A 57,671-nucleotide genomic window follows, 5' to 3' on the forward strand; every position below is an offset into this window, starting at 1 on the left:
ATAGTGGATCGCTTGATCCGCGTGACAAATACGGGCTGCAAGCGGGCGGCAGCAGCCTCGTCACGGATCAACCTGCCGCAGTCGGTATCAGCGGGTATCTGGTCCTGCAGCAGTTTCAGATCGGGCGTGTCCCTATCGACCGGCATCTCGAACTCGTCCCTGTCGAACAGGCCCGCCTGCACCGGTCCTTCCAGTTTCAACGTCTGATGTCGCTCGTTGCCGACGGCACGCACGCGCAGCGAAGCCTTGCACCAGTGGAAGGCAAGCTCGGGCGTATCGAAATACGTGCTTGTCAATAGCTGGGAGGCATGGGCCGCGCTTTTCGATTGCGCAAGCAAGGGCGCTCGACGCAATTTGTCGAAATCTTCGATCGGGACTCGCAGCTTTAACTCTCGTTCCATACCGCCTCCGATTTCCCTACCTGACTATCAGGCTACACCGAAACCGCTGGATTGCACGTCGGGGGCCGGCTCGCTGGCGAGCGCGATGCGTGACTCTCGATGCCAGACGTCGCGCATCGTCTTCAACGAGAACCGAACGCTGCGCTTACCTGGACCGCGGTCCGGGGTAAAGCCGCCGTTCGAACGTCTGTGCGGATGGTTGGGCCAAAGGCCGAAACTGGCCGATAGCACCGGTTCAATGAACATTCCGAAGAACTGCCATTGAAAACTTCAACGGCAGCTTAGGGGTGGTCTGTGAGCGAATACAGTCGGCCAGAGGTGGGTATTTGCCAAGACTACAGCGCCGACTATCGAATCTTTCATCAGATCAAACAAGCAGCCGCTCAACCGGCGTGATGGATGAAATTTTCCTGTGCGTTGCGGCACTTGCTTTCGAGCATGCGCGAACCAGTCGACATAGCAGCGCCACGGCCAGCACGCAGCCAACCACGAGCCTCCAACCCCGGTAGTTGGCACATCCAGTCGACAGTTGCGGCACGCACGGAGGAGCGGCCGCATTTTGGCGACCCTACGCTTCAACTCATGCCGCAACTTCCATACGGCGTAGACGGACTCACGGCGCACAACGCTGAATCTGCGAACCGGAGTCCAAGTCCGAACCCCACGACAGGACTTCCCATGAGTCAATCCGATTTCGTCGAAGCGCGTTCGTTCGAACATATCCCCGAGCGCGAGCGCCACGGTAATGTGACCGCACAGTTTCAGCTGTGGTTCATGATCAATGCCACGTTAATTACCCTCTTCACCGGCGCGGTTGGCACGCTCTACAAGCTGGACCTTGGCTGGACCCTGGTTGCGATCGTGGCCGGCAGCATATTCGGCACGCTGTTTCAGGCGTTCCACGGTGCGCAGGGCCCCCGCATGGGGCTTCCGCAGATGATTCAGTCGCGCGTGCAGTTCGGCTCGCGTGGCGCAGTGCTTCCGCTCGCCGCAGCGATGCTGTGCCAGTTTGGTTTCGCCGTATTTTTCATCCAGACAGGTGCGCAGTCAATTGCAGATGTGACAAGACTGGCCTATCCCCACGCGCTGCAAATTGCATTCGGCATCACGGCGATGGCGGTGGCGATCATCGGCTATCGGCTGGTACTGCAAGTCGAACGATTTGCTTCGTGCGCAACGCTAATCAATCTGGTGCTATTGACCGTGGCGGCGTTCACACTGCTTCCGCTGCGCTCGATGCTGTCGCAGCACCATTTCACCATGGTGCCTTTTCTTGCGCAATTCGGTGCGTCGGCGACCTATCAGATTGCGATCGCGCCGATCGTTTCCGATTACACGCGCTATTTGCCGAGCCGCACCAAAGGCAGCGCCGTCTCGTGCGCTGTGTTCTTTGGGACGATGGTGTCCGCCGTCTGGCTGGAATCTTTGGGTGCCGCGCTATCCATCGCGTTTCCGTCCACGGATCTAATCGCATCGATTCGCGACTTGGGCGACCGCTTCGGTTATGGCCTCGGCTCGGGCACGATGATCGTCTCAGCGTTTTCCTGCCTGATTGCCTGCGCCGTTACGATTTATAGCGGCACAGTCGCAGTGCTCAGCGCGGCCGAAGCGTTTCGTCCGATCCGCTCAACCGTTTCGCTACGAGCGGCAACGATTGCGTGCGGCGGCGTGCTCGCGATCATCGCCGTCATCTCCATGCCACAGAATATCCTCGATTCGTTCTCGGCCTTTCTGAGTCTGCTTGGCTACTTCCTCATTCCGTGGACGGCGATCAATCTGACCGACTACTACTTCGTACGGCGCGGTGCCTTTTCGATCACGGACATCATGGATCCCAATGGGGGCATCTACCGAAAATGGAATTCGGCGGGCATCATTAGCTACGCGTGCGGATTTACTGCAATGATCCCGTTCTTCAGTACCTCGCTGTACACGGGCCCGATCGCCATGCTGCTCGATCGCGCAGATATTGCGTTTTCCGTCGGGTTATTTGCGGCGACTGCGGTCTATCTATTTCTGATGCGGCGCTTCGACCGTGCCGGGGAACTCGACATCGTCGCACGCGCGCCGCTCAATACGCTCGACGCGCATGTGCGTACCGCGGGCGGCGCGCGGGCAGCGGCGTATGTATCCGCCGCCGACATTTGATCGCGCGAATTCTGCCGGCCGCCCGGGCGGCGCTTCATTCCACTTCATCCGCCTGTTACCCCTGTTGCTTCGCGCTTACGGTCTCCCAGACGGACAGGCCGCGATGGTGCGCGCCACCCGTCTAACGTCTACCAACCCACGCTAACCGTGACGAATTCAAAAGCTCTTCTCACCTTCCTGCTCGCCAGCGTTTCGTTGGACACCTTCGCACAAAGCAGCGTCACGCTGTTTGGGACCATCGACGCCGGTCTCAACTACACGAGCAATGCAGGTGGACACAGCGCCGTGCAAATGGCCAGCATCGATCAGACCATCAGTCGCTGGGGCCTGAAGGGCACCGAGGATCTCGGCGGTGGCCTGAACGCCATCTTCGATCTGGAAAGTGGCTTTAATCTGGAAAGCGGCACATCTGCGTATGGCAGCCGGCTTTTCGGTTACCAATCATATGTCGGTCTTCAATCGGATCGGTTCGGTACGTTGACGTTCGGGCGGCAGACCGACGTCATCACGGATACCGTCGGCCTGCTCACCGCCAACGGCAATTGGGCCGGCTGGTTGTTTTCTCATCCTTTGGACAACGACAACACCGACACGACCTATCACGTCAACAACGCAGTCAAGTGGACCAGCCCGGCATTCAATGGCGTCACATCGACGATGCTGATCGGACTCGGCAATCAGGCGGGTTCGTTCGCGCAGAACCGCGTGCTGTCAGCGGGTGTCAACTACAGCTATGAATCGTTGTCGCTTGCAGCGGCCGTCTCCCGTCTCACCAATCCTGGCAGCACGTCCAATGGAGCCATTGCTTCGGATGACTATTTATTTCAGAGCGCCGCGCAGACAATCTATGGAATCGGCGCAAACTACGGCATTGGTCATACAACGTTCGGTCTCGTGTATACACACGCCAATGTCGATCAGGCCAAGGCTTCGCTCTATGCCGGCGATCTGGGAACGCCCGCGCCGGACATCCGGTTCGACAACGTCGAAGTGAATCTGAAGTACGACGTTACGCCGACATTATTCGTCGGCGGCATGGCGACCTACAGCCGGGCACATGTGAATCGCGGCGGCTTGCCGTCGACGATTCACTGGAACCAGATTGGCTTGATGTCGCAATACAGTTTATCGAAGCGCACGACCTGCTATCTGCAGGCGGTCTATCAACGGGTATCCGGCAATGACAGTTCGACTCTGTCCGCAGCAGCCATCCCCGGCAGCGCCGGCATCTCATCGAACAACCACCAGATCGTCATGCGCATCGCAATGACGCACTCGTTCTGAGCGAACGACGCACGTAACGTACGCTACTGCAAACGCGACCGCAGCAGTGATTGCGGCAACACGCCGAACGTCTGCTTGAAAGATCGGGCGAAGTGCGAAAAATTGGTGAAGCCGAATTGCATCGCCACGTCGCTCACGCGGTTACAACGGCCTTCCGATAGCGCCTTGTAACTCGCGCACAGCCGCTGTTGCCACAGCCAGCGCGTCACCGTCGTGCCCTCCGCGGCAAAGAGTCGGTGAAGCGAGCGCACGGATACGTTGTTCGCTGTCGCAATCGCTTCCACGTCGAGCGACGGATCGGCGAGGCACTCGAGAATAAACGACTTGATGCGCGCGAGTGCGCCCGCCTTCGGCTGCGCGCCATTGGCCGAAGCGCCCCTACATTCCACATCGAACGCGGTTGCGACCAGATCGACAATCGCAAGGCCCACGCGCGCAGCCACGGCTGGACCGGCTCCCTCGCCCGTCAGTCCCACGTCGCGCAACATCGTGCCGGCGAGACGTCCGAAAGTAGATGTTCCGTTTAACATGGTGCCGACCAATTCGCCAGCATTCGGTAAATACTGAAGCAGCAGCGGTTTCGGCACGCCAACGACAATCTGGTCGTCGCCTTCCGGCAAGGCATAGTCGAAGGGCCGCGCTGCGTCGAAAATCACGAGATCACCCGGGCGCTGCACGATTTCCCGACCGTTCTGAACGATGATTGTCGTACCGGAAAGCGTCAGCGAAACTTCGAAGATATCAGCAGGATAGCGATCGATTTCGCTCGCGCTCCGAACGTAGCGCACGGGTGTCGATTGATAATGCCGCAGCAATACGGCGCCAAAACGTTGCTCAGCCAGCCTGCCATTGAACACGCCAGAACCCATCGGCCGGGTCTGCACCTGAATGTGCGCGTGACATACCGCCTCTTCCCAGCGCGCGACGCAATCGAGTTCGTCAACCACCACTGAATTCTGAGCCTTGTTCATCGCATCCTCCCCATAAAAACGGGTTCATGCCCATCGGAAACATTTCAGAATAGCGCAAGCGGCTGCACCGCCGCTGTTCCATTTGCGCCATCGCTTGTTGTGAGCGTGCCATTACGTGTCGGCAAATCACGACTGCCACTGTTGCGTGCCGTGACATCCGGAAGCCAGCGTTTCGCCTCGACAGCCAGGCGATGGGGATTTGGGCGACTTAATGTTGTCGGATGCTCGCGTCCTGCAATGCTCCGACGCGGGTGACCCCCGACAATACGCATGCCACACAGGATGACTGATGCATACCATTGCCTTTCTATTCACGCGCCGTCCCGGCATGACTCGCAACGAATTCGAGCACCACTACAAAGTGATTCACGCGCCGACTGCGGCAAAGCTGCCGGGATTGCTGGAATATCGCCACTATCCGGTCCGCGAAGCGAATCGCGGAGACGTGCATGCCGATATCCGCCCGGTTTCGACGCGCTGTCGGTGCACACCTTCGAAACCGAAGCGGCCGCCCAAGCCGCGTGGAATTCACCTGAAAACGATCCGGTGCAAACGGACACGCTGCTGTATATCGACGTGGAAACGATGATCACATTGCCGCTGGAGATGAAACGCGTCGTTTGATTTGAGCGTCGAAGCAGGCCGGAGGTGCGATTCAAACACTTCCGCCCGCGACGGCAGCAGTATTGAAAAGGCCTAGTGAAGTTTCAGTAGCGTTTGCGGCACGACTCCGTACGCCTTCTTGAACGCGCGCGTGAAATGCGAGAAATCGCTAAAACCAAAAGCAATCGCGGCTTCCGATACCTGCTTTGCACGCCCCTCGGCAAGCGCCCTGTAGCTGGCATCCAGGCGTTGCTGCCAGAGCCAGCGAATCGCAGTTGTGCCTTCCGACGCGAACAGCCGATGAATCGTGCGCGGCGCGATATGGCAATCCGAAGCGATCCGGTTGATATCGAGTTCGGATTCGCCAAGGCGTTCCAGCATGAAGCGCTTAACGCGTTCAATCTGCACTGAACGGCGCGAATCGGCCGGCCTGGGTCCGAGAAACTCATGCTCGAACGCGAGCGCCAACAGATCGACGACGGAAGCTGCCAGACGGTTTGCCAGATCGAGCTCGGTCGTCGGCCAGACCTCCACCGCCTCATTGACCACGGAATTGACGAGCGAACCCAGACGGGAATTCGCCGCGAAAGTTCGCGCCGTCATCCTGTCGAGACCGGACACGCGCGCCGCGAGCACCGGCCGTGGGAACTTCAATGTAATCGCGTGATAAGGCGCACCGAAATCCAGCCGGAACGGCCGGGCGGCATCGTAAAGGCTCAGGTCGCCGGGCCGCAGCACGGCTTCACGTCCGTCCTGTCCGACCGTCGCCCCGCCGCTGCGAATCAGACAGAGTTGCAACTCGTCGCTGGGCGACTGGCGAATATTGTCGCTCGTTCGCACATAAGACATCGCGGACGAAGAAATGTCGCTCAGCTGACCTGCGCCAAAGGGCTGCACGGAAACGCTGGCGACCGGATCGACCAGAAGACTCGAACACGACACGGTCACGTAGGTGCGGCAGACCACGTCCTGCCAGAAATCGAACCGCTCGCGATCCGCGACCTGTTGAGTCGAAAAGAAATCAGTCATCGCATGCCACCATGAATTTTCACTCGAATAAGCAACAACCAGGCCATACGACACCACGCCGGTTCAGCCCGCACTTTTCACAGCGCATTGATATCGAAAGGTGCATGCGCGATTCACGCGCACCAATCTGGCTCATCTCATCTGTGCGTGCACTGCGCAGCACAGCCTCCCGGCGCGTACTATGCGCCGGCTTTTGCCTCCCTACAACGCGAGCTTTCCCGCAGTCGCAAGGCCCGGCGATCTAGCGGGGACGATTGGCGAATGCAAACCAGCAACTAGCACTTCTGAACGAGCACGGGGAACTTCGCCTTCATACATTGGCACCGTTGCACTGCTGTCTTCCAAAGAAGTTGTCCACTACTTAGGGGAATTGAATGTCATTCGAGAGAAAGCGGTCGCAGTACCGCTTCCAGTCGGAGGCGTCCTCCGATCATCCGCGCTCGTCCAGGTCGTCGCCTGCAATTGCAGCCGTAGTTTCCGGTGACGCAGCAGTTGACCAATCTCACGCAGCGTCGCACCGCTGCGAAGTAGATTATTGGCAAGGGAATGGCGCAACAGGTGGGCTCCTTTGAACTGAGGGTCCAGACCGGCCCGGCGAAGGGCGCGCCGAACAATACTGCAAATTGCGATCGGGCCGGCAAGTTCTTCGCGCGGAGTCTTCATTCGGACGAACACGCGACGCGTCGGGCACGCTGGACAAACGTCGCAAAGACAGCTAGCCAATGCCGCGCCAGCCTGAGCGAGCAGTGGCAAGCGTCCCAAACGCTGACCCTTGCCTCGGACAACCACCTCGCCTCGCTCCAAGTCGAGATCGTCTAGCGTCATGGCCAGGACTTCGCCACCCCGCAACCCGAGTCGGACCAGAAGCAGCAGGATCGCATAGTCGCGCTTCCGGCAGGTGTGCTGCGATCGCAGGAGGCGAGCGATCGTTCGACCTGATCGGCAGGCAACGACTTGGACAGATGCGACAGCCTCCAGCATGCCACCCAGGCAGAGTACGAGCCAGGTCTGTCTGAATGGCACCACGCTGCAGTAGAAATCGCAGGAATGAGCGCAGCGCGGTGACGGCCATCCTCGGCTCGCTGGCCGTGGAACGCCGCTCCGCGACAGTTGTGCCGGGGTGCCTGGGCACTTGAAATTTCAAGAGGCGGTTTCGTAGGAGCGAGCCGAATTGAAGACGGTGAGGCTTGCGCGACTCCTACTTCGCGGACCTGTAAACCTACTGGCAATAGCGTAGCCAAACTACACCATTGACTCGGTGAGTCACATTATTCAGATACGAAAATTGGCACCCACAGACCAGACAACGGCACGCGCGGTCACGTAGCCACTTAATGGCGTAATTAAACTACATCCCAAGTCTCGTGAAACGCTTTGCAAAGCGATGCCCCAAAAGTCAAGAACATCGGGGACGTTAACTATCAGTAACCCAACACGAAATGAACTCAAAGTGCGGTGGAAGTTAAGTCACAGATCCGTCTCGCAACGGAACGATCGCGACGTTACGGCTGGCACGTTTCGATTGGGACTGTTGGGATAGCCGCGAGCAAACTGATTTCCGTTCATTCAGCCAATTCCAAAAATCACCAAAGACACATCCATACGTACTACTACCTAATAAATATTCACCATCTTCGTTTGGAGCAAAGTATGTCAACGAGGTATCTAGCTACGACGCTGGCAGCGGTCGTGGCTTGCAGCGCCTGTCTACCCACTTTTGCTCAATCTGGCGTGACAATGTGGGGCGTGATGGACTTAGGGTTGGCCAGAAATCTCGGCAATTCTGGAATCGCCATGCAGAGCGGCGCTGCGGACCGTTTTGGATTTCGCGGCACCGAAGACCTCGGTGGGGGAACGAGCTCCTTCTTCAAACTGGAAAGCGCGTTCAACGGCCAGAATGGAGAGCTCAAAAATCAGTTCTGGGTGCGCGAATCGATCGTCGGGCTCGAAGGTACGTGGGGCAAGCTGACACTTGGCCGCGAATACACGCCGACGCTGGTCACTATGGTGAACGCCGATCCGTGGTGGTACGACACGGTCGCCGGCAGTGGACAGCAAATCTCTCTTAACTACAGTGACCAGTGGTGGATCAATGGCTCCGCGACTTACAGCAAGGATCTTGGCCCGTTCAACGTCGCGGTTCAGGTCGCTGCAAAGCAGGGCAACCTGAATCCGTACGTGCCCGAAGCGGGCGATGCGCAGCGGCCGCCAAAAGGCGCCCGTGTTACCTACGCCGACGGTTCGGCCTACGTGTCGGTCGCATGGTGGGATTCAGGCATCGGCAGATCACGAATCACCGCGGCCACGTTCAAGTACGACTTCCGCGTCGCCAAGCCCTATTTGGGATTTTCCTACGGCCGAGATCTTTCAACCTCCGACGTACTTCGCAACGTCATCGTGGGTCTAGTCGTGCCATTCCAAACGTCCGACGTAAGAGTGACGTTCGATCGCTTCGACAACCTGACTGCACACGCCACGGCATCGCAAAAGCTGGCCGTCGGCTACTTCTACTACCTGTCGAAAAGCACATCGCTTTACACCGATGTTGCTTACGACAGCAAGGCGTCGGGTGGGAAAACCGGATTCGACGTCGGTCTTAAGACCATGTTCTGAACCTGACGAGTCCCATCTCCGCCTCTCCCTGCACAACGGAATGTATCCATGCAAAATTTGAGACTCTCCGAGAAGATCGGCTACGGACTAGGCGATTTCGCAAGCAACCTGATTTTCAATAGCGTCAATACGTACCTGATGTTCTTCTATACGGAAAAATTCGGGCTGGCTGCCGCCGCGGCCAGCACGCTGCTGTTTGTCGCTCGATTCTGGGACGCCCTTGTCGACCCGGTCGTCGGTACGATTTGCGATCGCACACAAACGCGTTGGGGAAAATTCCGGCCCTACCTGTTGTTCGTGCCCGTGCCGATCGCTGTCGTCGCGTTACTGGCTTACTCGACGCCAGACCTCGCGTCCGGCGGGAAACTGGTCTGGGCCTACGTGACGTACATCTCGCTGATGACACTTTACAGCGCCATCAACATTCCCTACGGCGCGATGCCCGCGGCAATCACCAGCGACCCGCTGGCGCGCGCACAGTTGACGACCTACCGGATGATTTTCGCATTCGGCGGCGGCATCATCGTCAACCTCGTCACCCTACCGATCGTCCACTGGTTTGGGGGGGATAGCGCGCGCGGATACCAGTTGGCGATTACCTTCCTCGCCCTGCTTGCGATCATCGGCTATTGGGCCTGCTTCGGGCTGACGAAGGAGCGCGTCACGCACCAGCCCGAACACAAGCCGGAGATCCGACGCGATCTGAGCACCGTGTTCGCGTCGCGCCCCTGGTGGATCCTGCTGATCATGGGTGGCGCGATGTTCTCGTTTTCGCTCTTTCCGTTCTATTGCGGCATGTACTACATCAAGTACGTGTTTCTCGACGAATCCGCCGCGTCGACATTCTTCACCGTGGCCACCTGCGGGATGCTCTTTGGCGCAGTGCTCAACATGACACTGGTCCAGTTGTTCGACCGTCGGCGATTAGCCATCGCCGCGGGCATCTGGGGCGCCGTCTTTTCGATGACGCTGAGTTTCGTCGCGCCCGGCCATGCGCTGGCGCTGAATGTGAACATATTTTTGGAACTGATTGCGATCGGCGTCGGCGCGCCCGTTCTTTGGGCCATGGTCGGCGACTGCGCCGACTACGTTGAGTTGAGCAGCGGCCGCCGGGTGGTCGCCCTCACGGCGAGTTCTGTGTCGTTCGCCATGAAGCTCGGATCGGGCATTGGCGGCGGGCTGGTCGGCTATGCCCTTACCCACTATGGCTATGTGCCGAACGCCGTCCAATCCGAAGTCGCCAAGGCGGGTATCGAGTCGATGATGACGCTGTTCCCCGCGCTCGGCTATCTGTGCTTCTCGCTCGCGGCCGCCTGCTTTCCGATCACGCGTGAAGTCAGTAACCGACTGGAAGCGCAACTGCAAGCCATGCGAAACGACCGCAAGTTTGCCGCCAAATAAACGCAGTCTGACTCAGGTGGGTGCCCCGTTGGCCGGTTGCCCTACCTCCTTTTTCCAACCGATCGCCGTAAAGAGGAATTGGCAGTGAGCTATGATTTTTTGAGGAAGGTCCCATTCAATCTGGATGATGCCGGTATCGCGTGGGTCGGCAGTACGTTTGAAAGTCTTAGCCTGCGCGAGCGCATCAGTCAGGTTTTCATCCTGCTGCTGCTGGGCGACAGGCAGGAAGACTTCGATCTCGTCAGACGCCTCAAGCCCGGCGGCATCACACGGTTCTTCAGCGACGACATGGCCTACGAGCGCACACAACTGACCAGCATCATCGACGATTGTCCTGTGCCGCCCCTGATCACCGCAGATCTGGAGGGCAGCCGGCAAAGCTTCGCGTTTGGCACGCCGGTTCTGAACCAGTTGGGACTCGCTGCCGTCGACGATGTCGACGCCACCCGGCAGTGTGCCCGGATACTCGCCGAGGAAGGCCGCGCATTGGGTGTGCGCTGGTCGTTCACGCCGGTCATCGACATCAACGCGGCTTTCCGCAGCGCGATTGTGGGTACTCGGTCGTTCGGGAGCGATGTCGCCCGGATAGAGCGGCATGCCCTCGCACACATTGGCGGCATGCAGGAAAACGGCGTGGCCGCCACCGTCAAACACTGGCCAGGCGAAGGATTCGATGACCGCGACCAGCATCTGGTCACCACAGTCAACCCGCTCAGTGTGGACGAGTGGGAACATCATTTCGGTCGACTTTATCGAACCATGATCGACGCCGGCGTCATGGCGGTGATGTCGGGTCACATTGCATTTCCCGCATACGTCCGCCAGCATGTGCCCGACGCGGGAATCGAGGCGTTCCGCCCCGCGTCGATCAGTCCGTTACTCAACCAGAAATTGCTGCGCGAGGAGCTGGGCTTCAACGGCCTGATCGTTTCCGACGCAACCGAAATGGCCGGACTAGGGTCCTGGTGCGATCGTACCGAGGCAATCCCCCAGATCATCGCGAGCGGCTGCGATGTGATCCTGTTTTCGATTGAACCGGAGAAAGACATGGCGACCATCGCGGCCGCCCTGTGCGACGGGACGCTCGACGGATCTAGATTCAACGAAGCTGTCGTCAGAATGCTGGGGATGAAAGCCTCACTCGGGCTGCACAAGCGTGACCGACCTTTGCTCGCGCCGGCGGACGATATCTGCCGGTACGTCGCGAGGCCGGCGAACCTCGAACTGTCGCGATCGGTCATGATGCGGGCGCCGACGCTCGTCAAGGACACGCAGGCGGTGCTGCCGCTTGATTCCGTGACGCACCGGCGCGTGCTGTTCATCACCAACGGCATCAAGCATCCACTGCTTAGCCGCCCTGCCGAATTCACACTGCCCGACCTGCTGCGGAAAGAGGACTTCGTCGTCACCGTCTACGAACCATCGCTTGCTATCTCCCCGAACGAGTTCGACCTGGTCGTCTATGCATTCGGTGACGAGTCGCTGCTGACTCGAAGCCGCATTTTCATTGACTGGGCAAACCTCGCTGGCGGTCTCGGACGGGCGCTCGAGCGCCACTGGCACCACATTCCCACAGTCATGATTTCGTTCGGCCACCCGTACTTTCTCTATGACGCGCCGCGCGTGCCGACCTACGTGAATGCGTATAGCACACTCGACGGTATGCAAGCGGCCGTTGTCGAATGCCTGATGGGACGCAGGCCATGGAATACCGACAGTCCAGTCGACGCGTACTGCGGCCTCGACGACGCGCGCTATTGACTTGAGCGCGAAAACACCATCGATTCCTTCCGGATCGACGCCTGCTGGCATCGGGCGACCGGCACTCGCAACTGGCATCGGGAGACTATCGATGTGTCATCTACAGTCGGGCAGACCTGATCTCGCAAAAGTAATCTGACGTCGTACTCTGGCCGGCGAAGTAATACTGCCTGCACTCCCGACCGGCTAGTCCTCCGACCGTCAAATCACCCTCCAGGACACGTCATGCATACCATCGCCTTCCTCTTCAAGCGCAAACCCGGCCTGACACGCGCCGAGTTTGAGCATCATTACAAAGAGGTGCACGCGCCCATTGCAGGCAAACTGCCTGGCCTCGTCGAGTATCGTCACTATCCGGTGCGCGAAGCCAACCAGGGAGACGTGCATGCGCACATCCCTCCCGGATTTGACGCGCTCTCCGTCTATACCTTCGAAAGTGTGGAAGCGGCGGAGGCCGCATGGAACTCGCCGGAAAACGGACCCGTGCAAATCGACACGCTCGAATTCATCGACGTCGAGACGATGATCACGCTGCCGCTCGTCCTGCGGAGAGTCGTTTGATATTCAGGTCAGTGCGAATGCGCCAGGGTTCATCTGCGCCCTATCAAGCGTCGCAATGGTCGCGCTCAGCTTTCGCGACCAGCACGCCTTCGCTGTCAGTGGAGTCCCTGCAACAAACTATGAGGCACAACACCAAATGCTTTCTTGAAGGCGCGTGTGAAATGGGAAAAATCGCTAAAGCCGAAATTAATGGCGGCTTCGGAGACCTGTTTTGCGCGGCCTTCGCCAACGCGCGATAACTTGCCGCTAGCCGTTGTTGCCACAGCCACCGAATCGCGGTGGTGCCTTCAGAGGCAGACAGCCGATGAATCGTGCGTGGAGCAATGTGACACTCACTGGCAATTCCCGCGATGTCAAGATCTGCATCACCGAGGCGATCAAGCATGTATCGCTTGATGCGCTCGGTTTGCACCGCCTGTCGCGAATGATCGCGCGGTTGCCCGAGGAGTTCGTGCTCCAGCGCGGCCGCGACGATATCTACAGCCCAGCCGCTCAGCCGCGCGGCGGGTTGCTCGTCGGTCAAGTGCCAGATGTTCAATGTCCCCCTATCACGGCGTTGATGAGCGCGCCAAGACGGGAATCGCCGGCGAATTTCAATGCCATCAACTTGTCGACATCTGGAATGCGGGCCGCCAGCACCGGGCGCGGAAACTAAAGAATCAGCGATTGGTATGGTTCGCCGAAATTCAACAAAAACGGTCGCGCGGCATCGTACAGGCCTATGTTCCCGGGACCCAGCGCCGCCTTGCGGCCGTCGTGGGCTATCGCGACACTGCCGCTCCGTATAAGGCAAAGCTGCAGATCGTCACTTGGCGACTGACGAATATTGTCCGCGGTTCTCGCATACGTCATTGCCGAAGAACAGATGTCGATAAGCTGCCCGGTGCCAAATGCATGAACCGAGACACTGGCATCGGGGTCGCGTTTGACCGCTGAGCACGATACCGAGACATACGTGCGACAAACGACGTCCCGCCAGAATTCGAGCCGATCGTGTGTCGCCACTTCGGAAGTAGAAAAATGTGTCGTGATAGCGATGAAACCAGAGAACAGCCAAATACTTACGCAATAAATGCGCCACCGATTTCGTGCGAGTCCGGCAGAGTTTGCGCTTTCGCTGTTTCGCCCTCGGCATCCCGCGCGGGTTCATTCGCGCCACTTGTGTGCCATCTGCACCGATCCGGACCTCTGGATGTTGATCCACGACTCGGCGAAGCCGCCCGAGTGAAGACTGTGACGGCACTTTGCGCCTGCTTCCCGCCTGCGGCAACGGGCGTTTTCCCTCCCGGTTGTAGTCCGACGAAATCCTTCCGCAGGCGATTGGCGACTTCAGTCCAGCTTCTGGCATTTCTGAACGAGTCTGCCGATTTTCGCCTTCATACATTCCTGACCATACCAGTCGTTTACACCAAGCCATATCAATCGGGGATCTGAATGCCAGCGAAAATACCGAGGAGTACCCAAGACCACGCATTTTTTTCAGCGATGGCCAAGTCCGCAGACTGCAAGCGAAAGTACTTTCTCACTGCCACTGCGCTCACGCTTGTCGGCGCGGGAAACGCCCACGCGCAATCCGGCGTTACGTTGTATGGGCAGGTCGACGCAGCAGTGCGCTACGTGTCGGAGTTCGACGGCCACAACAGCAATGTCTATCTGTCCTCAAGTGGGATGAGCCCGGTCTTCTTCGGCCTGAAGGGCGTCGAGGATCTCGGCGGTGGCACGCGTGCGGTGTTCGCGCTTGAAAATCAATTCTCCGCGGCGAACGGCGCGGCATCACCGATCAGTAGCAGCCCGCAGCTATTCGGCCGGCAGGCGTTTGTCGGTATCGATACCGACAACTACGGCACATTGACCTTCGGTCATCAGTACAACGCGCTGAACGTGTTCTTCAACTACGCGCCGATCTGGGTCGATGGCGCCTCGCCGTTCTACGTGGGGGGCGACAATTTAGTGCTCGGCTACCGCATCAATAGCAGCGTCGTCTACAAGAAGTCCACGGGTCCCGTCTCGTTCCAGCTGGATTACGGATTCGGCGGACAACCCGGCAGCCTGGCGAAGGGAACGACCGCCGGCGCGAACGTCGCTTATCACTTTGCCGATGCAATGCTCGGCGCAGCCTACGAGCAATTCAAAAGCGCCGACGGCGCAAGCATGGCGCAGAACTGGACCGCTGGGGGGCGCTACGCGCTCGGCAAGGCAACGCTGTTCGCCGGCTACATGCACAGTTCGGTCAACGGTACGGAAAGCCAGCGCCGCAACTTGTACTTCGGCGGCGCGCAGTACGCGATCGCCCCTGACATCCTCCTGTCCGGCGGCTATTTCTACTACCAGCAGTCATCGTGCAACGGCACCTGCACGGCCGGCCAGACGGTCGCGGCAGGCAGCGCTGGCAGCACGCAGTACGGAATCAGCGGCGGCGGCGGTATCGGACACGCCAACATCCTCGCGATCTCGGCGAAATACCTTATGTCCAGACGCACGACGCTGTACGCCGAGGTCGATACCTATCGGCTCAAGGGCGGTGCCGCAAGCGATCAGATCTATTACTGGACCGGGACGAACAATCCAAATCTGAAAACGGTGAATCAGAATGCCGTGATGATCGGCATGACCCATTCCTTCTGACGGAGTACTTATCATGCGAACCAAGAAATCCTTCACCCATCGCTTGCTGCAGGCGGCCGGTATCCTCGCACTGCTGAGCACATCAGCCGCCCCCGTCCACGCGGCCGCGACTAACGGGAAGGTCATTCTGCTCGCCGCTGACGACGTCTGCGGTTACTGCGCCGCATACAACACAGCGGCTCAACAGTATGCCAGGCAGAAAGGGATCGATCTGAGACTGGTCACCAACAAATTCGATCCGGCTCAGCAAGCGGCTCAGGTCGATCAGGCCATTGCGCAGAAACCCGCGGCGATCCTGCTCTGGGCCATAGACGGCACCGCGCTGCTGCCGTCCATGCACAAGATCCAGCAGGCTGGCATTCCGCTGCTGTTGACCGACGTTCTGCCGGATCAGAAGTACGACAAACTCTGGGAGCAATACAGCGGCGGAAACTACGAAGCCGAAGGTCGTGCCGCAGCGCATCTGATGGTGGATGGCTTCAAGGCGAAAGGCTACGGTTCCACTGGCGACATCATCGAAATCACCGGCTACGTCGGTCAGGCTCAGACCATCTCGCGACAAAAGGGCTTTCAGGATGAGCTCTCCAGAATCGCGCCGGGCATCAAGGTCGTCGGTACCCAGCCGGGAAACTGGGACCAGGGGACTTCAACGACCGCCGCCTCGGGGCTCTTTACCAAGTTCGGCAACAGCATCAAGGGCGTCTATGCGCACGAAGATGCCATGGCGGCAGGCGCGATCGTCGCGGCCGAACGCGCGGGTCTCGCGCCGTCGAAGCTCGCGGTGGTCGGCGTCGGTTGCGAGCCTGTCGGTGTCGACCTGCTGAAATCCGGCAAGCTGTATGGCACCGTCCTGCAGTCCCCGACGGATGAAGCGCACTACGCGATCGACAGCGTCGTCGATCTGCTCAACGGCAAGAAGCTGGACAAGCTGCGCTACGTGCCAATGCCGTCCGTCACCTCAAAAGACGACATCGACCGCATCTGCAAACCGTGGACGACCGCCACCCGCTGAGTCCACCGCGCTTCCATCCTGTCAGGGGCGCCTTTGACCGCGCCCGTGGCCATCCGACCGAACGGCAACACCATGACCGATTCCATACTCATCGCGCAACATCTCAGCAAACGCTACGGCGGCGTGGAAGCCCTGCGTGACGTGAGCTTCGAGCTGCGGCGCGGCGAAATTCACGGACTCTGCGGCGAAAACGGTGCGGGCAAGAGCACCGTCGTCAAGATCCTCGGGGGCGTCGTCAAACCGGACACCGGCACGATCGTCGTCGATAACGAACCTCTCGCGCTCGGCGAACGGGTCGATCCACGTCTCATTTCGATCGTTCATCAGGAACTGTCGATTGTCCCGCACCTATCTGTACTCGACAACGTCATGCTCGGCGCACCAGAGGTCGGTGCCGTCTACATTCGGCGTCGCTTCGAGCGCATCGTGCGCGAACACCTCGATGCGGTCGGTCTGCAACACATTCATCCGGCGCAGCTCGCCTCGACGCTCAGCCTTGCGGAGAAACAACTCGTCGAGATCGCGCGCGGCGTTGCGCGCGGCGCTCGCGTTCTCCTGCTCGATGAACCCACGGCAACGCTTTCCGAGGCGGAAATCACCCAGGTCTTCCACGTGCTGTACAAGCTTCGCGACGCCGGCGCATCGCTCGTCATCATCAGCCACCGGCTCGACGAGATTTTTGCGCTAACCGACCGTGTCACGGTGTTTCGCAGCGGACAGCACATCTGGACGCGAGAAACCGCCGGACTAACCAGTGACGAGCTAGTCCACGCGATGATTGGCCGCGATCTCGTGCGGAGCGATCATGCGGCGTCCACGCACTCCGTGTCGGGCAAGCCTACGCGGTTGCGGACCCGCTCCCTCGCGGCGCCAGGCCGATTCTCGGCCGTCGATCTCGCGGTCGCGCCAGGGGATATCGTGGCGATCGCCGGTCAACTGGGCTCGGGCGCCGACGCATTCGTCGAGGCCCTCGCGGGCCTTCATCCGGAGTATGGGGGCTATATCGAACTGGATGGCAGCGCGGTTGCACTGCGCAGTATCGACATGGCGCACGCCGCAGGCATCGCTTACGTTCCCGACGACCGCGCCGGCAAGGGCGTCTTTCTCGACGCGCCGATCGGCGTCAACCTGACCTCGCATGTGCTGTCGACGATCAGCCCGCGTGGATGGCTTTCGGCAATGGCCGAGCGTCAACTCGCCGTTAGTCTCGCCACGCAATTCCAGATCGACCCCAGTCGCATGCCCCATGACGTATCGACGCTCAGCGGCGGTAACCAGCAGAAGGTGGCCATCGCCAAGGCGGCGGCCACCCGCCCCCGCCTGTTGCTACTCAATGAGCCAACCCGAGGCGTCGATATCGGCGCCCGGGCCGAAATTTACGCCCGCCTGCGCACGATGACGCAGACGGGTATGACAGTGATCTTCTATTCGACTGACCTGGAGGAAATCATGGAAGTCGCCCAACGCATCGTCACCGTGTATCGCGGCAACGTCGTTCGCGTGCGTGAACGCAGCAACACGACCGGCGACGACATTCTGCAGGACATCCTGCACGGATCGCACGTTCCGGAGGCCGCATGACAACACTACGCTCGTCCACCCTCAACGCGACCGGCCCGTCCGGGTCGAAGCTCCCTATGTGGTTACGCCATCAGTTCAGCGCCACTCGCGTCCAGGCAACATCGATACGCATTCTGTGCGTCGTCATGCTGGGCGTCGCGAGTATCGCGGTGCCGCATTTCGCGTCGCCGGCCAATCTTGCCGCGATCCTCTATTCGACAGCCTCCATTGGCACCGCGGCGATCGGCCTCGCGGCCGTGACCCTGTGTGGCCAGCTGTTCCTGCTATCGACCGGGGCGACCGCCGCGTTTGCAGCGATCGTGTTCGTGTCGTCGCTCGGCTTCGGCATGATCCCTGCCGCGGTTGCCGCGATTGCAACCGGCGTCGTCCTTGGCGCTACGCAAGGGATCGCGATCGGCGTGCTGCGCTGCAATCCGATCATCGCATCGATCGCCGCCGCCTCCGTGATCACCGGCACCGCCTCGCTTCTTACCGGCGGGCGCACTATCATCGGCGACGGCGATGCGTCCTGGCTGGGGCTCGGCGTGCTGTTCCCCGGCGTTCCTCACCAGGGGCTGCTGTTCGCGGCAACGACGCTCGCGCTCGAAGTGATCGTGCAACGTTCGCGTTTCGGCCGCGAACTGCGACTCGTCGGCATCAACAGCGCCGCCGCGCGTATTGCCGGGCTCAGGACGCGGGCGACGGTGCTAACCAGCTGCCTGTTCGCCGGGGGCACCGCCGCTGCCGCCGGCGTGCTCGTCGCGTCACAATCCGGCACGGCGAATCTGCTCGTCGGCAGCGATCTGAATTTCAGCGCAATCGCCGCGGTGCTGGTGGGCGGAATCGGTATCGCCGGCGGCCGCGGCCGCATCGCAGACGCGGCATGCGGCGCCCTGTTTCTCGCCATCGTCGGCAACCTGCTGATCGTCGACAATTTGCCGTACGAAGCCCAGCTTGCCGTCAAGGGCGCGGCGGTTCTGCTGTCGGTCATGCTCAGCGCCCTGCTCGGCGACAAGCGCCGTTAAACGACAACTACTCCCTCTCCTATCATGAGCCTGCTCCCCCCTCGCACTTACTGGCGACTCGCATTCCCGGCCGCCCTGCTATTGATCTTCACTGCGGTCGACCCCGGCTTCATCTCCGCTGGCAACATTTATGCCTTGCTGCAGGCATTCGCGCTGCTTGGTCTGGTCACGCTAGGCATCTCGCTGACGATGATCGCCGGCGAATTCGATCTGAGCGTCGGTGCGGTCTCCGCCGTGGCGGGGCTCGTGCTCGTCAAGACCGGAGGTTCGCACCCAGTTTCCGGCATCGTGCTCGCCTTGCTTGCCGGCGCAGTCATCGGAGTCGCGAACGGCGCCCTTACACGCAGCTTGCGCGTCTCCTCACTCGTCACAACGCTCGGCTCGATGATCCTGTTAAACGGCCTCGCAGTCTGGCTCGAAGGCGGCCAGGTGCTCGCCTATGACAATTTCGACGAGGCGGATCTGCTGGACCGGTCGGTCGGCGCCCTCTTTTCGGCACGGAGTCTCATCACCCTCGGCACCTTCGTGCTGGTCGGGCTGATGCTTTCCCGCACACGTATCGGCCGGGACATTCGCGCGGCGGGCAGCCATCGCAAGGCGGCCGAGATGGCCGGTTCAAACGTCTCGCTTGCGCTATACGGCGCATTCATGCTGTCGGGACTCCTCGCCGGACTGTGCGGCGCATTGACGTCGATCAGTTTGTCGACCGCCTCGTCGCGGTTTGGCGGAGATCTCGTGCTTCAGGCCGCCACCGCTGCGATTGTCGGCGGCGTGACGCTGAGTGGAGGCGTCGGCAGTCCGATCGGAATTGCTGGCGGCGTCATGACACTGACCATCCTGAACAACGGTCTGAGCCTGATCGGGGTCCCGTCGGCTACCATCATGCTAGTCAACGGCGCGCTACTGTTCGTCGTGCTGATCTCAGACGGCCGCATGCGGCTACCGCGCTGGTTGTCCGGTTCGCTGGGCCGTCATCGCACCTGACGCTCCGCCGTACCCGGCGGCGCCGAGACTGCACGTCGGACCCACCTCTTGACATCCGTGGCCAAGCCGCACCGCAGCATTTCTGTGAACCCTGTCCTTCTTTTCACGGAGAAAATCACATGTCCCCGACCGCGCCCACGGCTACCACGCTTCGCCTGCTCATGCTGCAATGGCAGGGCGGCAACAATCCGCCTTATCACTTCGGCGCCCAATTGCTTGCATGGCTCGCGCCTCCTTCAAGCGGCCTCTCGAAACGGTCGAGGTCGACGCGCCGACGTCGGACCCGCTGCCGAGCGAGGCCGGTATCGTCGGGCGCCGCGCCCTGCTTGCCCAACTCGACTCGGCAAAGCAATGCATCGACCGTCATCGCCCCGAGCGCATTGTCGTACGCGGTGGAGACCGCCTAGTCGACCTTGCGCCGTTCGCCTATCTGAACGAACGATATGACGGGAAATTGGCCGTGCTCTGGATCGACGCGCACCCCGATATCATGACGCCGAGCGATTTCCACACGCGCACGCGATGGTGTTAAGAAATCTGCTTGGTGAAGGCGATCCGGATTTCGCGAAAGCGGTCAACCGTCCGCTGATCCGGCGCGCGTGATGTATGCCGGACTGAAGGAAATCTTGCCTGTCGAGTGCGAACTCATCGCCCGCAAGGGTCTGCGCCACGCCGGCCCGCTGGAGCTGGCAATCGGCAGTCGGCCGGTGCTCGATTGGCTTGACGAGATCGGCGCGCAGCACATCGCGATTCATTTCGATCTCGATGTGCTTGACTCGACCCAATTCCGGTCGCTGCTATTTTCGAATCCTGCGGCACCAGAAGGCGCTTTCGACGGCATCGCTGAAGGCTCGATGACGATCGCTCAGGTGGTCAGGCTGATCAACGACGTATCAAAAGTGGTGGACGTAGTGGGCCTGGGCATCACGGAGCATTTGCCTTGGGACGCATTGGCAATGCGCGCGATGTTGCAGCGACTGCCACTGCTCGCGGACACACAGACGACTACGGCCTGACGAAACGTCGTGCCGCGAACCCGCGGCAGGACGTGCGGCCGAGCTCAGCGATCGCGCGGATAGTCAGTATATCCGGCAGCTCCCCCGCTGCACGGCCCCCTCACGCAGTTCGTTCAACGGCGCCCCGGATTTCGATCGGCTCACGAGATCCGGATTTACGATGACATGCCGGCCGAACGCGATCAGTTCCACGCGACGATTGTCGATCAACGACTTTGCCTTATCGACCGTCAACCCACCATTCGCAATCAATACGCCGGTATAACGTGGCCGTACGATGTCCAGGATCCGTTCAAGGTCCGGTTCGCCGTACCAGCCATTCAGTGATCCTGCTCGCCGCCGATGATGGCTGCGGATACTGCGCAGCGTACAACACGACGGCCGTGCAATACGCGAAGCAGAAAGGCATCGATCTCACGCTTGTCACGAACAAATTCGATACCGCCCAGCAGGCCTCGCAGGTGGACCAGGCCATCGCTCAAAAGCCCGCCGCGATCCTATTGTGGGCCATTGACGGTACCGCCGTTCTGCCATCCTTGCACAAGATCCAGCGCGCCGGCATTCCGCTATTGCTGACCGACGTGCTGCCCGACCAGAAATACGACAAGCTCTGGGTCTAGTACAGCGGCGGCAATTACGAGGCAGAAGGACGCGCGGCCGCGCATCCCATGGTCGACGGCTTCAAGGCGAAAAGGCTATGGCGCGAGCGGAGACATCATCGAAATCACGGGCTATGTCGGCCGGCCACGACTGGAGACTCAGAGTGGCACGGTCGGCAAACTGGTTGACACGCCGAAGCAAGACACAGCCCCATGCTTCTGTAAAGCTTTATCATTTCCACGGAGAATCGATATGTCCCTCGACAAGCGAGCAGACACACTGCGACTGATCATGCCCCAGTGGCAAGGCGGAAATAATCCTCCTTACTATTTCGGCGCGGAGCTTCTGGCATGGCTGGCGCCGGCCACGGATGGTCCAGTAGAAACCGTGCCGGTCAAACTTCCCTCGGATCGCCCGCTGCCGAAAGAAGACGGCATCGTTGCGCGCACGGATCTACTCGAGCAGCTTGACGCCGCGTTCGCCTGCATCCGCAAGTACAATCCCGACCGTATCGCTGTGCTCGGCGGTGACTGTCTGGTCGACCTCGCGCCGTTCGCTTACCTGAACGAACGCTACGATGGCGAGCTCGCCGTCCTCTGGATCGACGCGCACCCCGACATCCTCACGCCGAAGGAATTCGAGCACGCCCATGCGATGGTGCTGGGCAACCTGCTCGGCAATGGCGATGCGGACTTCGTCAAAACCGTCCGGCGGCCAATTAAACCCCAGAACGTAATGTACGCGGGGCTTAAGGAAACTTTGCCCGTCGAAGGCGATTTCATCGAGAAGAACCAGTTGCGCTTTGCCGGTCCCGCAGCTTTGGCGGAAACGAGCCAGCCCGTTATCGACTGGCTGAAAGAAACCGGTGCGCGACACATCGCTATTCACTTCGACCTCGACGTGCTGGACGCATCCCAATTCCGCTCCCTGCTCTTCGCCAACCCCGCCGACCAGCCCGGGGCTTGGGACGGCATCGCGCAAGGCTCGATGACGATCCCTCAGATCGTTCGATTGATTAACGACGTGGCGGCGCACTCGGACGTCGTCGGCCTGGGCATTACGGAACACCTACCCTGGGACGCGCTGGCCATGCGCAACATGCTGCGCCAGCTTCCTCTTCTAGGCCGCTGATATAGGGCAAAAAAGGTCGGCGCCCGATATTCCGGCACGTGCCAAACGCGTCATTTAGCTTACGCCGCGCTTTTATGCGGCATTTCGATGCTTGAGCGTGTCGCGGTCCCGGCGAATGAATCCGGCCATCCGCAGATTCCGTACACCGCGAACCCTGAGGCTTAAATCCACGACTGCGTCAGGTCCGGTGCCCATTGCGCACGTACCCGCTGCATGCAAACCTGTCGAACTCTTCGCGCGAACATATTCCTCGATTGCACGGTCATCGTTGCCAACCTCAATGCCGGGTTTATGTTCGCGGCGAAGATATCGGACCAAGGACGGCGCCTCCGGAATGCGTCTGGCCAGACGCGCGCCCGCAATTTGACGTTTCGCATCGCGCTCGTCCACGAGGAACTTGCCGAGTACGCGCGGAGGCGAAGCCGCATCGCGATCAAGCAAGCGCACTGAGCCTTTCGAGTGGCAGGTCAGCAGCGATGGCGCAAGCAAGAAAAAGTGCTCGTCGCGCGGCAAGGGGTCCCCCCAAGCCCGCGGACGGCACGGCCAGCTCGTTGAGGTTGATCTCCGGCCTGCCATCGCCGTCCATATCGAGAAATCCGCCGCTCTCGACGACCGTAGACGCCAGCACGCCTGGTACGGAACATCAACCATTGCGCGCCTTTTCGCAACGCATTTCAGTCCCGGTCCTGTCCTATGAAACTGATCGGATCGGCCAGCACCGCGTCCACCGGTGAAATAAGATGGTCCCGGTAATTTTCTCCAACGCCCGGCAAATCGCATTTCACGTCGATACCCATATCGCGAAGATGTTCAGCCGGGGCAACGCCGGACAGCATCAGGATTTTCGGGCTCGTGAACGCACCGGCGCATAGCATCACTTCCCGATGCGTCAGGATCCGCCGATGCGCGTGCCCGCTTCTCACAACCACGCCCGTTGCACGATTGCTTTCGATGGAGATTTCCGTGACCATTGAATCCGTACGAACGGAGAGATTCGATCGCTTCCTTGCTTCTTTCAGATACGCGCTGGCGCTACTGATACGCTCCCCGCGATGACTGAATGTCTGATCGTACCCAATACCATCCTGAACATCGCCGTTGAAATCAGAGTTGAAATGAATCGGTCTTCCGTCGAGGTGACCTGATTCCTGAGCAACACGAATAAACGCACCCGACAATTCATGGCGATGCTCTCCATCGGATATTTTCAGCGGTCCTTCGGTGCCGTGTAAAGGCATGGATACCGACTATTGCTTTCGGCCTTGCGAAACCAGGGCCACATGTCCTCATAACCCCAACCTGCGCAACCGGTATCGCGCCAGTCGTCGTTGTCTCGGCGCTGCCCCTCCCTGATCTACAGCATCCCGTTGATCGACGAGCCGCCGCCCAGCACGCGCCCCTGCAGAAACGGATATTGATGGTTCGCGCCGGCCGGCTCGGGTTCACGTGAGTCTTGAAGAATCCTCCCGGCGCACTGATAAAGATGAACCTGTAGTGCGGTCCCTCCTCCAGCAATAAATCCGTCGTATCGGGGTCCTCACTCGATCTCGACGCGACAACGCAGCCCGCCGCGCCTCCACCAACAACGATATAGTCGAATGCTTCCATTCTGAATGCGACCTTGCCTAGATCTTTATATTCGAAAATTAATGGACGGCGCGAATCGCTAATCGGTAACGACCGAAGCGGCATACCGTACGGCATCGTTTTTTCGCTGATAGTCGCGCCACCACAGCACACCGTAGAACAGCACGGTCAACATGGGCATAACACTGCCGTGGCGGAAAATGTCCGTAGCCGCCGAAAGCGTGACCTTGTCGTAAAGCGGCGAATCGACCACCAGCGCCTTGAAAGCCGTAGCCCCACCCGCCGCCTGAATTTTTGCCGCGTCGAACAACTTGCCGAAGATCGGCATCATCATGTAGGTAGACAGCATGCCCGCTGCCGCCACGGTTCCGATTGCAAACGACCCGCCTGCGGGGAAGCGCTCCGAAGTGAGCGCCAGCGTCGTCGCCCACATCGACGCCGTGCCCACGCCAAACACCAGCGCTGCAATCATTCCGCTCAGCGGGTTATGGGCGGCACTCAGCAGCCAGAGTCCGACCGCCGCCAGCGCCGACCCAGTGGTCATCATCCCCGAAGACCCCAGCCGGCGATTGATAACTCCGGCGAACATCTTGACGAACGCGTGCACCGTGTAAATAAATGCCACCAGCCAGAAACCACTGATGCCAACCACTTTCGTCAGCGTCAGATTGATCCAATTCGCAGTCACGAGCTCGGTAGCCGCGGTCAGGAACATGGCGATCATGCAGAAATAAAACAATGGGACTTTCAGCGTGTACCGGAACATCTGCCCAAACGAGACCCCGTGAATCACCCGCTCGCTGGCCGGATAGCGCAGGCGCGATGCCAGAATCAACGCCGCCAAGGCAGGCATGAAAACCACGCAGACCTCGATCTTCCAGCCAAAGCCTGCATTTTCACAGAGCAAGGCGATCGGCGCGGCGCTCAGCATCCCGAAGGCATAGGCAGCATGAAAAATATTCAACCTGCCGACTTTCCGGGTGGGATAAATGCTGACGACGAGTGGATTCAGCACACTCTCCAGCGCGCCCCACGCGAGCCCCTGCAGTAACGAGCCCCACCACAGAAGCGCATAGGCGCTGTCGGTCTTCGGCACCGCGAGGCAGAGCGTTGCCGTACCGGCGAGGAAGGTGAGAATGCCCGCGAGGTGCACGCGCTTGAGGCCAATCGCATCAACGAAAGGCGCGGCAATAAAATTGGCGATCGCGAAACCGAGAAACAGGACGCCCAGAATTTCGCCGATGTGCGCGCCGGAAGTCAGTGGATCGACTGCGTCGAAAAACTGTTCCTTGATGTTGCTTGAAGCGCTGATGCGAAACATCACTTCAATGCCCATGCAAAACTGGGTGATGAATGCCGCGATGAATATCGCGGCAACGGGAACCCCGCGCAAACTTTCAAGGGTCTTTTCCTGGCTAAAGGCGTTCAATCTGGCGTCTCCTTTGTAGTCGTCGTGCGGCCTTTAGTGCCAGAGTGACCGGCATGGCGCCCGATGCGGGCAGCAACTCGACGTTGAGGAAATGATGCCGCTGACATGGGCGGATTGACTCGACCCGACGCGCCAGCGGATGGCCCTGTTACGCCAGTAGGTGTAATTCCCGAGCTGGAGAAACCCGTGGAAAAATTCACGCGGGCCGCCCCGCTTCCTTCGGGGCGGCAAATCAGGCGTTTACGCCAGACGCGGATAATCGGTGTATCCCGCTTCCCCGCGCGCGTAGAGATTCTGTTCCTGCAAGGCGTTGAGCGCCGCGCCGGATTTCAGGCGGCTGACGAGGTCCGGGTTCGCAATGAAATGCCGCCCGAATGACACGAGTTCCACTTGCCGGTCGCCGACGAGCGCGTTCGCGGTATCGAAAGTGAGGCCGCCGTTTGCGATCAGCACGCCACTAAAGCGAGGTCGCACGATTTCCAGAATCTTCGCCATGTCGGGAGCACCGTACCAACCGTTGACATCGGCGATATGAACGTAGGCCACCTTGCGGCTATCGAAAAAGGAGGAGACATGGGCGTACATCGGCTCAACTTGGTCGTCGAGTGCGTTGTTGTAGCTCGTGTAGGGCGAGATCCGCACGCCGACGCGCGATAGCGGAAAGACCTCGGAAACAGCATCGACGATTTCTGCGAGGAATCGCGCCCGGTTGGCGACCGAGCCGCCATATTCGTCCGTGCGTCGATTCACCCGCGCCGAAAGAAACTGATGCGGCAGGTAGCCGTTAGCCGCGTGAATTTCAACACCGTCGAATCCTGCCGTGCGTGCATTCAGGGCCGCCTGACGATATTCCTGAACCGTGGCGCGCACCTCCTCGGTACTCAAGGCGCGCGACGGCGTGGCGTTCACACGCACATAGTTACCGTTGTCGAGCAGGCCCCACACATGCAGGCTGTCGACATCGTCATTGAAACCCGAAGGCGAAACCGGTTGCCGCCAGTCCAATAGTCCCATCGCGCCAACACGGCCGCCGTGCCATAGTTGCGCGAAGATGCGGCCACCCGCGTCGTGCACGCGCGCGGTGACCTGCTCCCAGCCCTCCACCTGTGCCTGCGTATACAGTCCCGGCGCGCGATCGAACGGCCGCGACATGGCGCTTACGTTGGTGGCCTCGGAGATCAGGAGACCGGCTTCCGCACGCTGGGCGTAATACTGCGCCATGAGTTCGTTCGGGACGTCGCCCGCGCCAGCGCGGGCGCGCGTCAACGGTGCCATCACAAATCGATTCGGCAGCGAAAGGTCACCCAGCGCGAATTCATCAAACATTCCTGCCATTACTCACTCCATTTTCGCTTGATCGCAAACGGGCAAACGAATATTTGATGCCCCTGAAAAATCGAAAAGCACAGGCAGCAGCGCGACATTAAGTCGAGATGCCGCTCACACCGCATCGAATGCTCTCAGTCGACAGGCTCGCCATTCCAGACCAGTTCGATTTGATCGACCGCCCATCCGGAACCGGCATTCGAGAATTCCACCTTGTATTTCCCGGTGGCCGCGAGAACGGGCGTTTGCCCAGCGTCCGCGCGAAAGAGCGACACATAGCTACGCACGGTCGCACGCGATGACGCCACCGCACTGAACAAAGGCGTCGTAAGGTGTTGCCCTTTCCATCGCGGCATCGCCCTGCGCATGTCCAGCAGACCAGCCACCACACGCTCACGGCCGGCCCATGCATGAATCGGTTCCGGCTGTCCTTCGATCGACACGCGTGCAATCACGTTCTGCGCGAAGAGGCGTGAAAGCGGTTCCTCCTGCTGCGTGTCCAGTGCCCATGCATAGGCATTCAAAGCGTCGATCATATCCAGCATGACCGGCTCAGACTTGTCTTCGATCGTCACTTTCGTATCCTATCCTGAACGGCAACGAGGCCGCGTTCTAGAAGCCGCCGTCGAGTTTGGCGACAAGCTCCACCAGCTTCCATGCGCCGTCGATTCGCGACAGAGTCGCCCGATAGCACCCTGTCGTTACAAGCCGCGGTGCAGCGCCTGGCGGCCAGCCAAGCACGGAAAGGTAAAGGTTGACCACCGCACGGTCTTGCGTCAGCGAAAGAAAGACCGGCGTGCTCATCTGGTGGAAGCGGCGATCGTCCTGCTGCTCCCGGATCTCCAGCAAGCCATTGACGATCGCGTCGCGACCTTTCCACGGTCCCCAGCCGACGCCGGATTCCGCTATGGTCCCGGCAGTCACGGCATCGTCGGCGAACGCGGAGGACAACAGCTCCGCGTCGTTCTCGTCGTAACCCCACGCATAACTGTGGATTACGTTCAGCACGGCCTGTGCTGCGGGCGCGGCCAGCCGTTCTGTATTCATGGCGTTCACACTCATCGTCTGTTCCCGTTTATTTCGACATCGACCGAATCGCTTTCCCATTCCTTGCCGTAGCAGCGGCTTTAAAACGGCGAAGCCAAAACTTCGTTGAGTGAATCTATGAGCCACCCCCCATCATGAACGGACGCTTTCATCACGTATTCGCCCGTCGTCACGAGATGGGGCGGCTTCCCATTCGCATAGGAAAACAAGGACAAATAGACGCGCAGCCGCGCGCGCTCGCGATCAACGAACTCGAATACAGGCGACGTGATCACATGACGGCGGCGATCGGGCTGCGAGCAGCGAATCGCGGCAAGCTCATCGACGATCTGTCGCCTGCCGCGCCATTGTCCCCAGCCAATCGACGTGCCGGCGACCACACCGCCGGTGCTGCCCGAGTTGCTGAAAACGCTTCCCAGCAGGGCCATATCGTTCGTGTCGTAAGCCCACGAGTATTGGTAGAGCAACGCCAGAACGGCCTGTTTCGAATCCGTAAAAGCAACGTTCGAGATACTTTCCATGACGGCCTATCCTTTCTTCGTGTACGCCAACTCAGGCAACGCAATCCAACGCGCCGCCACGCGAAAGTTCCTGGTGAATGAACTCAGCCGCGCGCTCCGCGATCATCACGACCGGCGCCGTGGTGTTGCCGCGTACGAGCGTCGGCATGACCGACGCGTCGGCGACACGCAGCCCTCGAATGCCGTGCACGCGCAGACGCGTATCCACCACCGCGTTCGGTCCAGTCCCCATTGCGCAGGTTCCGGCAGGATGAAACGCCATCTGGACATGCTCGCGAACGTAGCGCTCGAGCGAGGCGTCGTCATCGCCAATATCCGCGCCGGGTAAGAGCTCGCACTTGATAAATCGGGCGAGCGTGGGCGCGCGCAGGATCGACCTTGCGAACCGCACGCCGCGCATGAGATTTGCCACATCGCGCTCATCCTTGAGGTAGTTCGACAGGATGATCGGCGCGATCTTAGGATCAGCACTCCGAAGCTTGATCGAGCCACGCGAATGGCTAGTGAGGCAGCATGGCGCCACGGAGTAGCCATGTACCGGTTTGGCATCCTCCAGCTTGCCCCAACTCGTCGACGCCATGGCGAGAGTATGAATCTGGATCTCGGGGCGGCCATCGCCATCCAGATCGAGAAAACCGCCGGCCTCGACCAGGTTGGAACTGAGCACGCCTTTGCGTCGCAAAGCCCAATGCAAGGCATTGCGGATCGCATTGAGCCCGCGGTCCTGTCCAAGCAGACTGATCGGCGCGTTCAATTCGCCATCGACGGGCGCCACAAGGTGGTCCTGAAAATTTTCGCCAACACCTGGCAGATGGGCATGGACAACGATGCCGAGTTCTTTCAAGGCATCGGCGTGACCGATCCCCGACAGCATCAGCAGCTTGGGCGATCCGACCGCGCCCGCCGCGACAATGACTTCGTCGCGCGCGAGCAGGCGGCGTTCGCTGCCGTCGGCGGCGCGCACCAGCACGCCCGTTGCGCGGCCATTCTCGATGAGAACGCGCAGCACCTGCATGTCGGTAACGACATCAAGATTGCCGCGCGCTTTCGCGGGCGGCAGATACGCACGCGCACTGCTTACGCGTGCTCCGCGATAACTGGATATCTGGTAGTAGCCGACTCCGGCCTGGCACATACCGTTGAAGTCTGCGTTTTCCTGCACCGGGATGCCTGCATCATTCCCTGCATGAAGCGCGGCAGCGATAAACGCGTCACCCAGCACGTGCCGGTAGGGACTATCGGAAACGATGATCGGGCCATCGGTGCCATGCAAATTCCCGGCCAGGCGTTTGTTGTTCTCCGCTTTCCTGAACCAGGGCAGCACATCGTCAAAGCCCCACCCTTCGCAACCGCCATCGCGCCAACCGTCGTAATCTTCGCGCTGGCCGCGGACGTAAATCATCGCATTGATCGAATGTCCACCGCCCAGCGTATTGGCCTGCATCACCTGAATCGGCCGGTTTGCCGTGTAAGGCTGCGGTTCCGCAAAATACTGCACCGTGCGGCGCGTTCCCATGGTGCGGAAATATGCGCCATTCACCGTGATCGACATGCTGCGGTCGTCGGGGCCCTGCTCAAGCAACAAGACTGTTTTTGCCGGGTCTTCGCCGAGCCGCGCTGCGACCACGCAACCGGCCGCGCCGCCCCCCACCACGATGTAATCGTAAGCTTCGTGTCCCATCTGTCTCCTGATCACCTCAAGGGGTGATCTCCTTTGTGCTTCGATCGAGAAAATATAAGGCGGCAGAGGCGTGGGCCTATAGCGCATGCGCGACAACCGTTGGACTGCACGCGCCATTGACTGGATTGAGGCCGACACGGTCCGTGGAGGAAGGGAAAGGCAACACAACGAGCGGGGCGCGATGCCCCGCCGTGAGCATATGCAGGCACGTGACGCGTCAGTGGCCGCGCACGTAAGGCCCTGTCGCGCGCGCGTACGTCGGGATTGCGAGCGGCGCTTCGACGCCCATGGTCCTGGCGACGTCGAGCAACCAGAACGGATTGCGAAGCAGTTCACGCCCTATATAGACAATATCGGCGGATTCCCGGCGCAGGATCGCCTCGACCAGTTCGCTCGACGTAATGGAGCCATTGCAACCCACTGGAATTGCCGCCTCACGCTTGACCTGCTCAGCGTAATCCACCTGATAGCCGGGATAGATTGCGCCGTCGAACACCGGCGAAAGTCCGCCCGCCGAGACGCTCACCATATCGACGCCCGCAGCCTTCAGGCGAGCCACAAGCTCGACGGTTTCCGCGACCGTACTTCCGCCGGGGCCTGCCTTATCTTCAGCAGAAAGGCGGATGATGAACGGCTTGTCCTGCGGCCAGACGCTGCGTACTTCGGCAACGATTTCCAGGAGCAGACGCCAGCGGCTTTCGCGCTCGCCTCCGTAGTCGTCCATGCGCCTGTTACTCAGCGGCGACAGGAATTCGTGAATCAAATAGCCGTGCGCCGCGTGAATTTCGAGGCATTCGAACCCCGTTTCGACAGCGCGCGCGGCACTCGCGCCGTAAGCTTTAACAAGCCCTTTAATTTCGCCGTACGTTAGTTCCTGCGGCACGCGTGACTGGTCGCCATGCGCCAATGCGGAAGGCGCGTAGATGTCGCCGCTAACCTGCGATTTGCGCCCGGCGTGGGCGAGTTGCAGGCAGCCGACGGCGCCGCAGTTGCGGATCATTGCCGAAAGACGACGCAGCCCTTCGATCTGCCCGTTATCCCAAAGGCCCAGATCTTTCTCGCTGATCCGGCCCGATGGGGCTACCGCGACCACCTCGGTCGTAATCAGCCCCACGCCGCCCAACGCTCTCGCACCGTAATGAGCAAGATGGAGATCCGTGACTTTTCCGTCGTCGTTGCCTGTGTACATCAGCATTGGGGCCATGGCGATGCGATTCTTGATCGCCACGCCGCGCAAGGTCAGAGGCTCAAAAATAGAACTCATAGGTAGTCGATAGCCAAGGGAAAGTGAACGGGACGATCCGCTGAGCGCGGCGTGTGGATCGGATTGGCATCGACCGTCCCTCTTGTTGACATGCGCCAATCTTCACTAAGAAGATAACAAGTCTGCGTACTTCAAGGATACGGATCAATCCTTTTGCATGCTCGCTCAGGAGTGCCACGTTGTCTTCTTTGGCGGCCATGATGGCGATCTGTGAGTCGCATTCAGGCTTTATGCGGGTGTTGCCTGAACAACGTTAACCCGGGAGTATGTGGACGCAATGAATGCGCGAACATCCGGGTACGGCATCGTGGCACTAAGGAAGATTGTCCAGTTGCGATCGTTTCCGGCGTCTCCTTGTGGGCCTGTGGGAGGATTTGCGTTCGCTGGACGACCGCATTCACGAGCTAGACCGTGAAATTGCCGAGGGCCTGCATTGAGCGCGGCCTCCGCCTGTCGGGGACGATCGATCAGAATCCGTCCACTCCCGTGAGCCGGACTACCCCTGCGTTACAAGCGGCCGGTTCAGCCAGCGCGGAACACGTACATACGACGGCCAGTACAAGAGTCACTACCCGACGCATGTCACTCCTCCGGGCCAGCCAGAATGAGAGGCGAAGGGTATCAGAACGTTCTTACACGTTCGATGACCGAGGGGCGTCGTTTGTCGATCGCTGATCTTTTTCCGATCTGGCCGTTCCCAACCGGTCTTTCATTCGGATGCGAGCTTCGCTGATGACGACACAGATCTTTTCCGCAACGCCAAATCGTGACGACGGCTGCCTTTGCGGTGGATGTGCTTAATGGCCTCGATCTCGTTGCGGTATTCCCGGCCATGGATCACGGACATTATCTTGATGGCATCGAAGCTGAAGATGCACTGACGTTGTTAGCCTGCAATAGCTGTCGCAGGTACCTACATACGATTTCAAGATGACACCGCGCCGGCATCCGGCGATCGGATGACCGCTCGTTCGGCGGCGTTACCGTCTGAACGTCCTCGCGACGCGTCGGGCGAAGGTCGCCCTTCTGGCCGACAGCTCTCTCTGCGTTCCCCGCTATTCAGCGAAGAGCTTTTTGTGTTGGTGTCTTTTCTCTGGAAGTAGCGCGAACGAAAACACTGTCCTATGCTCGACAGTGCAGCGCGCGCACCACTGGAAAGCCCGGCCGGCATCGACCGTGCCGCCAACTTCTGCCTCCCTCTGGACCCATGTTTGCGCTGCCTCCACTTCTTCGATCGACGCGTGCTCCTGTCCGGTCTCTCCCACGCACCCTCGCATGCGTGGCGTTGATCGCCACCGGCGCACTCGTGGCACTCGCAACATGGTACCCGGGGCACTGGCAGGTGCTCCTGCTGCTCCTGCCGGCCGTATGGTCGCGTGTACGTGGACGTACCTCGGCACTCGCGATCTGGATCGGCTATTACCTTGCCGGCGCACGGGATATTCCCCTTGTGAGCATGCGCTTCTTTTCCGGCTATGGAGATCTGACGCGCCCCGATGCGCTGATGCTCGGCTTCTCGTTCTGGATCGCACAGGCGTGCGTGCTCGCAACACCGTGGGCCGTGCTCAAACCTGAGTCGGACGCGAGCGCCGCACGCCACGCCTTGTGTGCCGCCGTCGCGACGGTGCTCGTGACCGTACCACCGCTCGGGATCATTGGGTGGTTATCGCCGGCATATGTCGCCAGCACCCTGTTTCCCGGCTGGAAGGCGCCAGGGCTGGTGCTCGGCATAACCGCCACCGCGTGCGCGGCCTCCGTCTCACGCGGTCGGTTCGCCCGACAGGTTGCAACACTGCTGGTGATCCTATCCCTTCTCGCGCGCAGCGTGGCGAGCGCGCCAGTCGTACCGTCCCGGTGGACAGCACTTGACACACGCCTCGGTCGGCTCGATCAGTCCAGCTATACGTCGCTCTATGCACGGACGCAACAAGTCCAGACCATCGCACAGACCGCGTTCAGCGAAGGCGCCACCGTTGTGGTCCTTCCCGAGGAAATCGTGGGGCTGTGGCGCCCGGCGATGGGCTACTGGTGGCGTGACGATATCCACGCATTCGCCGCGGCCATGCGAACATTGATCGTCGGCATGGACCTGACTGCGTCCCGCACGCCGTTCCGGTACACCGACAGCGCGGTCGTCGTCGGCGCGGACCACGGCCGCCTGGACAGTCGCCAGCCGGTGCCGGCGGCGCTGTGGCGCCCGGGTGCGGCCGTCAGCGCGATCCGCGGGAGTTTCACCCAGCCATACGTCCTTGTCGCAGGCAAGAGCGTGGCCTTCTCGATCTGCTACGAAGACCTATTGTGGTGGCCGCACTGGCGCATCCTGCTGCATTCGCCTGATGTGCTCGTCAGCCTGTCCAACAGCTGGTTCGATTCCGACCTCGCGCTCGCACAGATCCAGCGCCAGGGTATCGCCGCCATCGCCCGACTGTCCGGTGTGCCTTTGCTGCGTGCGGTGAACCGGTAGCCGCCGGTGACGCGGGCAGGCGTGGGATAATCCGCCACGTCCCCGCTCCCGCTGTCCTGATGCCGCAATGCCGGATGCCGACCGAAGACGAAAACGCTCCGTTTACCCGTCGATCGGTGCGCTGATGCGCTAGCGAAACAGGATGGTGGGGGTGGTTGCCGAGGCGAGCGGCCAGCGCGCCGTTATCGAGTCCATCCTTGAAGACGGACGCCCGTTGAGGAGCGTAGTGAAGTGGCATAACCTTGTGAATCCCGGCGACCCGCTCTTCTGAGTCCGATCCATGCAACTCGATATTTTTGACGACAGCCGTGATGTGATGCTGCGCAACGATGTCCTGTCGGCATTGCAACACCACGATGCCTCCGGCGCCCGCCATGCGCTGCAGACCCTCGGGCATGAATATCCGGACTATGCGGCACTCGTGGCGCTTGACACGCTCGTGACCGCCGTCGAAGCGCGTTGCAGCCTACCCTTCGCGAATCATGACGCCGCGCTTGGCGCGCGAGAGACGCTACTGGCCCACATCCGGCCCTCTGCGAACCAGCTGATGGGCGAACGGGCCGCCATCGCCTGGCTTGCGCCGTTCTGGAACGAACTCGCGCAGCGCGCCGCGGGTCTGGCGTTCCGTGCGGCCCGGCCCAATGCGCACGGCGCCGCGCTCTACCTGCATACGGGCGACTGGAAAGCCGCTGAAGCCGCCGTCATGCGCATCGAATCCTGGCGACGCATTCCCGCACCGCTGATGTGGATGGCAGAATGTCGATACCGGCTTGATGGTCTCGAGGCCGCCTGGCCGCTTCTGGCCGAACTCGCATGGCTTGCTCCCACCCGTTTCGATGGCCTGCTCCGGCATCTCGAGGACAGCTCGCTGGACACACTGCGCAGGACATTCGATGCGTCCTTTGAGGGAGGCGGCGATGTCGCCGACCTCGCGTGGTTTCCGGCCTGGGCGCTGATTCAGAAAACCGGGCTCGCACCGCTGCTGAAACTGGCGCAACCCTTCCGTGACACCGAGCCCGAACGGGCAGCAAGACTCGTGCTTCGGCTACTCGCGCTCGAGCGCGAAGGCCGTCACCACGACCTGATGGAGAGCCGCCGCGATCTGCGTGATCTGCACGATGCGCTCTACCGGCACTACATGAAAACGCGCTGAATGCTGAAAACCGGGAAGTCACACACGAGCTCACATTGATGGACCTTCGTCGCCCGTTTCCGGCGTAACGCCTTCGGCTGGAAATCAGCGCTGCCGATCCAGCTGCTGAAGGAAGCGGTCGTCGAGATCCGGCAGGTGGCGCGCTCCGATGCCGTCCTTGCCGCCGAAGGCGCAGTACTCCTGCTCGAAAAACTGTCTCCGGCACTGGAACAGGTCGACAGTTCGTCCGGCGCGATGGGCACCGCAGTCAATCGTGCCATCGACGCACTGGCTCCCCTGATTGCCGCCGCCACAGTTGATTCCATAATCAGACAGGCGTGGTTGGAACGTCTTTTTGAGGCGTTGCAGGAAGACCAGATGCCGTATATCGGACATCTCGCCGATGTGTGGGGAGAGCTTTCTGTGACGCCGGATATGGCATCCGCATGGGCGGACAGGCTGCTGCCCATCACGGCCCATGTGATCGGCCCCGACGGCCAGGGTGGATTTTTTGTCGGGACTACCGCGTGCATGAGCGCGCTTTACGTCGCGTACCGGTTCGACGAATTGCTCGCACTGGTCGACTCGGCGCGCATGACATGGTGGGGGTACCGGCAATGGGGTGTAAAGGCGCTCGTGGCACTCGGCCGACCCGAAGAGGCGCTGCGTTACGCCGAGCAGTCGCGTGACGCCCATGCGCCGGAAAGCGCCATCGCCCTCGCCTGCGAGATGATCCTGCTCACCCGCGGCATGACGGACGAGGCCTACCGGCGGTATGCGATCGCGGCTAACCGCTCAGGGACGTACCTCGCGACCTTCCGTGCGATCGCGAGGAAGTATCCCGGGCGATCGCACGCAGCAATCCTGCAGGACCTGATCGATAGCGAGCCGGGCTCGGAAGGCAAATGGTTTGCTGCCGCGAAGGACGCAGGACTCTTCGATCTCGCGACGTCGCTCATCCAGACCAGCCCGACCGATCCGCGTATCCTGATCCGGGCAGCACGGGAGTTCGTGCAGCGGCAGCCGGCGTTCGCGATAACCTGCGGCATGGCCGCTCTGCGCTGGATCGACGCCGGCGCCGGATACGAGATCACGCCGGCAGATGTGCTCGATGCCTATGCGGCGCTCACCGACGCGGCCTGCGTGTGCGGCGCTTCCCGCGATGTTCTCAACGCGCGACTTCGGGAACAGTTCGGGCCGGGTGCAACCTCTGCATTCGTCAGCAAGGTGCTCGCGCCGCACATCCGGTAGCAGGACCCGGCGAAGCAACCGCGCCCAGGTAGCCCGCTTAGGATAACGCTCCTACCGCTCGCCGCCGTTGACTGCGTCCTTGAACCCCTTGCCTGCGGTGAACTTCACCGTTTTCGCGGCAGCGATGCTGATCTCCTCACCGGTCGCCGGATTGCGGCCCGTGCGCGCTGCACGCTTGCCCTGACTGAACGAGCCAAATCCGATTAGTTGCACGCTATCACCCTTGACCACCGCCTCCTTGATCGCGCCGATAAAAGCATCGATGGCCTCGCCCGCGACGGCCTTGCTCGAGCCCGTTGCTGACGCGACGGCATCAATCAGTTCCTGCTTGTTCATGAATTTTCCTTCTGTCAACGCAAAAATAAGACGGCACGATATGGCGTGATCGGCTACGCGGACGGCCGCGACAGCAAACCAATCCGCGTACCGTACCGCAAAGACAGTTGACCGCACAAGCCCTCTCTCGTCCCTATCTCCCCGACTCAACGGACTCGACATGGCAAGCCAATAGCCGCAGCGTCGCATATGGGCGGTCAAGGCCGTCCGCCACAACGCGGCAATCTTCGGAGTAAAAGACATCGATCCAGCGATGGCGCAAGCACCCTCATCGTCCTGTCTCGCGGTCGGCGCGGTCGTCAACTACCAGACAGGTGCGCTCGAGTAATTCGCCATGGCGGTGGCGGATCTCGACAGTGACCGGCGCAAGGCAACCCGCGCGGCAGCGGCCCTCGCGCGAAACCTGGACGATCCATCTGTGAAACCGCGCAACGTACCGCCCGTGGCGCGCGAGCGCTACGCCCTCATACACCAGCGCCCGCAACATCCGCAGTTCCTCAACGTCCGGCATGGCCGGCGAGCTGACGTCCATCATTTCCGTGTCCTCCGCCATACTCCAGCGTAGAAGTCATGCACGGCGAACGGTGCGCGCGCATGAGATCGACGAAGATGCAAGCTATTCGGCCGTGGCTCGCGCCGCCCGACGCGAACGCCGGCCTGCAGGCTGGGCAGAGGTAGCCGCATCGGAGTCCGCGTGATCCGGCGGCGTTCCTGGTTCCTCTCCCGACGTGGATTCCTCCGCTTCGCCATCGGCCGGACCGGCTGGCTCACCGGCGCCTTCGTCCTGTGCTGGGACATCGGACTCGCGCGTCTGGCGCGGGCGGTACACCACCTGGTCGATGCGCACGAGGTTCAGGGCAATGGATTCGGCGTCAATATGGGCGCCCGCGTCGGCCTCGTTCTCGCGGTTGATCCATGGACTCACGTAGAGGTCGCCGCGCACGACGACGCTCGCGCCCGTGCGGATGTGCTGCATCACGCGCTCGGTCAGGCGCTCGTTCCACACCGTCACGTCGACAGGAAAGGTCCGACCTTCGCGCTGCTCCAGCGTGCCGTCCTCAAGCCGCCGGTAACTGGCGGACATAACCCGCAGCTCGACAATGCGGCGCGCGCCGCTGGGGGTATTGACCTGTTTCATCGTCGGCGACGCCAGCACGTTGCCAACCAGTTCTGCGTAGATGCCCATTGCGGACTCCGTTTCATCAAGGATTGCCCTGTGATATGAACGCGCTGTTCACCGCCTGCTTTTTTGGATGGCTGCTCTGCGTTAGCCTGATGACTCTGCCGGTCGCAACGCAATGGGACCGCGCACCTGTCTCAGGTGCCGTCGATCCTTCGAACCTTGACTGTGCCGTGTTCCATATACATCGTGAGCTGGCTCGCGGCATACCGGAAAACCGACTCCAGTGCGTTGAGCTCTTTCGCGCGCACATCGCACTGTTGCAGGTACGCGCGCAGCGGCGCCGGAATGCGATTGAAATATTGCTTCACGCGCGGCCAGGCGATTGCATGCGGCTCACCGCGGACGAACCAGTCGAGACGATGGCGCGTCGCGCCGCTCGCCAGTGCAATGCGCACGCAGCGGAGCGACACGTCGAGCCCGGTGGTCGCGCTCTCCAGCGCCAGCGTCTGCATTTCGGTGACAGTGTCCTCGACCCAGTGCTCGTACGAGCGCAGCAGCACGCGTATCCCCGCGTCGCCCGCGATCCGTGATACAGGTAGCGCAATGGCTGGCTCAGAGCTGCCGGCTCCCTTACCCTTAAAGGCCTTTGAACGTCGATCCAGATCCGAATGTCGGTCAGTCATTGCCGCAGTCCTCGCATCATTGCACCAAGGCGTCTGTTGCAGCTTGCGCTAGCGCGTCGTCCCCAGACAGCGGCACACTGTCAAGCAGACGCAGTTCCGCATCCGACAGGCGGCTCACGCGCCGCCGGCTGTGACGTGGCTCACGCGCGCCGGTAAAGACGTCCCGCGGCAAGACGCCGAGCAGCGCGCGCGCCGCTTCAGCGCGTTGGCGTGCGGCAGCATCCGCATTCGGCAGGAAGTCGATGCGCGAAAGCGGCAGCAGTTCGGCGCGCGTGAGCACGCGCTGGCAGTGCACCGCGAAATGGAACACCGACAGGCACCGGTGCCTGGCCGAGCCGATGCGCCGGAAGCCCTCAGTCGACGACATCAGGTCGCGCAACACCGCGGAACGCACGAGGCGCACCAGCCAGTCCAGCTCGACGAGCAGCATCACGATCATGTAGCCGTACGGTGAGCCAAAACCGAGCGACACCTGAGCGGGCTCGCGCGATTGCAGCACCGAATACTCGAGGCCTTTTTCACGCGCGGCATCCAGCAACTGACGGGCATGCTGCTGCTCGAGCTCGTTCGCGCGCCGGATGCCGGAGATGCGATCCGCGATCTCGATGAGCTTCCAGTCCGCATAAGGGTTGTCGTTGCCCGACAGAGACCACAACGCACGCAGCGACGCAGCCACGCGGCGCCCGCCCGCCATCGCATGTCCCGACTCCCCAGGAGCTACGGCCCGGCCAAGAAACAGCCGCATCGCGTCGCGCGTGTGCAGCCGCATGCGGTCCGCACCGTCGCTACCGAGCTGACCAATGCGGCTGATCTCCTGAGCCTCGTGCGGGCGCACCAGTGGATCGCTGCCCTGTCGCAGCGCGTGAGTCTCGCGCATGCGATTCAGCGCTTCCTCGCGTTCGAGAAGCAACTGATAGCGGCCGAACAGCGGATCGGCAGGATCGGGATCATCGTCGGCAATCAGGTGTGCCAAAACGGCGCGTTCAGTATCAACGTCGTAACCGTCGGCAAATGGGGACGACGTGGAGTGCGCGAAGGCGTCGACAGACGGATCAATGGTGTGAGGCAAAGGGGCGGACGGTGTGTCCATAAGAGGCTCCATGAAACGGTATTCGTTCGACAGTGAGGGAAACGCCAGCGCTGTTACCCCGGGTAACAGCAGGCAGCCCCGCACCGTTGCGGGCTAACCGGGTGACAGCGCGTGCGGTGGGAAAACACGGGCTGGTACGCGCATGTGCTGCGCAAACGCGATGGATCCGGTCACGCATGCGCTCCCGCCTGACTCGCCGCCCCGCATGCCGGATGACGCGCAGGGCGATGTGCGATCCGTTCGCGCAGTGCATCGCGAATGGCCGCGAGATTCCGGCGAGCCGTCTCAGGCGTCGACGCGCCCGGCTCCATCGCATCACCTGGAAGCAATGAGCCAGCGTTCGTGCCCTCCCCCCCGGCCGCCCGCCTGCGTGCCGCGCGCTCGAGGTGCGCCCTGGTGGGGACGAACTCGCCGCCGATGTAGCGTCGCACGAGCCCTGCGATGTACGCGACGGGCAACTGCACGGGCTGGCGCCGGTGGCCCGCCGCCATCTCGTCGAGCAACATCTGGCGGTCGGTCGCAGGAACCCGTGCGAGGTGCGAGGCGATGAGTGCGCGATCGTTGACCGGCAGCATGGTGGGCCAGATGAGCACGCTGGTGTCGTCTGCCGCAGGCAATGGCAAGATCGGTGAAGCAGAATCGGCGCCAGGATCGACTCCCACCACAACCGCGTTTGCCCCCTTGCCGGTCGAGATCGCTGGGCCGGCGGTCGTTGTAGTCCTGTATGTAATCCTTCCGTATACGCGCGCGTCTGGAACGCCCGTTTCCCGCCATCGGTAATGGATCAAACCCACCAACTGCAGCGGCACCGCAGGCGGATCCACATACACCCGGAGACTTCCGGTTGGCGACTTCGGGCGCTCCACCGCCCAGGCACGCACGTGTGGCGCATGACCTTCAATGGCGGAAGGCCGGGTGTTACCCGGGGTAACAGCCGGTAGCGTCGCTGCGGCTCCACGCGCGTCTTCTTCGTGCAGACTCTGCGCGAGCAGGCGCTTGCGCGTCGCGAGCCGCTCGCGCATATCGCCGCGCGACACCAGGCGTTCGAGCTGGCGCTTCAGCTCGCCCGCATTGACCTGTGTGAAAACACGCCGGCCGGTGCATTGGCGCATGAACTCGCGAATCAGCCCCTGGCGCACGAGCCGCGCTCTCGCGTTATCGAGCTGACGCCGGTTAAGTCCCAGCGTGCGTTGCCACTCTCCGGCTGTGTGCGTGAACCACGTACATTGCCGGTCGGCCTCGCGGCGCTGCAACTGCACCATGCGCGAGAGCAGCAGCGCGGCATTCAAGTTGCCGACGAGATCAACAAAAACGCGTCGGTACGCGACAGTCGGCCCCAGCAGCGCGTCACCCGCGAACGGGTCGGCCCTCATCGCTTCGATCGATGCTGGGAGCTGCACGGCCATTGGACAGGTCGCGCGAACGGCGGCCGAAATGGCTTCCACCTCCAGCCGGTAATGCATGCGCGCGGGTTGACCACCACGCCATTCGGCCAGCAGGTTCAGGTCCCGCATGCGCCGCCGCGCATTTTCCTGCTCTTCACGCGACAGGCCTGTCTCGATCAGCCAGTGTTCGCGGGTCTTGTGGACCCAGCCGCCGTTGACCTCCACATCGCGTCCGCGTCGCGTCCAGTACACGAGCTGCGAGAGCAGCAGCGCCTGCTTCGGATGTCCGGTGATGCGGGCCATGCGCGTTCCGAAAGCGATGGGACGGTACGGCCTGAGCAGGGCCCACATCGTTTCGAACTCGGTGATATACGGATGGCAACCGGGCATCATGAGTGGACCTCTTCTGGCTGGTTCAGCTGTTGCGGCTGATCGGGACGTACCGGGGGCCAGACAATATGGGCGGTGCGCTCATCCGCCTTGCGCTGAAGCAGCGCGAGCACAGCCGGCCAGAGGATACGGAACTCATCCGCCGGCAGCGTCTTGCAGCGACGATGCGCGATCAGGCCTTTCGACCTGAGCAGTCGCCGCGCGGCGCGCTGCTGCGACTCAGTAAGCGCCAGTCTGCGCGCGAACTCGTCGGGCGCGACCTGAAGCCAGTCATGGTGACGTCCCGTCTCGCTCTCAACCGTCGACAGCTCCGTGAGCATGGCGGCCGCGGCGAGGTCACCACAGACCTCGACGAAACAGCGGTCTATCGCGATCGGCACGTCGAGCATCGAAAGCACCATTTCGGCTTCGGCAGGTGGCAGTCCGGGTGAATCGTCCCAGGTCTTGCCGGGCAGCAGGTTGCCCTGCGGATCAAGTCGCATGTCATACATGGTCAGACTCCTGGTGGGAAGAAGGTGTGGCAAGGTCTCCGGTGTCCGCATCGAGTGCCGCGAAAAGCGTCGCGAGCGACCATTGCCCATCGCATTGCTCATGCAGCGCCAGATAGCGTTCGCGCAGGTCGCCGATGTCTTTCAGACTGGCCCACGCATCAAACAGCAGATCCATTCCGGAGCGCGACAGCGCACGCGGTTTCGTCGGCGCGGCGACATTGAGTTCGGCGCGCAGCCGTGCAATCGTTGCGCGCGTGGCGGTGCGGAAAAACGTTCGGATCATCGGAATGCTCGCCTGCCGCTCCACAAAGGCGCGCAACAGGTCCTGATCGCGCCACTGCCGCTCAATCAGTTCGCAGCGGCGCTGCAATGCGCCGGCGTCCACAAAGAGACGCAATGCACCCGCGGTCAGCAGATCGCGCACGAGCCCTGGCGAACGGGCATCACCGAGCACACGCCTGATTGCGCCCGGTAGCCGATCTGTCAACGATGTCCGGTGCGGCGACGCTGTTCCACATGAAACTTCGTTATCCTGATGTCCTGTGAGGACGTACCGATCTGTCATGCAAGCAAACGCAATCAGCTCGAGTAGCACGAAATGCTCGAGCGCTTCGCTCTCCAGCCGCAGGAAGGCGTTGTCCATCACGCCCCTCCCCGCTGAAGCCGCTCGTCTGCACCCGGTTCGGGCCAGCGCGCCGGTGCAAAGCGCTCGGGGTACGCCGCCCGGAATGCGCGCGCCGCGCGCATGACCTCGTCCCACCATTGACCGATCAGGTGATCCGGATTGAGCATTACGTCGAACATCACGTCCATGCGGTCGGCGAGCAACGGCTCGCCGACGCTCGCGTCACAGGTGCGGTTCCACGTCTCGTCATCGCGGGCCATCTGTGCGAAGAGACTCCCGGAGGGAACGCGTGCGATGCCCGTTGCGGTGTTTTGCCGTGACAGGCTCACGAGCCACCACCAGCCGAGATACCGGTTGAGCATCTCTTCGTCACGCTGCGCGTCGATGCTGGGCGACAACCCGGGTGCGACACCGGGCGAGAAGCGCGGTCTGTCCGGCGGGGGTGGCTCGACCATGAATCCGTAGGGCAATGCGGGCGCATCGCGTACGCAGCCATCGAGACCGCAGGTTCGCGCGAAAGCCAGCACCGCTTCCCGGAAAAGCTCACCCTGGTTTGAAGAAGACGCAGCGTGCGGCGCGCTGTCCCGGTGAACCTCGTCAGCCACCACCGTGGATGGGTCATCCGGCGCGCGTTGCGGACCATCCGCCGACACGACTGGCTCGTCACGCCGTTGCCCGACACTGGTCGGGTGTGGCACAGTTCCGTCCGCAGCCGGCGTGGCACGAGGCTGTTCGTCGAACCGGGTCAACCTCACGGGTCCCGACGAGGCCGAAGGATCCGGTGTGGCCGCTGCACGATTCGCGTCGACATCAGATGCGATCGATGAAGGTCCACGTCGCTCATCGGGCATGCCACCGACTTCACGTAAGTCATCACCGGCAGCGTTCGGTGTGCGCTCCAGCAAATGACACATCCGGTCCATGGCGTCGCGCGGCACGCCGAGCTCGCCTGCCAGCCGTTGTTTCAATCCATCGACCAGTTGCGCAGCATCAAATGGCGCAGGCTGCGCCAGCGTGCCGGCCGCATCCGGGTTGTCCGGATTGCAGCGGGCGGCGATGCCGGTCAGTTGCGGATCGATCACCCGCACCTGCAACCACTGATCGTCGAAGCCGAGACGCCTCGTGAGGCGCAGCAGCATGCCAATACCCGGCTGGATCACATCGACTAGCGCGCGCCGGCTCAGATACCCGGTGGCGGGTCCGAGGGCGGAGAGACGGTCGACCGCGAACTGGAAGAGCGAGAGCAGCACATGGCTCACCGGTGCCCCTTCCTGTTCAAGCAGCCGGGAGAACTCACGTAACGACAGCGTCTCGCCACGTTCGGCTTCGAGATCGGCCTTAAGCGCGAGATAGCCATTCGCCTTGTCCCAGAAGCAGAGGTCGGCGCGCTGGTCATTCTCGCGCAGGTGCGCCGCCAGCAGCTTTGCCTCACCGGGATACGGCACGCAGACAAAGTCGTAGTAAAGGAAGCGTTCGTCGCGGGTTTCGTCGTGAAGGGCCGTCGCTGCCGTCACGCGCGAATTGCCGCCCTTCGCCACCACGTAGCGCGTCTCGCCTGGACGGCGGGTCACCGTCACGATCTGCTCGATGCCGTTCGCCCGGATCGACTCCTTGAGTTCGACGAGGCGCTCGTGCGACGCGCGCCGCGGATTGCGCTCATAGACCATCACATCGGTGATCTTCAGCCGGATTACCGACGTGAGCTGCGGTTCGGGCGTCTGAGCGCCCGGCGTGGGTACGCCCAGGCGCTGGGCAGCGAGCGCTTCACGCACCTCACTGAGCGGCTTGTCCGACACGTTCATGCGACCGCCCCCTGCCGGATGCCGCCGGTCCCGGTGTCGCCCGTCGAACATGGCGGCGCACCGGCATAAACGTTCGCGAGGGACGGAAACAGTTCCCATGCAAGACGGTGCATAACGTTCCATGCCGAGTTCTCGAACCGCTGGCGACGATCAAAGTCATGCACGGGAACGCGTGCCGTTGCCGCCGCCGCGTACGCCGCGGCTGACGGGATAATGGTGTCGAGCACATGGACTTTCGAATGCTCAGAGAAGCGCTGACGCAGCACGGCTGCAAGTGCCCGCGCGTTGGTGGTGCGCTCATGCGCATTGATCAGCGCGAGCAGGTCGCCCGAACGGAAGGATTCGCCGAAGTCGGCCAGCCGGTCCAGCTCGTCGAGCATCGCGATCGTGCCCGTGGCGAACTCGCCGGCGCTCAGCGCATCCGGCCTGACGGGCGACACCATCACGTCTGCCGCCATCGCCGCTGACTTCTGCAGTTCGCCGACCGCGCCTTGCGTGTCGATCAGCACTACGTCATAGGGGTCGACGAGCGGACTGCGCATCGCCCGGCGCAGGATCATCAGGCGATCCTCACGGCGATTAAGCCACGCCTGCAGTGCTGCATCCGGCGTATCGGAATAGACCAGATCGAGATTGGAGAAAATCGTGCGACTGATGCAGTCGGCCGACGGATTGCCGCCCGAAGTCACGACTGCAGTCAGACCTTGCGATGAACGGTAATGGACGGGAAAGAACTTGCTTAGACTCGGCTGGACATCTGCATCGATCGCGAGAACCTTCAGGCCGAAGGCTGCGAGCAGGCCGCCAAGATTGGCGGCGACGGTCGTCTTACCGACGCCGCCTTTGGTGGAGACGAAGGAGATAACTACCGGCACGGTGGGAGATCCAGTACAGCGTCATCGCTTGAGTGAAAATTCAGTTAATGAAAAAGAATATGGTCGCTACGTCGGATCGTGAGACTGCCCGTATGAATCGCGATTGCCGTCCTCGGTGGCGTCTCCGGCGGCCTCGTTTCCACCGGAGTGCGTCAGTTGCGAGGCGATCCACTTTTCATACTCGTGCGCGGGGAACAGACGACGACGCCCCACGCGGATTGACGGAGGCATGGGCAGCCCGAGCGTCAGCCGGTTACGTGCGGTGGCCGGCGCGATATGCAGTTCGCGCGCAATCTCTTCCAGCGTGTAGAACCGACTGCTCGCCACTTTTCCTCCACCACTCCTCGAAGCCATCACCTGCCCAAGGACAGATGTTTTGGTCCAGGCACGTCCAAGCTTGTCCATTACTCGATCGTACCTATAATCAAGGTACGAAATCACTCTAGGAAGGTGAGACAGACATGTCAAGCACCGCTGCTCACGGGGACGATCATCAACGCGTTGCGCAGGTGCGTGAGCACCTCCAACTGTCCCAGGAGAAAATGGCCCGGCAGTTGGGGCTGTCGCTGCGCGCCTATGCAAATTATGAGCGCGGCGAGCGTGCGGTGCCTGTCGAACTGGTGCGCGCGCTGTACGAGCAATTTTCAATCGATCCTGCGTGGCTGCTGACGGGCGACGGCAAAATGATCCTCGATCGTGATGTGCGGCACCGGCTCGACCAGAAAACGCTCGACAATGTGATAGTTGCCGTCGCACAGATCGAGCAACGTCTGCCCATGCCCCTCGATGCGACGAAGAAGGCACGGCTCATCGGCCTGCTTTACGAGCAGTGCCAGCTGCTGGGCGAAAGCGCCGACGAAATTCTCAAGGATTCCCGGATCGGTCGCCTGACACGGACGTTTCGCTGAGAACGACAACCGGCAAAAATATCGAACATTCCGCAACAACCGGCGGGCAGGCGCTAATCTCCTGGTTTTCCCGTGTTTGCGCGGCGTACTCGCCGGCAAAGACCCTGCATCCATCGAGGAGATCCGTGATGGCGCGTCTGGACGACCTGGGCGAAGAACTGGAACGACTGGGAAAGGAGATAGAAGACGAGATGCTAAGCGATCGTACGGGGCGTCCAAGCAGCACCGGGTCCTCCTGCGACGCGCCTGTTCGTATTCAGCTCGACATCCCGAGGGACGCACGGCGCCGGTGGCATATCAGTGTCTCGATGCAACTGCACGATGAGGGCGAACAAGCGTGATCATACGGCGGTTCCTCCGCACGCCTGATACGCGTTATGGATAAGGCCACGCGGACAACTGCGCGCCGCGGCGGTCCTCGCACTATCCGGCTCCAAACTGAGTCTGCATCGTCTCGATATCGGTGGGCGCCAGGCCGCCCCGTATGGCGAAATGAATCCATGCAGTGCGCGCAAAAACATACACGCTGAAGCAGTGTCGGTTACATTTCCTTCGTTATCGCATCGTTTCTGTATGTCGGTCCCGTAGCCGCTTCAGGTAAATGCGGCCTTTCTCCCGTCGCGCCACCTTTACGGCGGCGCGCGGCGCACTCGCCGCTCTATTGCCAACGCACGTTGTGTCGACATTCCCGAGATGCTTAAAGCGCGTCGCCGCGTGACCGCCCTTCTGGGTCCGCGCATGCGAAAACCCGTTACGCATCCCACTGCGCCGCGGAATGCAACGCTGTGCAAATTTGCAGAACACCGTATGGCGCGATCGATCGTTCCGTAAGATCAAGTCTCTTTTTGCCCTCGCTGTCGCCTTGCAATAATGTGCGCGTGCACCGCGCCAGCGGCATGATCATTCACCCATCGGAGGTCATCGATGAGCCACCGCGCCGTGACAAACGACCAGGATCTCATCCGCTCGGCGTTTCCGGATTGGAGCGCAATTCACCAAACCATGACATCGCCCAAGGTCGTCAACGTCCTTTTTGACATTATGTTCGACTGGATAAGCGTCGCGCTTGCAATGTTGGCGCTGCATCGCTTTGGATGGTGGTCGGCGCCGGCGGTCGTTGCCTGGATCGGAAACCGGCAGCGCGCGCTTGGCAACCTGCTGCACGATGCTGCACACCGCAACCTCGCCCGTTCGAGTTTCATCAACGACACACTTGCAGGTCTTTACATCGCGCCGGCGCTGCTCAACAGTCTGGCCATCTATCGGGAGTTGCATTCCCGCCATCACGCATGGCTGGGTGATCCACGGCTCGACCCCGACTACATCGCTGTTCGACCGGATCCAGGCTATAGCTGGTGCAAGCCGTTTTTGAAGGTGCTACTCACGCCGACCGCATGGCTCGGTTCAACATTCGGGCATCTGCATGTGTCACGGCTCACCTGGTTACAGCGTTGCGGCATCATCGGCTGGTGGGCAGCCTTACTCGGCGCCGTGACGCTAGCCTGGGGCGTTCACGCTGCAGAGCGCTTCCTCTGCGTCTGGATGCTGTCCAGAGCCACCGTCTTTCACTCGATCACCACCTTTCGTGAACTGTGTGATCATTTCGGCCGACAACAAGGAGGGGTATTCAGTTACACACGCGACGTTTCGTCCCACAGCCTTTGGCGATGGGTCATTCATCCACGGAATAACGGATATCACCTGACGCATCACCTGATGCCGTCGATCCCCTACCACCGTCTCCCTCATGCGCAGCGCAGCCTGTTGGAACTACCTCCCTTCGCCCGCGTAGCGCGGGTGTGTCATGCGTACTTTCGCGGACCGGACGCGGTCGTGCGTGAATGGGAAATCGTTGTTGGAGGCGATCATGGTGCAGCGTAGCCTGGGGGCGGCTCATGTGGGCGCGCTGCTCGTCTCGGCAAGCTACGGTGTCGCGTTCCTGCTAGGCTCGGGCGAAATGGCCGTCCATGCCGGGATGGCAGGTAGCCTGTATGCGATCATGACTGCACTGGGCATGCTCGCGCTTGCCGTGGCGGCGCCGACGCTCTGGCGTGGAGGCGAACTCATCTGGGATGTGTTCGGTCAGCGGTATGGCCCGGTTGTGCGCAAGCTTGTGGCGCTCCTCTCGCTCGTCTGGATGTCCGGTGTACTCGCCGCCCAGATCCATGGCGGTATCGCGGTGCTTGTCACGGTGGGGCTGCCAGCAGCCCATGCGCTGGCTGTGACCGCCGCAGCGCTGCTGGTTATGTCATCAGTTGAACTTGGCATCGCCGCAATGCTGTTCGTATTCTGCCTGCTGGGGACCAATATCGCCCTCCTGCATGCGCTCATTCAGTCGAACGGCCTGTCCGTGTACCTGCACGCACTACCATCGTTTTTTCACGGGATACGCAAAGCTCCTCCGGCCGAAACTGTGGTCAACATCATCGCAATCGCTTTTCTCGTTGTCACAGGCTCCGACTATCAACAGTTCGTCATTGAAGCGCGTCGCCCGCGCGACGCGTGGCTCGGGTGCCTGCTGGCGAGTGTCTTTCTCATAACGACGGGGTTTCTTCCAGCGGCGACGGTTGTCGCAGCACTGCATGCCGGAAAGCTGTTTGGCCTGACGGACGCCGCCAGCGTGGTCCCGTCGATCATGCTACAGACGGGCGGACCGATGGGACTGTTCTCTATCGGCGTGATTCTGCTTGCCGCCCTGGGCTCTGGCACAGCCATCGCACGTGCTATGGCCTGCGCACTCGAAAGTCTCCGTCCCGTCGATGGTCGATACGGGCACGCGCCGCGCATTCTGATCATCGCGGTGGGTTGTGCGATCGCCACCGACGGCCAAGCAATCGTGTCGACCATCGTTTCACTAAACATCGTGTATGTTGCGGCGATCGGTGTGATGTTCGTCCTTCACGAGACCGGACGACAGGTCGCGCCGCGTTGTGCACCCCTGATGATGCTCTCAGGAGCTGGAGTATCTTTACTCGTTACAGCAATGACCCTGAGCGGTATCGGCAATCTGCCCGCCTGGCTTCCGCTTCCAGCTGGGCTCGCCGCATCGGCTTGCGTGCTGATCGGATGGCAGTTCGTTCCCCTTGTCCGCCGCATCCGATCATAAAGATAGCATGCATAGCTCCGATTTCGGCTCCCCCGGAACTGGTGGATGAGCCTCCGGTGGATGAGCCTCCGGTGGGTGCGCATCAATTGCCACGGCGCCATTTGAAATTTCGCATTACGCAATTTATTCAGAGCGTTTCGAGAATTCCCTTGGTCGTGCCTCCTTGAGGCGTACTCGACCCGCGCGATAGCCAGTGAGTGTCTGTGCGCGATGCTTGCGAAGCAGCTCCGCCGGGGCTGTTCCCGTATCAATGCCGCAACGTCGCGTAATCGTGTCGACAGGAAGCATGTTCTTAACAAGCATGCGGCGCATCTCGAGCCGCAGAATCAGAAAATTGGGGTGAGGCGTGACGCCCACATGTACCTCGTGGCCCATAGACATTCGCTGGTCGTTTCGGATGAGTGCAATATCAGCGTGGAAAGCCTCGATAAAATACGCGGCCTCGCAGAGCCGCAAGTCGTCGAACAGTGTGATGCCGATCTTCCTCACTGTGGCCTTGTCAGGACCGGCCTCTCCATTGTTTTTGACGACGTCGTCGCCGCGAGACATTTTGCCGTGCATGGCAAGGCTCACCTCGCGACTTCACGTGCCCTGCCAGATAACGGTATGCGACGGGGAAATCTCGAAGCTCATCGTGTCACTCGTGTTCGCGATGTTATCGCCCACGGGATCGCAGCCAAAATTACACGCCAAAGAGCGAATAGCGCTTACCGTGATCTTTCGGTCCGTGGTGCACATGAAAAACGTGTAGGCGAATTTGAGCGTTGAAGCGAAATCGATGTGAACAGCTTCACAATTGCGGCGCTGCCTCCCCGGATGGCAGCCTGTCATGTGTGGCTTCCTTCCCGAGGCTCCGTCTGGTCCAGGCTCCGACGCGCAGCCTCCACAACAAGCGCACTGATCTTTGCGAGCGGTTCCGGCTCCAGCTCCCAGTGATGCCAATACAAGTCTATTAAAAGATCGTGGCCAGGGGCGAGCGCGACCAGTCTGCCGGCGCTAATCAGCGGTCCGGCCTGCATTGCAGGCACAAGTCCATACCCGAGGTCATCCAGGATCGCATTAAGTAATGCTGTCGACGAGGGAAAATAGTGCTTCAGATATTTGGCCACTGACACCCCGAAGTGCGACTCCAGAAAGTTGTCATGCAAGCTGTCCTTCCTGTTAAACAGAACTGCCGTGGCCCTGAGCACACTGGGCAGAGTCATGCCCCCAGGAAAATACTCCGAGGCGAATCGCGGCGTGGCGACGCACTGGTAGCGCATTTGCCCGACGAGCTCAGCCAAAAAACCCTCCGCAGGTCTGCGCTGGGTTGAAAGGCATCCCTTGACGTCACCGCGCGCCAAGGCCTGAAGCGTATGATCCTGATCATCAACCACGATCTCAAGGGCCGCATGATGCTGTGCGAGGTCGCGCGCGACGGGCTCAAACCATGTTGCAAGCGAGTCGGCGTTCACTGCAAGCGCGAGCGCCGTCGTCGCCACACTGCCAGGCATGACGCGCCGAAGCAACGAGTCCTCCAAAAGGCGGACAGACATGTAATAGCGTAGAACGTCTTCGCCCGCCTTTGTAGGGGTAAGCGGCGGTTCTCGGCTCAGAAGCAATGCCCCTAGAGACTCCTCTAGTATCTTGACGCGGCGTGAAGCAGCACCGCGAGAAATGTTCAGCGTAGCTGCGGCGCGTGTGAAATGTCGGTGTTCCACCACTGCGGCATACGTCTCCAGGTACAAAAAGTTTAGCATCACGTCCTCTTTCATGGCCTTGCCTGGGGTTCCCAACCCGCGCGCGAGCCGGATAATCGTGCCTCAAGACGTTTCCCTTACCATACGTCGGCAGATGTCTTCTTCAGAGGCCAATTCAGCGTCTTTAACGTCTGGCCATCCACGACGGATTCAACAGGTCGAATGCAACGACTCAGTCCAACGTCTTTTCAATCCGTAACGAATCACGATGAGACATTGGACGGCTCAAACGCTGGTCGCGGTCCATCCATAAGACAATACTGAGCCAAGACTGCGTCCCGAATTTCCCTTCTTACGATCTTTCCCCTGACATCCCGCGGCGATTTATCGAACGGCACCAACAATCGCGGGCGCTCATAACCGGTCATGGCGGCGGATGCGGCCTGGATCTGTACTCGCCAGTCGGGCGGCGGCCCCTCCGCTGCAGCGAGCACTACTGCTCCCAATGGTTTCATCAAGTGCGGCGCGTGCCGGGTCTTTGCTCGTGTATATCTGATCCGCAAATGCCGCCTTGGTCATGTGCTCCGTTTCCTGCTGGACCTGAGGCGTAAGGTCTGCGACCTGCGCACCCTCCTGTTTATTGGCGGTGTCAAATGTACCGCCAGCAACTGTCCAAGGCTTTTTCAACTTGCCGGTAGCGAGACGAAACGGTGGCAGAGGTCGCCATTGGTCAGCAAGCATTCGACGGATTGCGGGGTGAGGTCGGTGAATTCGCGCCACGCAGCGAGCCGAACCGCGGGATGTTTGCGATAGAGCGAAGCAGGCAGCAGATGCCGCTCGAGTGCGAAATGCTGCCGTATCGGACCGAAACACGAGAGGAGTGCCTGCGTGCGTTTGCAGTCGCGAAGTCTCCGCATGCGACCCTCGCGTTCGCGGGTAGCTTGGTGGCTGTTCTCCGACCGACCGCGGCGGGAAAGCGGTGAACGTGATAGAGCGATTCGTCTTTTCCATCGCGACACATCACGCGACCGCCTCAGTAACGTGACAACATCCTTCCGCCATTCGACGGTCTCGTCGGGATCGGTGTCGCGAAGGGATAACCCGGCATTCGTCGCCCTGATGGCGAGATCAGTCATGACGTCACTCCACTAAAGGCTTGCCCATGGAGAGCGAAGCCGTGCAAACCAGAGTAAGTTTTTCCAAATTGAAAAGTGAATGAATGGAAGTGTGTTCAGTAAGTGGAGGATCTATTCCGGCGTTCCGCCGTGACGGTGCCTTCACCAGTTGAAGGAGACATGTGACGCGTCTCTGAAGAACCGCTTTCGCAACCTTCGGAAACGGGCAATACGAAGCAGTCGAACAGTTGCTTGAGCGCGTCGATACTCCGCGAATCACCCGAATTGGCGTAACCCAGCACATAGCGGTCAGGTCTCACGAACATGACGTCCGCGCCCGCCTTGCGCATGATGTCTTCCAGAACGCCGTCGCTATCACGGGCTATCGCGTCGACTCCGCCCTGTATATGCCCTACGATGAAGTCCTCGGCCTTTAGAACGATCTTCACCACTCGATATGGCACACGGGCGCCGTCGAGAATGCGACGGAACTCCGCTACTATAGCGTCCGAAGCAACGACCACGGCGAACCCGGTCCCGAGCACGTCGTCGAGCCGAACAGCCGTACCGCCCTGCAGCTCAACCAATGGCTGCGGTAGCAGTTGCCCGGCCGGTATCGGCAGTGAGGCCGCAGCGCTGCCCACAAAGAATCCGCTTTGAAAGCGCGGCTTTGGTTTAAATTTCAAATGCAGGATGTAATCGCGTGCTGGCGGAAAGAGGCAGACGAGCTTCAGTGCGGCCTGCATTACCATCGCGTTCACCGCCGACTTCGGCTGCATGAACGCGCCAATCCGCACCGCCATCTGGATCAGTGACCACACGTGCGGCCGACGCTCTTCCTCATAGCTATCGACAAGCGATGGCGCGAAGCCGCTGTTCACGACCGCCGCCAGCTTCCATGACAGGTTCGCCACGTCACGCAGCCCGCTGTTCATCCCCTGGCCCGCGAACGGCGGAGTCAGGTGCGCAGCGTCGCCAGCGAGCAATACACGTCCGGCGCGCCAGCGGTTAGCCACCCTCGCATGAAACGTGTAGACCACCTTGCGGGTAATCGGCAAATCCGCGTCGCCCGGGTCACGCGCCCGAATCCAGGTGCGCACGCAAGCCTCATCGAGTGCCTTTTCGGGATCCTCGTGGTCATGCAGCATGAACTCGTAGCGCAGCGTGCCTTCGGGTCCTGGCAGCCGGATCGCCGGTCGCGCGGGATCACAGAAGGTCCGCGTATGGCGGAAAGGCGACATCCGGCCAACCAGATCGACGATGAGCCATCGTTTGTCATAGGTCTTGCCGACCAAGCTGATGCCGAGCTGCTCTCGCGTGCCGCTGCGTCCACCGTCGCAAGCGACGAGCCAGTCGCAGCGAACGTGCTTGATTCCGTCTGCGTGCTTCACTGTCAGCAGAACACTATTGCCCTCGTCGACGAATCGGACTACCTCGTGCTCGAACCACAGCGACGCATGCTCGAATCGCTTCAGGCTGTCGCGCAATCGACCGACAAGTACTTCCTGCCGAAACGCGTTTCGCTTCTGGAAGCCGTATTCAGTCGTGGTCGGCTCGACCTCCGCGAATTTCTTCCCACGCCACGAGTAATACCAGGTGCCATATCCGTTCACGATCTGCTTGACGACGTCTTCGACGACATTCGCAGCCTGCAGGGTGCGAAGGCTCTCATCGTCAATACTGACCGCGCGCGGCTCGTCCAGCACGTTGGCGCTGCGCTCCAGGGTCAGCGTCCGGACACCGTATGTGCCTAGGAGGTTGGCCAGCGTCAACCCAGTGGGTCCTGCGCCCACTACCACGACCGGGAAGTACGTTTCGTCGAGGTGCCGGGGTGCCGCCACCCGGAGAAGAGCAGAATTCATAGGATTCTATCTGTCCTTGAAGCGTGTCGGACCGGTCAACATGGAGAGCACGCACGGCCTGCGGCAATCTCCACGCTGGCGTCATTCAATCGGATTGCGCAGCACGCCGATTCCCTCGACCCCCACTTCAAGAACGTCGCCGGCGGCCATGAACACGGGGGGCTGGCGCTTCTGTCCGACGCCTGCGGGCGTGCCAGTCGAAATGATGTCGCCAGGCCTCAATGGGAAGATGTTCGACAGGTAGTGCACAAGGTAACCGAGGTCCCATGCCATCTGGCCGAACTCGGACTGCTGCATCAACTTGCCGTTCAGATACGTGGTCAGCAACATCCCCGCAGGGTCGTCGATCTCGTCCGCCGTGGTGATCCACGGACCGATCGAACTGCTTGACGCGAAGTTCTTTCCTGCCGGAATGCTGTGCTTCTGCCAGTCGCGCACGGATCCGTCCATCAGAATCGTGTAGCCGCCAATATGCGACCGCCCCTGATCCAACGGAATATCGCGACCACCTTTGCCGATGACGAGCGCCACCTCTCCCTCAAAATCAAAACGGTCCGACACATGCGGTTTCGAGAGCGGCTCGCCATGTCCGACAAACGCTTCGTGAATCTTGAAAAAAAAGCTCGGAAATTCGGGGGCCGCGCGCCCGGTCTCCAATTGATGATCGGCGTACGCCCATCCAATCGCGATCACCCTGCATTTGTCGTCAGGTAGTGCCGGCAAGTATCGCATCGTCCCGAGTGGCACCGTGTCTGCAGCGTATGCCACGATGTCTTTGGCCTCCGCCAGCAGATCGTCGCGGAACAAATCCGCCAGACAATCGCAGCGCCCTTCGAAGTGCGACCCCAATTCAACAAACCCGTTGTCCGTGATCGCCACGAACCTGGCGACACCGGCGATGCTCACATTAGCTAACCGCATATTAGCTCCCTTCGCCGCGGACGAAATCGCGGATCACCGATTTTTGATTGATCTTCCACACCCCACCTACCCGTTCCAGTTCATCGGTGTAACGCCCGACAAGATGTGGGCCGGGCAAGCCGACGGGTTCGGATCCGTGCGGAGCATCCTCTCGATAGACGCTCACGTAGCATCGAACCGTGACGTGATCCTCATCGATTTGCGTCAGGCGGAAGTTTGTCATCACATGACGCACCCGGATATCGGATCGACGCTTTCCGGCAAACTCGCGCAACCCCGCAATGCCTTCGATGATGCCCTCGGCACGCACCCAACGGCCGTTGGGCGCGAGGTACGCTTCCATCGCTTCGAACTCACCCTGGTCGAAGTGCGCCATGAAATTGACCACGGTTTCGACACATGCCATCTGCGTTTCCGTATCGATGACGGATGACATGGTTTTTACGGATTCCATCGTAATTCCGCTCCTTGAAACGCTATGTACATCGATGCGTTATGCTCGGGCGCTCCCGCATTCAACGCAATCAACGCGAATGCCACGTTTAGCTGCGCAAATAAGCAACGCCCCAATGGTTGCCTGTCTTCTCACAATATGGCCATTTCCCCGTCGGCTTGTCATGTGCGACGAGTTCCAGTTCGGCGGAAATTTCGAGCCAGTTGCGGTCGGGATCGCGAATCATAATGAACAGATTGTTTCCGGGGCCATGTCTCCCAGGTCCCCAGTCCAGCGGAACATCCAGCTCACCGAAATGGTCGGCCCAGTCCCGGATCAGGTTCCAGTCGCCAGCCTCGTAGCAGTGGTGGTCGAAGGAATGCTTCGGAGCGAGAAACACCGCGAGGATATGGTGCTCATCGCCGGCCCGAAGAAAGGCTGTCCTGACCTTGCCGTCTTCGGAACAGATCACATCGCTGGTCCGCAGGCCTATAACACGCTGATAAAACGCCAGTATCTCCTCGATGTTCGCTGTACCCACGGCGAAGTGCTGAAGTCTGGCCGTCATGCCAACGCCAGCATCCTGACGGGTGGCGTGACCGAATACGAGCCGGTTGCCGTCCGGATCAACGACCGAAAGAGTCTCTCCTTCGAACAGACTCGGCGGCGCCGACTCGATGTCGACTCCCTCGTCTGTCAACCGCGCACGAAGTTCGCCGACCGCCTGCGGCGACGGCAAATTCAGCGCGGCAAAATACAGTTGCCCTCTTTCGCCCGCTGAAATCATTACGCGCCGCTCACGCCCCGTACATTCGAATGACCCTTGCGGCCCTTTTGAGATGTCCAGGTTTAGCGCCTCCGCGTAGAAGGACGCCAACGCCTCCGGGTCTGGACTACCAATCGACAGATGATCGAGCTGAGCGAATAAATTTCCCACAACGCTTCTCCTGTATGTCATTTCAATGGGGGGCGGTCTGTGTATCGTGCGCACGCTGGTGTAGGAGTTTGCCTCTCCGCATCAACATGTTTGCCACCACGCAGACCATCGCGATCCCACCAGGCAGTGCCGCGGCCACAAAGATGGTCGACAGGTCCCAGTTCAGCGCGACCATGGCCCCGCCCAGCAACGGGCCCGCTATCGAGCCGACCCGGCCGACCCCTAACGCCCAGCCAACGCCGGTGGAGCGGATATTCGTTGGATAGATTTCCGCCGCCAGTGCATTGAGCGCCGCTTGCGCGCCTTGAACACAGATGCCCATCACAAAAATCGTCGACATGATCGAAACGAAGGAAAGATTGATGGTCGACAGAAGCAGCGTCAGCGTGATGTACCCGAAGAATTCGGCAAACAGAACCTTTCCTGGGCTGAATCGATTCATCAGTACCCCTTGAACCGGAGAGCTGAACACACCGGCTGCGTTCCAGAGCGAAACCGCGACGATTCCGGCGGACACCGGCAACGCGGCGGAATGCAAAAGTGCAGGCATCCAGCTTCCGACGAAATAAAGAATGAGCAGATTCATCGCGTATGGAATCCAGAGCAGGATGGTCTGTGAAGCTCGCCCTTCAGTGAACAGATACTTCACGGGCACACCGCTGCGGACGGGTTCGTCGGAAATGAAACGATAGCGGTTCGTATCCCCCAACTCCGGTGAAATACGGCCAACGATTTTCCTGATCCTCTCGGCGCTTGCGCCCTTTCCCACCAAAAAGCAAACCGACTCGGGCACCAGCGCAATCAGCGCGACGGCGATCACGAGCGGAAGGATGCCGCCAACGTAGAACACCGACTGCCAACCAGTGTGAGGAATGAGCATGTAGCTAAGGATGCCGGCAATCATGCCGCCGGTAGGCATGCCACAAAATACCGACGCCACGAAGGTACGTGCCATGCGACTCGGAGAGTATTCCGAAGCGATCGCTACTGCGCTCGGCATGGCGCCACCAAGGCCGAGACCGGTCAGGAAGCGGATGACCAACAGTTGATCGAACGTCTGAGCCGACGGCGTGATTACGGTTAGCAGACCAAAAAACGTGGTGCAGCCGATCAGAAGCCATCGACGTCCGATTTTGTCCGCGAGCGGCCCGCAGATCAGCGCTCCGAGCAACAAGCCCACTAAGGCAGCGCTGAAAACCGGCCCAAACTCTTTCATCGGAATGTGCAGCGACGCCGACATCGGCGGCGCAACGAAGCCCATCATCAGCGTGTCTGTACCGTCGAGCACGGCGACGGAAAAGCACAACGCCATCGTCACCCACTGCATGATGCCTAGTGGCCTCGAATCGACCACGTCGCGAATTTTTAGCACTTCAAGCTGAGCCATCTTGATCGTCTCCGATTATTTAATTTGTATTTCAAACTTTTTCTTTTTTATGCGACTCCTCAAGTTCGCGATCATCGATGAACTCGGATCCCAGCG

Annotated in this window: 58 protein-coding genes and 2 pseudogenes; 25 read left to right on the forward strand and 35 right to left on the reverse strand. The window is 60.7% G+C overall.

Annotation, left to right across the window (positions count from 1 at the left end; translation table 11 throughout):
- Positions 1-401, reverse strand: a 401-nt coding sequence (locus B0G73_RS35825) for a CYTH domain-containing protein (protein ID WP_146144271.1), incomplete at its 3' end; no start/stop codon positions are given.
- A 678-nt stretch (positions 402-1,079) separates the two neighbouring features.
- Between B0G73_RS35825 and B0G73_RS35835 the strand changes: the two genes are divergently transcribed.
- Complete coding sequence (locus B0G73_RS35835) at positions 1,080-2,549, forward strand: cytosine permease (RefSeq protein ID WP_181196723.1); 1,470 nt, start codon at positions 1,080-1,082, stop codon at positions 2,547-2,549.
- A 147-nt stretch (positions 2,550-2,696) separates the two neighbouring features.
- Entirely contained in the window at positions 2,697-3,833 is a 1,137-nt protein-coding gene (locus B0G73_RS35840; protein ID WP_258194124.1) for a porin, read from the forward strand.
- A gap of 23 nt (positions 3,834-3,856) precedes the next feature.
- Here B0G73_RS35840 and B0G73_RS35845 read toward each other — a convergent pair whose 3' ends face one another.
- A complete protein-coding gene (locus B0G73_RS35845) occupies positions 3,857-4,804 on the reverse strand; it encodes a helix-turn-helix domain-containing protein (protein ID WP_106285796.1) in 948 nt (315 codons plus the stop codon).
- 328 nt (positions 4,805-5,132) lie between these two features.
- Between B0G73_RS35845 and B0G73_RS42005 the strand changes: the two are divergent.
- Together B0G73_RS42005 and B0G73_RS41605 are read left to right on the forward strand one after the other, a co-directional pair.
- Positions 5,133-5,243: pseudogene (locus B0G73_RS42005) on the forward strand (EthD domain-containing protein); the annotation flags it as partial.
- 44 nt (positions 5,244-5,287) lie between these two features.
- Positions 5,288-5,428 carry a hypothetical protein gene (locus tag B0G73_RS41605; protein ID WP_258194125.1) on the forward strand — a complete coding sequence of 47 codons (141 nt, stop codon included), beginning with the start codon at positions 5,288-5,290 and terminating at the stop codon, positions 5,426-5,428.
- A 72-nt stretch (positions 5,429-5,500) separates the two neighbouring features.
- Here B0G73_RS41605 and B0G73_RS35855 read toward each other — a convergent pair whose 3' ends face one another.
- Both B0G73_RS35855 and B0G73_RS35860 read right to left on the reverse strand, forming a co-directional pair.
- Positions 5,501-6,436: a helix-turn-helix domain-containing protein gene (locus tag B0G73_RS35855; RefSeq protein WP_106285798.1), complete on the reverse strand. Its 936-nt coding sequence runs from the start codon at positions 6,434-6,436 to the stop codon at positions 5,501-5,503.
- A 357-nt stretch (positions 6,437-6,793) separates the two neighbouring features.
- Positions 6,794-7,417: a tyrosine-type recombinase/integrase gene (locus B0G73_RS35860; RefSeq protein ID WP_258194126.1), complete on the reverse strand. Its 624-nt coding sequence runs from the start codon at positions 7,415-7,417 to the stop codon at positions 6,794-6,796.
- Between the two features lie 669 nt (positions 7,418-8,086).
- On the opposite strand from B0G73_RS35860, the gene B0G73_RS35865 reads away from it, so the two are divergent.
- Positions 8,087-9,049, forward strand: a complete 963-nt coding sequence (locus tag B0G73_RS35865) for a porin (RefSeq protein WP_106285799.1) — start codon at positions 8,087-8,089, stop codon at positions 9,047-9,049.
- A 48-nt stretch (positions 9,050-9,097) separates the two neighbouring features.
- Positions 9,098-10,450 (forward strand): MFS transporter, encoded by a 1,353-nt coding sequence (locus B0G73_RS35870; protein ID WP_106285800.1) that lies wholly within the window; start codon positions 9,098-9,100, stop codon positions 10,448-10,450.
- A gap of 12 nt (positions 10,451-10,462) precedes the next feature.
- Here B0G73_RS35870 and B0G73_RS41610 read toward each other — a convergent pair whose 3' ends face one another.
- Positions 10,463-10,759: a hypothetical protein gene (locus B0G73_RS41610; RefSeq protein WP_258194127.1), complete on the reverse strand. Its 297-nt coding sequence runs from the start codon at positions 10,757-10,759 to the stop codon at positions 10,463-10,465.
- Between B0G73_RS41610 and B0G73_RS35875 the strand changes: the two genes are divergently transcribed.
- Together B0G73_RS35875 and B0G73_RS35880 are read left to right on the forward strand one after the other, a co-directional pair.
- A complete protein-coding gene (locus B0G73_RS35875; protein WP_374957050.1) occupies positions 10,715-12,211 on the forward strand; it encodes a glycoside hydrolase family 3 protein in 1,497 nt (498 codons plus the stop codon). The genes B0G73_RS41610 and B0G73_RS35875 overlap by 45 nt on opposite strands.
- Positions 12,212-12,436: 225 nt before the next feature.
- On the forward strand, positions 12,437-12,772 hold the full coding sequence (locus tag B0G73_RS35880; RefSeq protein ID WP_106285802.1) for an EthD domain-containing protein: 336 nt from the start codon (positions 12,437-12,439) through the stop codon (positions 12,770-12,772).
- Positions 12,773-12,867: 95 nt separating this feature from the next.
- Here the strand turns inward: B0G73_RS35880 and B0G73_RS42010 are convergent, their stop codons facing one another.
- Positions 12,868-13,041: a helix-turn-helix domain-containing protein gene (locus B0G73_RS42010; RefSeq protein WP_146144272.1), complete on the reverse strand. Its 174-nt coding sequence runs from the start codon at positions 13,039-13,041 to the stop codon at positions 12,868-12,870.
- A gap of 35 nt (positions 13,042-13,076) precedes the next feature.
- Between B0G73_RS42010 and B0G73_RS42015 the strand changes: the two genes are divergently transcribed.
- Entirely contained in the window at positions 13,077-13,427 is a 351-nt protein-coding gene (locus tag B0G73_RS42015; protein ID WP_106285803.1) for a hypothetical protein, read from the forward strand.
- Here B0G73_RS42015 and B0G73_RS42020 read toward each other — a convergent pair.
- Positions 13,424-13,777: a hypothetical protein gene (locus B0G73_RS42020; protein WP_181196724.1), complete on the reverse strand. Its 354-nt coding sequence runs from the start codon at positions 13,775-13,777 to the stop codon at positions 13,424-13,426. The genes B0G73_RS42015 and B0G73_RS42020 overlap by 4 nt on opposite strands.
- A gap of 480 nt (positions 13,778-14,257) precedes the next feature.
- On the opposite strand from B0G73_RS42020, the gene B0G73_RS35895 reads away from it, so the two are divergent.
- The 9 genes from B0G73_RS35895 (at position 14,258) to B0G73_RS35930 (ending at position 22,725) form a co-directional block, all read left to right on the forward strand.
- Entirely contained in the window at positions 14,258-15,397 is a 1,140-nt protein-coding gene (locus tag B0G73_RS35895) for a porin (protein ID WP_181196725.1), read from the forward strand.
- Positions 15,398-15,440: 43 nt separating this feature from the next.
- Positions 15,441-16,409, forward strand: a complete 969-nt coding sequence (locus B0G73_RS35900) for a sugar ABC transporter substrate-binding protein (RefSeq protein WP_181196726.1) — start codon at positions 15,441-15,443, stop codon at positions 16,407-16,409.
- A 72-nt stretch (positions 16,410-16,481) separates the two neighbouring features.
- Positions 16,482-17,990 (forward strand): sugar ABC transporter ATP-binding protein, encoded by a 1,509-nt coding sequence (locus B0G73_RS35905; protein WP_106285807.1) that lies wholly within the window; start codon positions 16,482-16,484, stop codon positions 17,988-17,990.
- Entirely contained in the window at positions 17,987-18,994 is a 1,008-nt protein-coding gene (locus B0G73_RS35910; protein WP_219907322.1) for an ABC transporter permease, read from the forward strand. Before B0G73_RS35905 ends, B0G73_RS35910 begins: the two co-directional genes overlap by 4 nt.
- A 24-nt stretch (positions 18,995-19,018) precedes the next feature.
- Entirely contained in the window at positions 19,019-19,978 is a 960-nt protein-coding gene (locus B0G73_RS35915) for an ABC transporter permease (RefSeq protein ID WP_106285809.1), read from the forward strand.
- 220 nt (positions 19,979-20,198) lie between these two features.
- A complete protein-coding gene (locus tag B0G73_RS41620; protein WP_258194130.1) occupies positions 20,199-20,510 on the forward strand; it encodes an arginase family protein in 312 nt (103 codons plus the stop codon).
- Between the two features lie 70 nt (positions 20,511-20,580).
- On the forward strand, positions 20,581-20,994 hold the full coding sequence (locus tag B0G73_RS41625; RefSeq protein ID WP_258194131.1) for a hypothetical protein: 414 nt from the start codon (positions 20,581-20,583) through the stop codon (positions 20,992-20,994).
- 323 nt (positions 20,995-21,317) lie between these two features.
- Positions 21,318-21,614, forward strand: coding sequence for a substrate-binding domain-containing protein (locus B0G73_RS35925; protein ID WP_181196728.1), 297 nt, complete (start codon positions 21,318-21,320; stop codon positions 21,612-21,614).
- 232 nt (positions 21,615-21,846) lie between these two features.
- On the forward strand, positions 21,847-22,725 hold the full coding sequence (locus B0G73_RS35930; protein ID WP_106285811.1) for an arginase family protein: 879 nt from the start codon (positions 21,847-21,849) through the stop codon (positions 22,723-22,725).
- Positions 22,726-22,797: 72 nt separating this feature from the next.
- Here B0G73_RS35930 and B0G73_RS40815 read toward each other — a convergent pair whose 3' ends face one another.
- The 9 genes from B0G73_RS40815 to B0G73_RS35975 all read right to left on the reverse strand — a co-directional run bounded on the left by B0G73_RS40815 (position 22,798) and on the right by B0G73_RS35975 (position 31,580).
- Complete coding sequence (locus tag B0G73_RS40815) at positions 22,798-23,238, reverse strand: GMC oxidoreductase (RefSeq protein ID WP_181196729.1); 441 nt, start codon at positions 23,236-23,238, stop codon at positions 22,798-22,800.
- 161 nt (positions 23,239-23,399) lie between these two features.
- The gene (locus tag B0G73_RS35940; protein ID WP_106285813.1) at positions 23,400-23,963 is read right to left on the reverse strand and encodes a GMC family oxidoreductase N-terminal domain-containing protein; all 564 of its coding nucleotides are present in this window, start codon (positions 23,961-23,963) and stop codon (positions 23,400-23,402) included.
- A gap of 428 nt (positions 23,964-24,391) precedes the next feature.
- Positions 24,392-25,741, reverse strand: coding sequence for a sugar MFS transporter (locus B0G73_RS35945; RefSeq protein ID WP_106285814.1), 1,350 nt, complete (start codon positions 25,739-25,741; stop codon positions 24,392-24,394).
- 240 nt (positions 25,742-25,981) lie between these two features.
- Positions 25,982-27,076, reverse strand: a complete 1,095-nt coding sequence (locus B0G73_RS35950) for an alkene reductase (protein WP_106285815.1) — start codon at positions 27,074-27,076, stop codon at positions 25,982-25,984.
- A gap of 125 nt (positions 27,077-27,201) precedes the next feature.
- Entirely contained in the window at positions 27,202-27,642 is a 441-nt protein-coding gene (locus B0G73_RS35955; RefSeq protein WP_106285816.1) for a nuclear transport factor 2 family protein, read from the reverse strand.
- Between the two features lie 37 nt (positions 27,643-27,679).
- The gene (locus B0G73_RS35960) at positions 27,680-28,114 is read right to left on the reverse strand and encodes a nuclear transport factor 2 family protein (protein WP_181196731.1); all 435 of its coding nucleotides are present in this window, start codon (positions 28,112-28,114) and stop codon (positions 27,680-27,682) included.
- 80 nt (positions 28,115-28,194) lie between these two features.
- Entirely contained in the window at positions 28,195-28,635 is a 441-nt protein-coding gene (locus B0G73_RS35965; RefSeq protein ID WP_106285818.1) for a nuclear transport factor 2 family protein, read from the reverse strand.
- A gap of 31 nt (positions 28,636-28,666) precedes the next feature.
- Complete coding sequence (locus B0G73_RS35970) at positions 28,667-30,316, reverse strand: GMC family oxidoreductase (protein ID WP_106285819.1); 1,650 nt, start codon at positions 30,314-30,316, stop codon at positions 28,667-28,669.
- Between the two features lie 217 nt (positions 30,317-30,533).
- On the reverse strand, positions 30,534-31,580 hold the full coding sequence (locus B0G73_RS35975; protein WP_106285820.1) for a tRNA-dihydrouridine synthase: 1,047 nt from the start codon (positions 31,578-31,580) through the stop codon (positions 30,534-30,536).
- Positions 31,581-32,787: 1,207 nt separating this feature from the next.
- Between B0G73_RS35975 and B0G73_RS35980 the strand changes: the two genes are divergently transcribed.
- The 3 genes from B0G73_RS35980 (at position 32,788) to B0G73_RS35990 (ending at position 36,427) form a co-directional block, all read left to right on the forward strand.
- Positions 32,788-34,044, forward strand: a complete 1,257-nt coding sequence (locus tag B0G73_RS35980; protein WP_106285821.1) for a conjugal transfer protein TraB — start codon at positions 32,788-32,790, stop codon at positions 34,042-34,044.
- 280 nt (positions 34,045-34,324) lie between these two features.
- Positions 34,325-35,197, forward strand: coding sequence for a hypothetical protein (locus B0G73_RS35985; RefSeq protein ID WP_106285822.1), 873 nt, complete (start codon positions 34,325-34,327; stop codon positions 35,195-35,197).
- A gap of 90 nt (positions 35,198-35,287) precedes the next feature.
- On the forward strand, positions 35,288-36,427 hold the full coding sequence (locus B0G73_RS35990; RefSeq protein WP_374957051.1) for a hypothetical protein: 1,140 nt from the start codon (positions 35,288-35,290) through the stop codon (positions 36,425-36,427).
- 51 nt (positions 36,428-36,478) lie between these two features.
- Here the strand turns inward: B0G73_RS35990 and B0G73_RS35995 are convergent, their stop codons facing one another.
- The 11 genes from B0G73_RS35995 to B0G73_RS36045 form a co-directional block, all read right to left on the reverse strand.
- Positions 36,479-36,763, reverse strand: a complete 285-nt coding sequence (locus B0G73_RS35995) for an HU family DNA-binding protein (RefSeq protein ID WP_106285823.1) — start codon at positions 36,761-36,763, stop codon at positions 36,479-36,481.
- A gap of 268 nt (positions 36,764-37,031) precedes the next feature.
- Entirely contained in the window at positions 37,032-37,298 is a 267-nt protein-coding gene (locus B0G73_RS36000; protein WP_258194133.1) for a hypothetical protein, read from the reverse strand.
- Between the two features lie 81 nt (positions 37,299-37,379).
- Positions 37,380-37,949, reverse strand: a complete 570-nt coding sequence (locus B0G73_RS36005; RefSeq protein ID WP_106285825.1) for a single-stranded DNA-binding protein — start codon at positions 37,947-37,949, stop codon at positions 37,380-37,382.
- A gap of 131 nt (positions 37,950-38,080) precedes the next feature.
- Positions 38,081-38,569, reverse strand: a complete 489-nt coding sequence (locus B0G73_RS36010) for a hypothetical protein (protein WP_106285826.1) — start codon at positions 38,567-38,569, stop codon at positions 38,081-38,083.
- A 16-nt stretch (positions 38,570-38,585) separates the two neighbouring features.
- Positions 38,586-39,659: a PFL_4669 family integrating conjugative element protein gene (locus B0G73_RS36015; RefSeq protein WP_106285827.1), complete on the reverse strand. Its 1,074-nt coding sequence runs from the start codon at positions 39,657-39,659 to the stop codon at positions 38,586-38,588.
- 170 nt (positions 39,660-39,829) lie between these two features.
- A complete protein-coding gene (locus tag B0G73_RS36020) occupies positions 39,830-41,347 on the reverse strand; it encodes a hypothetical protein (protein ID WP_258194134.1) in 1,518 nt (505 codons plus the stop codon).
- Positions 41,348-41,433: 86 nt separating this feature from the next.
- Positions 41,434-41,925, reverse strand: coding sequence for a hypothetical protein (locus tag B0G73_RS36025; RefSeq protein WP_106285829.1), 492 nt, complete (start codon positions 41,923-41,925; stop codon positions 41,434-41,436).
- A complete protein-coding gene (locus B0G73_RS36030; RefSeq protein ID WP_106285830.1) occupies positions 41,918-42,568 on the reverse strand; it encodes a hypothetical protein in 651 nt (216 codons plus the stop codon). Before B0G73_RS36030 ends, B0G73_RS36025 begins: the two co-directional genes overlap by 8 nt.
- Positions 42,568-44,352, reverse strand: coding sequence for a ParB N-terminal domain-containing protein (locus B0G73_RS36035; RefSeq protein WP_106285831.1), 1,785 nt, complete (start codon positions 44,350-44,352; stop codon positions 42,568-42,570). The genes B0G73_RS36030 and B0G73_RS36035 overlap by 1 nt, the downstream gene beginning before the upstream one ends.
- Positions 44,349-45,227 (reverse strand): ParA family protein, encoded by an 879-nt coding sequence (locus B0G73_RS36040; protein ID WP_106285832.1) that lies wholly within the window; start codon positions 45,225-45,227, stop codon positions 44,349-44,351. The genes B0G73_RS36035 and B0G73_RS36040 overlap by 4 nt, the downstream gene beginning before the upstream one ends.
- Positions 45,228-45,293: 66 nt before the next feature.
- Positions 45,294-45,632 (reverse strand): helix-turn-helix domain-containing protein, encoded by a 339-nt coding sequence (locus B0G73_RS36045; RefSeq protein WP_258194135.1) that lies wholly within the window; start codon positions 45,630-45,632, stop codon positions 45,294-45,296.
- A 56-nt stretch (positions 45,633-45,688) separates the two neighbouring features.
- Here B0G73_RS36045 and B0G73_RS36050 point away from each other — a divergent pair, with 56 nt between their 5' ends.
- The 4 genes from B0G73_RS36050 to B0G73_RS36065 all read left to right on the forward strand — a co-directional run bounded on the left by B0G73_RS36050 (position 45,689) and on the right by B0G73_RS36065 (position 49,241).
- Entirely contained in the window at positions 45,689-46,135 is a 447-nt protein-coding gene (locus tag B0G73_RS36050; protein WP_106285834.1) for a helix-turn-helix domain-containing protein, read from the forward strand.
- 128 nt (positions 46,136-46,263) lie between these two features.
- Positions 46,264-46,476 carry a hypothetical protein gene (locus B0G73_RS36055; protein ID WP_106285835.1) on the forward strand — a complete coding sequence of 71 codons (213 nt, stop codon included), beginning with the start codon at positions 46,264-46,266 and terminating at the stop codon, positions 46,474-46,476.
- 583 nt (positions 46,477-47,059) lie between these two features.
- A complete protein-coding gene (locus tag B0G73_RS36060) occupies positions 47,060-48,016 on the forward strand; it encodes a fatty acid desaturase (RefSeq protein ID WP_106285836.1) in 957 nt (318 codons plus the stop codon).
- Positions 48,003-49,241, forward strand: coding sequence for a sodium:solute symporter (locus tag B0G73_RS36065; protein WP_106285837.1), 1,239 nt, complete (start codon positions 48,003-48,005; stop codon positions 49,239-49,241). Before B0G73_RS36060 ends, B0G73_RS36065 begins: the two co-directional genes overlap by 14 nt.
- Positions 49,242-49,364: 123 nt before the next feature.
- Here B0G73_RS36065 and B0G73_RS36070 read toward each other — a convergent pair whose 3' ends face one another.
- The 8 genes and pseudogenes from B0G73_RS36070 to B0G73_RS36110 all read right to left on the reverse strand — a co-directional run bounded on the left by B0G73_RS36070 (position 49,365) and on the right by B0G73_RS36110 (position 57,575).
- A complete protein-coding gene (locus tag B0G73_RS36070; RefSeq protein WP_146144274.1) occupies positions 49,365-49,814 on the reverse strand; it encodes a hypothetical protein in 450 nt (149 codons plus the stop codon).
- Positions 49,815-50,068: 254 nt separating this feature from the next.
- Complete coding sequence (locus tag B0G73_RS36080) at positions 50,069-50,995, reverse strand: HTH-type transcriptional regulator ArgP (protein ID WP_374957049.1); 927 nt, start codon at positions 50,993-50,995, stop codon at positions 50,069-50,071.
- A gap of 608 nt (positions 50,996-51,603) precedes the next feature.
- Positions 51,604-51,882, reverse strand: a pseudogene (locus B0G73_RS36085) (hypothetical protein); the annotation flags it as partial.
- Positions 51,883-52,151: 269 nt separating this feature from the next.
- On the reverse strand, positions 52,152-53,897 hold the full coding sequence (locus B0G73_RS36090; protein ID WP_106285840.1) for a bifunctional 3-(3-hydroxy-phenyl)propionate/3-hydroxycinnamic acid hydroxylase: 1,746 nt from the start codon (positions 53,895-53,897) through the stop codon (positions 52,152-52,154).
- Between the two features lie 81 nt (positions 53,898-53,978).
- Positions 53,979-54,803 carry a fumarylacetoacetate hydrolase family protein gene (locus B0G73_RS36095; protein WP_181196732.1) on the reverse strand — a complete coding sequence of 275 codons (825 nt, stop codon included), beginning with the start codon at positions 54,801-54,803 and terminating at the stop codon, positions 53,979-53,981.
- Positions 54,804-54,819: 16 nt separating this feature from the next.
- A complete protein-coding gene (locus B0G73_RS36100) occupies positions 54,820-55,272 on the reverse strand; it encodes a nuclear transport factor 2 family protein (RefSeq protein ID WP_106285842.1) in 453 nt (150 codons plus the stop codon).
- An 88-nt stretch (positions 55,273-55,360) separates the two neighbouring features.
- A complete protein-coding gene (locus tag B0G73_RS36105; protein WP_181196733.1) occupies positions 55,361-56,188 on the reverse strand; it encodes a VOC family protein in 828 nt (275 codons plus the stop codon).
- A gap of 22 nt (positions 56,189-56,210) precedes the next feature.
- Positions 56,211-57,575 (reverse strand): MFS transporter, encoded by a 1,365-nt coding sequence (locus B0G73_RS36110; protein WP_106285844.1) that lies wholly within the window; start codon positions 57,573-57,575, stop codon positions 56,211-56,213.
- Positions 57,576-57,671 lie beyond the last annotated feature (96 nt).

This window comes from Paraburkholderia sp. BL25I1N1 (genome assembly GCF_003002025.1).
Lineage (GTDB): Bacteria > Pseudomonadota > Gammaproteobacteria > Burkholderiales > Burkholderiaceae > Paraburkholderia.

Bases quoted from the DNA above. Each gene is read 5' to 3' on its own strand.
- B0G73_RS35835 (WP_181196723.1), top strand. From the start codon at position 1,080: ATGAGTCAATCCGATTTCGTCGAAGCGCGTTCGTTCGAACATATCCCC.
- B0G73_RS35845 (WP_106285796.1), bottom strand. From the start codon at position 4,804: ATGAACAAGGCTCAGAATTCAGTGGTGGTTGACGAACTCGATTGCGTC.
- B0G73_RS35855 (WP_106285798.1), bottom strand. From the start codon at position 6,436: ATGACTGATTTCTTTTCGACTCAACAGGTCGCGGATCGCGAGCGGTTC.
- B0G73_RS35860 (WP_258194126.1), bottom strand. From the start codon at position 7,417: ATGCTGGAGGCTGTCGCATCTGTCCAAGTCGTTGCCTGCCGATCAGGT.
- B0G73_RS35865 (WP_106285799.1), top strand. From the start codon at position 8,087: ATGTCAACGAGGTATCTAGCTACGACGCTGGCAGCGGTCGTGGCTTGC.
- B0G73_RS35870 (WP_106285800.1), top strand. From the start codon at position 9,098: ATGCAAAATTTGAGACTCTCCGAGAAGATCGGCTACGGACTAGGCGAT.
- B0G73_RS35880 (WP_106285802.1), top strand. From the start codon at position 12,437: ATGCATACCATCGCCTTCCTCTTCAAGCGCAAACCCGGCCTGACACGC.
- B0G73_RS42015 (WP_106285803.1), top strand. From the start codon at position 13,077: ATGAATCGTGCGTGGAGCAATGTGACACTCACTGGCAATTCCCGCGAT.
- B0G73_RS35895 (WP_181196725.1), top strand. From the start codon at position 14,258: ATGGCCAAGTCCGCAGACTGCAAGCGAAAGTACTTTCTCACTGCCACT.
- B0G73_RS35905 (WP_106285807.1), top strand. From the start codon at position 16,482: ATGACCGATTCCATACTCATCGCGCAACATCTCAGCAAACGCTACGGC.
- B0G73_RS35910 (WP_219907322.1), top strand. From the start codon at position 17,987: ATGACAACACTACGCTCGTCCACCCTCAACGCGACCGGCCCGTCCGGG.
- B0G73_RS35915 (WP_106285809.1), top strand. From the start codon at position 19,019: ATGAGCCTGCTCCCCCCTCGCACTTACTGGCGACTCGCATTCCCGGCC.
- B0G73_RS41620 (WP_258194130.1), top strand. From the start codon at position 20,199: ATGGCTCGCGCCTCCTTCAAGCGGCCTCTCGAAACGGTCGAGGTCGAC.
- B0G73_RS41625 (WP_258194131.1), top strand. From the start codon at position 20,581: ATGTATGCCGGACTGAAGGAAATCTTGCCTGTCGAGTGCGAACTCATC.
- B0G73_RS35930 (WP_106285811.1), top strand. From the start codon at position 21,847: ATGTCCCTCGACAAGCGAGCAGACACACTGCGACTGATCATGCCCCAG.
- B0G73_RS35940 (WP_106285813.1), bottom strand. From the start codon at position 23,963: ATGCCTTTACACGGCACCGAAGGACCGCTGAAAATATCCGATGGAGAG.
- B0G73_RS35950 (WP_106285815.1), bottom strand. From the start codon at position 27,076: ATGGCAGGAATGTTTGATGAATTCGCGCTGGGTGACCTTTCGCTGCCG.
- B0G73_RS35960 (WP_181196731.1), bottom strand. From the start codon at position 28,114: ATGAATACAGAACGGCTGGCCGCGCCCGCAGCACAGGCCGTGCTGAAC.
- B0G73_RS35965 (WP_106285818.1), bottom strand. From the start codon at position 28,635: ATGGAAAGTATCTCGAACGTTGCTTTTACGGATTCGAAACAGGCCGTT.
- B0G73_RS35970 (WP_106285819.1), bottom strand. From the start codon at position 30,316: ATGGGACACGAAGCTTACGATTACATCGTGGTGGGGGGCGGCGCGGCC.
- B0G73_RS35975 (WP_106285820.1), bottom strand. From the start codon at position 31,580: ATGAGTTCTATTTTTGAGCCTCTGACCTTGCGCGGCGTGGCGATCAAG.
- B0G73_RS35980 (WP_106285821.1), top strand. From the start codon at position 32,788: ATGTTTGCGCTGCCTCCACTTCTTCGATCGACGCGTGCTCCTGTCCGG.
- B0G73_RS35985 (WP_106285822.1), top strand. From the start codon at position 34,325: ATGCAACTCGATATTTTTGACGACAGCCGTGATGTGATGCTGCGCAAC.
- B0G73_RS35995 (WP_106285823.1), bottom strand. From the start codon at position 36,763: ATGAACAAGCAGGAACTGATTGATGCCGTCGCGTCAGCAACGGGCTCG.
- B0G73_RS36000 (WP_258194133.1), bottom strand. From the start codon at position 37,298: ATGATGGACGTCAGCTCGCCGGCCATGCCGGACGTTGAGGAACTGCGG.
- B0G73_RS36005 (WP_106285825.1), bottom strand. From the start codon at position 37,949: ATGGGCATCTACGCAGAACTGGTTGGCAACGTGCTGGCGTCGCCGACG.
- B0G73_RS36010 (WP_106285826.1), bottom strand. From the start codon at position 38,569: ATGACTGACCGACATTCGGATCTGGATCGACGTTCAAAGGCCTTTAAG.
- B0G73_RS36015 (WP_106285827.1), bottom strand. From the start codon at position 39,659: ATGGACACACCGTCCGCCCCTTTGCCTCACACCATTGATCCGTCTGTC.
- B0G73_RS36020 (WP_258194134.1), bottom strand. From the start codon at position 41,347: ATGGCCCGCATCACCGGACATCCGAAGCAGGCGCTGCTGCTCTCGCAG.
- B0G73_RS36025 (WP_106285829.1), bottom strand. From the start codon at position 41,925: ATGTATGACATGCGACTTGATCCGCAGGGCAACCTGCTGCCCGGCAAG.
- B0G73_RS36030 (WP_106285830.1), bottom strand. From the start codon at position 42,568: ATGGACAACGCCTTCCTGCGGCTGGAGAGCGAAGCGCTCGAGCATTTC.
- B0G73_RS36035 (WP_106285831.1), bottom strand. From the start codon at position 44,352: ATGAACGTGTCGGACAAGCCGCTCAGTGAGGTGCGTGAAGCGCTCGCT.
- B0G73_RS36045 (WP_258194135.1), bottom strand. From the start codon at position 45,632: ATGGACAAGCTTGGACGTGCCTGGACCAAAACATCTGTCCTTGGGCAG.
- B0G73_RS36050 (WP_106285834.1), top strand. From the start codon at position 45,689: ATGTCAAGCACCGCTGCTCACGGGGACGATCATCAACGCGTTGCGCAG.
- B0G73_RS36055 (WP_106285835.1), top strand. From the start codon at position 46,264: ATGGCGCGTCTGGACGACCTGGGCGAAGAACTGGAACGACTGGGAAAG.
- B0G73_RS36060 (WP_106285836.1), top strand. From the start codon at position 47,060: ATGAGCCACCGCGCCGTGACAAACGACCAGGATCTCATCCGCTCGGCG.
- B0G73_RS36065 (WP_106285837.1), top strand. From the start codon at position 48,003: ATGGTGCAGCGTAGCCTGGGGGCGGCTCATGTGGGCGCGCTGCTCGTC.
- B0G73_RS36080 (WP_374957049.1), bottom strand. From the start codon at position 50,995: ATGAAAGAGGACGTGATGCTAAACTTTTTGTACCTGGAGACGTATGCC.
- B0G73_RS36090 (WP_106285840.1), bottom strand. From the start codon at position 53,897: ATGAATTCTGCTCTTCTCCGGGTGGCGGCACCCCGGCACCTCGACGAA.
- B0G73_RS36100 (WP_106285842.1), bottom strand. From the start codon at position 55,272: ATGGAATCCGTAAAAACCATGTCATCCGTCATCGATACGGAAACGCAG.
- B0G73_RS36110 (WP_106285844.1), bottom strand. From the start codon at position 57,575: ATGGCTCAGCTTGAAGTGCTAAAAATTCGCGACGTGGTCGATTCGAGG.